53 protein-coding genes and 8 pseudogenes (1 of these 61 cut by a window edge) are annotated in these 54,864 nt (G+C 69.6%); 30 read left to right on the top strand and 31 right to left on the bottom strand.

Annotation, left to right across the window (positions count from 1 at the left end; genetic code table 11):
* Nucleotides 1-7 precede the first annotated feature (7 nt).
* From AV521_RS04990 to AV521_RS04970, 5 genes are all read right to left on the bottom strand, one after another.
* Nucleotides 8-463: a VOC family protein gene (locus AV521_RS04990; RefSeq protein WP_076083959.1), complete on the bottom strand. Its 456-nt coding sequence runs from the start codon at nucleotides 461-463 to the stop codon at nucleotides 8-10.
* A gap of 235 nt (nucleotides 464-698) precedes the next feature.
* Complete coding sequence (locus AV521_RS04985; RefSeq protein ID WP_076083957.1) at nucleotides 699-1,673, bottom strand: antibiotic biosynthesis monooxygenase; 975 nt, start codon at nucleotides 1,671-1,673, stop codon at nucleotides 699-701.
* A 6-nt stretch (nucleotides 1,674-1,679) separates the two neighbouring features.
* On the bottom strand, nucleotides 1,680-4,397 hold the full coding sequence (locus AV521_RS04980) for a molybdopterin-dependent oxidoreductase (RefSeq protein ID WP_076083955.1): 2,718 nt from the start codon (nucleotides 4,395-4,397) through the stop codon (nucleotides 1,680-1,682).
* A complete protein-coding gene (locus AV521_RS04975) occupies nucleotides 4,394-5,221 on the bottom strand; it encodes an FAD binding domain-containing protein (RefSeq protein WP_076083953.1) in 828 nt (275 codons plus the stop codon). Before AV521_RS04975 ends, AV521_RS04980 begins: the two co-directional genes overlap by 4 nt.
* 419 nt (nucleotides 5,222-5,640) lie before the next feature.
* The gene (locus tag AV521_RS04970) at nucleotides 5,641-5,922 is read right to left on the bottom strand and encodes a hypothetical protein (RefSeq protein ID WP_076083951.1); all 282 of its coding nucleotides are present in this window, start codon (nucleotides 5,920-5,922) and stop codon (nucleotides 5,641-5,643) included.
* Nucleotides 5,923-6,156: 234 nt separating this feature from the next.
* On the opposite strand from AV521_RS04970, the gene AV521_RS48570 reads away from it, so the two are divergent.
* From AV521_RS48570 to AV521_RS46400, 6 genes and pseudogenes are all read left to right on the top strand, one after another.
* Entirely contained in the window at nucleotides 6,157-6,741 is a 585-nt protein-coding gene (locus tag AV521_RS48570) for a hypothetical protein (protein ID WP_143658572.1), read from the top strand.
* A gap of 257 nt (nucleotides 6,742-6,998) precedes the next feature.
* Nucleotides 6,999-7,160 (top strand): annotated as a pseudogene (locus tag AV521_RS04960) (transposase); the annotation flags it as partial.
* A 539-nt stretch (nucleotides 7,161-7,699) separates the two neighbouring features.
* Nucleotides 7,700-8,122, top strand: a complete 423-nt coding sequence (locus tag AV521_RS04955; RefSeq protein WP_076083946.1) for a hypothetical protein — start codon at nucleotides 7,700-7,702, stop codon at nucleotides 8,120-8,122.
* A 1,065-nt stretch (nucleotides 8,123-9,187) separates the two neighbouring features.
* On the top strand, nucleotides 9,188-9,310 hold the full coding sequence (locus AV521_RS50500) for a hypothetical protein (RefSeq protein WP_256725436.1): 123 nt from the start codon (nucleotides 9,188-9,190) through the stop codon (nucleotides 9,308-9,310).
* An 819-nt stretch (nucleotides 9,311-10,129) separates the two neighbouring features.
* A complete protein-coding gene (locus tag AV521_RS52570) occupies nucleotides 10,130-10,672 on the top strand; it encodes a serine protease (protein ID WP_371916999.1) in 543 nt (180 codons plus the stop codon).
* 84 nt (nucleotides 10,673-10,756) lie between these two features.
* A pseudogene (locus AV521_RS46400) lies at nucleotides 10,757-10,861 on the top strand (IS5/IS1182 family transposase); the annotation flags it as partial.
* Between the two features lie 466 nt (nucleotides 10,862-11,327).
* Here AV521_RS46400 and AV521_RS04945 read toward each other — a convergent pair.
* On the bottom strand, nucleotides 11,328-12,497 hold the full coding sequence (locus tag AV521_RS04945; RefSeq protein ID WP_076083941.1) for a S9 family peptidase: 1,170 nt from the start codon (nucleotides 12,495-12,497) through the stop codon (nucleotides 11,328-11,330).
* A 96-nt stretch (nucleotides 12,498-12,593) separates the two neighbouring features.
* Here AV521_RS04945 and AV521_RS04940 point away from each other — a divergent pair, with 96 nt between their 5' ends.
* The 6 genes from AV521_RS04940 to AV521_RS04915 all read left to right on the top strand — a co-directional run bounded on the left by AV521_RS04940 (nucleotide 12,594) and on the right by AV521_RS04915 (nucleotide 16,317).
* Complete coding sequence (locus AV521_RS04940; protein ID WP_079249131.1) at nucleotides 12,594-13,208, top strand: TetR/AcrR family transcriptional regulator; 615 nt, start codon at nucleotides 12,594-12,596, stop codon at nucleotides 13,206-13,208.
* A gap of 218 nt (nucleotides 13,209-13,426) precedes the next feature.
* Nucleotides 13,427-14,074 carry a transposase gene (locus AV521_RS04935; protein WP_076083935.1) on the top strand — a complete coding sequence of 216 codons (648 nt, stop codon included), beginning with the start codon at nucleotides 13,427-13,429 and terminating at the stop codon, nucleotides 14,072-14,074.
* A complete protein-coding gene (locus AV521_RS04930) occupies nucleotides 14,071-14,250 on the top strand; it encodes a hypothetical protein (protein ID WP_076083932.1) in 180 nt (59 codons plus the stop codon). The genes AV521_RS04935 and AV521_RS04930 overlap by 4 nt, the downstream gene beginning before the upstream one ends.
* A gap of 193 nt (nucleotides 14,251-14,443) precedes the next feature.
* Nucleotides 14,444-15,382, top strand: coding sequence for a sigma-70 family RNA polymerase sigma factor (locus tag AV521_RS04925; protein ID WP_076083929.1), 939 nt, complete (start codon nucleotides 14,444-14,446; stop codon nucleotides 15,380-15,382).
* Nucleotides 15,383-15,439: 57 nt separating this feature from the next.
* On the top strand, nucleotides 15,440-16,003 hold the full coding sequence (locus AV521_RS04920; protein ID WP_076083926.1) for a dihydrofolate reductase family protein: 564 nt from the start codon (nucleotides 15,440-15,442) through the stop codon (nucleotides 16,001-16,003).
* Nucleotides 16,000-16,317 (top strand): EthD family reductase, encoded by a 318-nt coding sequence (locus AV521_RS04915; RefSeq protein ID WP_076083923.1) that lies wholly within the window; start codon nucleotides 16,000-16,002, stop codon nucleotides 16,315-16,317. The genes AV521_RS04920 and AV521_RS04915 overlap by 4 nt, the downstream gene beginning before the upstream one ends.
* Before the next feature lie 864 nt (nucleotides 16,318-17,181).
* Here AV521_RS04915 and AV521_RS04910 read toward each other — a convergent pair.
* Nucleotides 17,182-17,664, bottom strand: coding sequence for a DUF6114 domain-containing protein (locus tag AV521_RS04910; protein WP_076083920.1), 483 nt, complete (start codon nucleotides 17,662-17,664; stop codon nucleotides 17,182-17,184).
* 84 nt (nucleotides 17,665-17,748) lie between these two features.
* Nucleotides 17,749-18,321 carry a DUF6230 family protein gene (locus AV521_RS04905; protein ID WP_256725435.1) on the bottom strand — a complete coding sequence of 191 codons (573 nt, stop codon included), beginning with the start codon at nucleotides 18,319-18,321 and terminating at the stop codon, nucleotides 17,749-17,751.
* A gap of 772 nt (nucleotides 18,322-19,093) precedes the next feature.
* Between AV521_RS04905 and AV521_RS04900 the strand changes: the two genes are divergently transcribed.
* Nucleotides 19,094-20,290, top strand: coding sequence for an alkaline phosphatase family protein (locus AV521_RS04900; protein ID WP_076083914.1), 1,197 nt, complete (start codon nucleotides 19,094-19,096; stop codon nucleotides 20,288-20,290).
* Nucleotides 20,291-20,650: 360 nt separating this feature from the next.
* Nucleotides 20,651-21,157: a hypothetical protein gene (locus AV521_RS48565; protein WP_143658571.1), complete on the top strand. Its 507-nt coding sequence runs from the start codon at nucleotides 20,651-20,653 to the stop codon at nucleotides 21,155-21,157.
* 123 nt (nucleotides 21,158-21,280) lie between these two features.
* Here AV521_RS48565 and AV521_RS50495 read toward each other — a convergent pair whose 3' ends face one another.
* A complete protein-coding gene (locus AV521_RS50495; protein WP_076083908.1) occupies nucleotides 21,281-21,469 on the bottom strand; it encodes a hypothetical protein in 189 nt (62 codons plus the stop codon).
* Between AV521_RS50495 and AV521_RS04885 the strand changes: the two genes are divergently transcribed.
* Nucleotides 21,464-22,159, top strand: a complete 696-nt coding sequence (locus AV521_RS04885; protein ID WP_076083905.1) for a hypothetical protein — start codon at nucleotides 21,464-21,466, stop codon at nucleotides 22,157-22,159. The genes AV521_RS50495 and AV521_RS04885 overlap by 6 nt on opposite strands.
* A 19-nt stretch (nucleotides 22,160-22,178) precedes the next feature.
* On the top strand, nucleotides 22,179-23,087 hold the full coding sequence (locus tag AV521_RS04880; RefSeq protein WP_079249129.1) for a GNAT family N-acetyltransferase: 909 nt from the start codon (nucleotides 22,179-22,181) through the stop codon (nucleotides 23,085-23,087).
* Between the two features lie 27 nt (nucleotides 23,088-23,114).
* Here the strand turns inward: AV521_RS04880 and AV521_RS04875 are convergent, their stop codons facing one another.
* The gene (locus tag AV521_RS04875; protein ID WP_076083902.1) at nucleotides 23,115-24,113 is read right to left on the bottom strand and encodes a hypothetical protein; all 999 of its coding nucleotides are present in this window, start codon (nucleotides 24,111-24,113) and stop codon (nucleotides 23,115-23,117) included.
* A 270-nt stretch (nucleotides 24,114-24,383) separates the two neighbouring features.
* Here AV521_RS04875 and AV521_RS04870 point away from each other — a divergent pair, with 270 nt between their 5' ends.
* The 3 genes from AV521_RS04870 (at nucleotide 24,384) to AV521_RS52565 (ending at nucleotide 27,013) form a co-directional block, all read left to right on the top strand.
* Entirely contained in the window at nucleotides 24,384-25,229 is an 846-nt protein-coding gene (locus tag AV521_RS04870; RefSeq protein WP_076083899.1) for a hypothetical protein, read from the top strand.
* Nucleotides 25,230-25,302: 73 nt separating this feature from the next.
* Nucleotides 25,303-26,544, top strand: a complete 1,242-nt coding sequence (locus tag AV521_RS04865) for a PP2C family protein-serine/threonine phosphatase (RefSeq protein ID WP_076083896.1) — start codon at nucleotides 25,303-25,305, stop codon at nucleotides 26,542-26,544.
* Between the two features lie 181 nt (nucleotides 26,545-26,725).
* The gene (locus AV521_RS52565) at nucleotides 26,726-27,013 is read left to right on the top strand and encodes a DUF5133 domain-containing protein (RefSeq protein WP_079249128.1); all 288 of its coding nucleotides are present in this window, start codon (nucleotides 26,726-26,728) and stop codon (nucleotides 27,011-27,013) included.
* A 79-nt stretch (nucleotides 27,014-27,092) separates the two neighbouring features.
* Here the strand turns inward: AV521_RS52565 and AV521_RS04855 are convergent, their stop codons facing one another.
* The 3 genes and pseudogenes from AV521_RS04855 to AV521_RS04845 form a co-directional block, all read right to left on the bottom strand.
* Nucleotides 27,093-27,497 carry a DUF2267 domain-containing protein gene (locus AV521_RS04855; RefSeq protein ID WP_256725434.1) on the bottom strand — a complete coding sequence of 135 codons (405 nt, stop codon included), beginning with the start codon at nucleotides 27,495-27,497 and terminating at the stop codon, nucleotides 27,093-27,095.
* 109 nt (nucleotides 27,498-27,606) lie between these two features.
* Nucleotides 27,607-27,995, bottom strand: a pseudogene (locus AV521_RS50490) (DUF2267 domain-containing protein); the annotation flags it as partial.
* Nucleotides 27,996-28,096: 101 nt separating this feature from the next.
* The gene (locus AV521_RS04845) at nucleotides 28,097-28,528 is read right to left on the bottom strand and encodes an Hsp20/alpha crystallin family protein (RefSeq protein ID WP_076083890.1); all 432 of its coding nucleotides are present in this window, start codon (nucleotides 28,526-28,528) and stop codon (nucleotides 28,097-28,099) included.
* 125 nt (nucleotides 28,529-28,653) lie between these two features.
* Here AV521_RS04845 and AV521_RS04840 point away from each other — a divergent pair, with 125 nt between their 5' ends.
* Nucleotides 28,654-29,313, top strand: coding sequence for a type III effector protein (locus AV521_RS04840; protein ID WP_076083887.1), 660 nt, complete (start codon nucleotides 28,654-28,656; stop codon nucleotides 29,311-29,313).
* Nucleotides 29,314-29,819: 506 nt separating this feature from the next.
* On the opposite strand, the gene AV521_RS04835 is transcribed toward AV521_RS04840, so the two are convergent.
* Both AV521_RS04835 and AV521_RS04830 read right to left on the bottom strand, forming a co-directional pair.
* The gene (locus tag AV521_RS04835) at nucleotides 29,820-30,002 is read right to left on the bottom strand and encodes a DUF5133 domain-containing protein (RefSeq protein WP_256725454.1); all 183 of its coding nucleotides are present in this window, start codon (nucleotides 30,000-30,002) and stop codon (nucleotides 29,820-29,822) included.
* Between the two features lie 177 nt (nucleotides 30,003-30,179).
* Nucleotides 30,180-30,653 carry an Hsp20/alpha crystallin family protein gene (locus AV521_RS04830; RefSeq protein ID WP_076083884.1) on the bottom strand — a complete coding sequence of 158 codons (474 nt, stop codon included), beginning with the start codon at nucleotides 30,651-30,653 and terminating at the stop codon, nucleotides 30,180-30,182.
* Nucleotides 30,654-31,092: 439 nt separating this feature from the next.
* Here AV521_RS04830 and AV521_RS04825 point away from each other — a divergent pair, with 439 nt between their 5' ends.
* The 3 genes and pseudogenes from AV521_RS04825 to AV521_RS50480 form a co-directional block, all read left to right on the top strand.
* Nucleotides 31,093-31,896, top strand: coding sequence for a VOC family protein (locus tag AV521_RS04825; protein ID WP_076084697.1), 804 nt, complete (start codon nucleotides 31,093-31,095; stop codon nucleotides 31,894-31,896).
* Nucleotides 31,897-32,139: 243 nt separating this feature from the next.
* Nucleotides 32,140-32,436: pseudogene (locus tag AV521_RS50485) on the top strand (PAS domain-containing protein); the annotation flags it as partial.
* A gap of 45 nt (nucleotides 32,437-32,481) precedes the next feature.
* Nucleotides 32,482-33,564 (top strand): annotated as a pseudogene (locus AV521_RS50480) (SpoIIE family protein phosphatase); the annotation flags it as partial.
* Nucleotides 33,565-34,321: 757 nt separating this feature from the next.
* Here the strand turns inward: AV521_RS50480 and grpE are convergent.
* The gene (grpE, locus tag AV521_RS04815; protein ID WP_076083878.1) at nucleotides 34,322-34,789 is read right to left on the bottom strand and encodes a nucleotide exchange factor GrpE; all 468 of its coding nucleotides are present in this window, start codon (nucleotides 34,787-34,789) and stop codon (nucleotides 34,322-34,324) included.
* Nucleotides 34,790-34,791: 2 nt separating this feature from the next.
* Nucleotides 34,792-35,247, bottom strand: coding sequence for a transposase (locus AV521_RS52560; RefSeq protein ID WP_107480815.1), 456 nt, complete (start codon nucleotides 35,245-35,247; stop codon nucleotides 34,792-34,794).
* Between the two features lie 131 nt (nucleotides 35,248-35,378).
* On the opposite strand from AV521_RS52560, the gene AV521_RS04805 reads away from it, so the two are divergent.
* Entirely contained in the window at nucleotides 35,379-36,044 is a 666-nt protein-coding gene (locus AV521_RS04805) for a nitroreductase (protein WP_076083875.1), read from the top strand.
* Between the two features lie 50 nt (nucleotides 36,045-36,094).
* Here AV521_RS04805 and AV521_RS04795 read toward each other — a convergent pair.
* Nucleotides 36,095-36,692, bottom strand: a pseudogene (locus AV521_RS04795) (transposase); the annotation flags it as partial.
* Nucleotides 36,693-36,929: 237 nt separating this feature from the next.
* On the opposite strand from AV521_RS04795, the gene AV521_RS50470 reads away from it, so the two are divergent.
* Nucleotides 36,930-37,265, top strand: a complete 336-nt coding sequence (locus tag AV521_RS50470) for a helix-turn-helix domain-containing protein (protein WP_076083869.1) — start codon at nucleotides 36,930-36,932, stop codon at nucleotides 37,263-37,265.
* Between the two features lie 483 nt (nucleotides 37,266-37,748).
* Complete coding sequence (locus AV521_RS04780; protein ID WP_371916998.1) at nucleotides 37,749-38,390, top strand: transposase; 642 nt, start codon at nucleotides 37,749-37,751, stop codon at nucleotides 38,388-38,390.
* A 105-nt stretch (nucleotides 38,391-38,495) separates the two neighbouring features.
* Here the strand turns inward: AV521_RS04780 and AV521_RS04775 are convergent, their stop codons facing one another.
* The 5 genes and pseudogenes from AV521_RS04775 to AV521_RS04755 form a co-directional block, all read right to left on the bottom strand.
* Complete coding sequence (locus AV521_RS04775) at nucleotides 38,496-40,400, bottom strand: TniQ family protein (RefSeq protein ID WP_076083866.1); 1,905 nt, start codon at nucleotides 40,398-40,400, stop codon at nucleotides 38,496-38,498.
* Complete coding sequence (locus tag AV521_RS04770; RefSeq protein WP_076083863.1) at nucleotides 40,400-40,699, bottom strand: hypothetical protein; 300 nt, start codon at nucleotides 40,697-40,699, stop codon at nucleotides 40,400-40,402. The genes AV521_RS04775 and AV521_RS04770 overlap by 1 nt, the downstream gene beginning before the upstream one ends.
* A gap of 14 nt (nucleotides 40,700-40,713) precedes the next feature.
* Nucleotides 40,714-40,974, bottom strand: coding sequence for a hypothetical protein (locus AV521_RS04765; protein ID WP_076083860.1), 261 nt, complete (start codon nucleotides 40,972-40,974; stop codon nucleotides 40,714-40,716).
* A 106-nt stretch (nucleotides 40,975-41,080) separates the two neighbouring features.
* Nucleotides 41,081-41,545, bottom strand: a pseudogene (locus AV521_RS04760) (PEP/pyruvate-binding domain-containing protein); the annotation flags it as partial.
* 67 nt (nucleotides 41,546-41,612) lie between these two features.
* Nucleotides 41,613-42,515, bottom strand: a complete 903-nt coding sequence (locus AV521_RS04755; RefSeq protein WP_076083857.1) for a universal stress protein — start codon at nucleotides 42,513-42,515, stop codon at nucleotides 41,613-41,615.
* 323 nt (nucleotides 42,516-42,838) lie between these two features.
* Between AV521_RS04755 and AV521_RS04750 the strand changes: the two genes are divergently transcribed.
* Complete coding sequence (locus AV521_RS04750; protein WP_079249146.1) at nucleotides 42,839-43,390, top strand: universal stress protein; 552 nt, start codon at nucleotides 42,839-42,841, stop codon at nucleotides 43,388-43,390.
* Between the two features lie 42 nt (nucleotides 43,391-43,432).
* Here the strand turns inward: AV521_RS04750 and AV521_RS04745 are convergent.
* From AV521_RS04745 to AV521_RS46390, 3 genes and pseudogenes are all read right to left on the bottom strand, one after another.
* Nucleotides 43,433-43,921 (bottom strand): annotated as a pseudogene (locus AV521_RS04745) (flavodoxin domain-containing protein); the annotation flags it as partial.
* A gap of 16 nt (nucleotides 43,922-43,937) precedes the next feature.
* The gene (locus AV521_RS04740) at nucleotides 43,938-44,669 is read right to left on the bottom strand and encodes a CBS domain-containing protein (RefSeq protein WP_076083854.1); all 732 of its coding nucleotides are present in this window, start codon (nucleotides 44,667-44,669) and stop codon (nucleotides 43,938-43,940) included.
* 21 nt (nucleotides 44,670-44,690) lie between these two features.
* A complete protein-coding gene (locus AV521_RS46390; RefSeq protein WP_079249124.1) occupies nucleotides 44,691-47,384 on the bottom strand; it encodes a bifunctional GNAT family N-acetyltransferase/acetate--CoA ligase family protein in 2,694 nt (897 codons plus the stop codon).
* Between the two features lie 319 nt (nucleotides 47,385-47,703).
* Between AV521_RS46390 and AV521_RS04720 the strand changes: the two genes are divergently transcribed.
* On the top strand, nucleotides 47,704-47,979 hold the full coding sequence (locus AV521_RS04720; RefSeq protein ID WP_076083849.1) for a DUF5808 domain-containing protein: 276 nt from the start codon (nucleotides 47,704-47,706) through the stop codon (nucleotides 47,977-47,979).
* A 135-nt stretch (nucleotides 47,980-48,114) separates the two neighbouring features.
* Here the strand turns inward: AV521_RS04720 and gap are convergent, their stop codons facing one another.
* Nucleotides 48,115-49,128: a type I glyceraldehyde-3-phosphate dehydrogenase gene (gap, locus tag AV521_RS04715; protein ID WP_076083846.1), complete on the bottom strand. Its 1,014-nt coding sequence runs from the start codon at nucleotides 49,126-49,128 to the stop codon at nucleotides 48,115-48,117.
* A 196-nt stretch (nucleotides 49,129-49,324) separates the two neighbouring features.
* Here gap and AV521_RS04710 point away from each other — a divergent pair, with 196 nt between their 5' ends.
* Nucleotides 49,325-49,984 (top strand): polyphosphate kinase 2, encoded by a 660-nt coding sequence (locus tag AV521_RS04710; RefSeq protein WP_076083843.1) that lies wholly within the window; start codon nucleotides 49,325-49,327, stop codon nucleotides 49,982-49,984.
* A gap of 14 nt (nucleotides 49,985-49,998) precedes the next feature.
* Here AV521_RS04710 and AV521_RS04705 read toward each other — a convergent pair whose 3' ends face one another.
* From AV521_RS04705 to AV521_RS04690, 4 genes are all read right to left on the bottom strand, one after another.
* On the bottom strand, nucleotides 49,999-50,868 hold the full coding sequence (locus AV521_RS04705) for a universal stress protein (RefSeq protein ID WP_076083840.1): 870 nt from the start codon (nucleotides 50,866-50,868) through the stop codon (nucleotides 49,999-50,001).
* A gap of 5 nt (nucleotides 50,869-50,873) precedes the next feature.
* Nucleotides 50,874-51,896 (bottom strand): alcohol dehydrogenase AdhP, encoded by a 1,023-nt coding sequence (gene adhP, locus AV521_RS04700; protein WP_076083837.1) that lies wholly within the window; start codon nucleotides 51,894-51,896, stop codon nucleotides 50,874-50,876.
* 28 nt (nucleotides 51,897-51,924) lie between these two features.
* Nucleotides 51,925-52,830 carry a universal stress protein gene (locus AV521_RS04695; RefSeq protein ID WP_076084691.1) on the bottom strand — a complete coding sequence of 302 codons (906 nt, stop codon included), beginning with the start codon at nucleotides 52,828-52,830 and terminating at the stop codon, nucleotides 51,925-51,927.
* A 162-nt stretch (nucleotides 52,831-52,992) separates the two neighbouring features.
* Complete coding sequence (locus AV521_RS04690) at nucleotides 52,993-53,625, bottom strand: DoxX family membrane protein (protein ID WP_076083834.1); 633 nt, start codon at nucleotides 53,623-53,625, stop codon at nucleotides 52,993-52,995.
* Between the two features lie 275 nt (nucleotides 53,626-53,900).
* Here AV521_RS04690 and AV521_RS04685 point away from each other — a divergent pair, with 275 nt between their 5' ends.
* Nucleotides 53,901-54,864, top strand: the 5' portion of a protein-coding gene (locus AV521_RS04685) for a SulP family inorganic anion transporter (RefSeq protein WP_107480813.1). It continues 707 nt past the right edge of the window; the window shows 964 of its 1,671 coding nt (coding positions 1-964); its start codon is at nucleotides 53,901-53,903; its stop codon lies beyond the right edge, outside the window.

Below are 54,864 nucleotides of genomic sequence, written 5' to 3'. Positions count from 1 at the left end.
CGGGGCCCTAAACGACGCAGAATTCGTTTCCCTCGGGGTCCTGCAGAACGACGGAGTAGTGCTCCATGTCCGGCTCGTCCGTGATCCGCAGCACGGTGGCGCCGGCCTTGGTCAGCTGTTCCACCATGGCGGTGACCCGCTGAGCGCGTACCGCCAACAGGACCTCACGCCCTCCGCCCACCTTCAAGTCGAAGTGCACCCTGTTCTTGGTGACCTTCGGCTCGGGGACCTGCTGGAACCACACCCGCGGCCCCTGACCCGCAGGATCGATGATCGACTCCGGCGACTCCCCGGCACCGGCGGGCAACTCCTCCTCGGGCACCCCCATGCCCGCCCAATACTCCCGCCACGTGGAGTGCCCGCCCGGCGGAGGCTCGGGAACATACCCCAGAGCCTCGGCCCAGAACATCGCCAGCCTCTGCGGGTCAGCACAGTCGATCACCAGTTGCAGTGTCATCTCCATACCCGGAGGATGCCAGCCAGGTCTGACAACATCGGCCACGGCTCTCGCCCGGACCGCCCCACGCCAGAAGATCCAGGCAGCGAGCGAGTGGCGGTCCAGAGGCCAATCGAGCTCACAGGCTGTGGTCAACTTCCCGATGCACAGGCATCATTGACGCATCGCTCCGTCATCGCACGCGTAGCCGGTCCGGCCTCGTCGACGAAACCAGGACGACGACTGCCCGTGCGGTCGCCCGTCAGGGCAGTGTCCAGAACCGGACCGTGACGAGGTAGAAGACAACAGCCCAGAAGGCCATCGCCGCCGCGACAATGCCGAGGCCACGGAGGTTGGTTCTTGCCGCCGGTTCCTCCGGCGGAGGCCGCAGCCATCGTCCGAGCAGCGGGTTCACGTAGTAGGGCATGGTCAGGAAGCTCATGAGGAAACTCGACAGCAGGTTGCCCACGAGCAGGCCGATCCAGAGCCGCATGTGCAGTGGGGACAGGGCGAGCGTCAGCAGCACGACCGTCGGGTACAGGCCGACCCAGATGGCGAGGGAGGTCCTGGTCTCTGAGGGCGGCGGCGGTGCCTCTTTGCCGTTGCCTTCGAACGCGAACCAGCTGCCGAACGAGTTGTCGATGGTACGCAGTTTGAAGTCGCTGAACTTCTCGCCCTCGGCCAGGATCTCCTGTCGTTGGGGCGACGTCAGCCAGGCGTCGAGGTGTTCGGCGCTGTCGTAGCGGTACAGCGTGGTCCATTCCTCCTGGAGCCCCTCGATGGGGCGGAAGAGCTCCGTCCCGCGAAAACCGTCGAACTTGCTCTCCTCCTGGACCATGTGGTGCTGCCAGGCGAGGAAGTCGTCGACCTGGTTCGGGGGGACGCGGTGGGTGACCACCACGGTGACCAGCGGATCCAGTGACTGGGTGCCGCTGCTGACCACCTGCTGGGTCGCCGGACCGTCGAAGTACTTGGCGCCGACGTCGAGATACGTCTGCCTGGTCGCGCTGTTGATCCACGCCTGCAGATGCGCCACCGAGTCGAACCGGTACACGACGACCCAGTCGGGTTGCAGCGGTGTCGGCGGTGAGATCTCGGCGCCGAGGAAGCCGGGGTAGTAGGCGGCCGCGGCGTTGAGGTCCTCCTGCCACGACTCGAACTCCCGCTCCATCCCGGGCAGGACCTTCTGGCCGATGATCGCCGTCGCCGCGGCGGCTACGTTCTTTCCGGTGTTCATGGTGACTCAACCTGTCGACACCGACTGCTCCGCGGGGAGTCGCCCGTAAATGCGTTCCGGAGTCAGCGGCAGCGCACGGTAACGGACGCCCGTGGCGTCGTACACCGCGTTCGCGAGCGCCGGGGCCACCGGGTTGATACAGCACTCGGCCATCCCCTTGGCCCGCATGGGCCCCACCGAATCCGCCGAGCCCACCAGGAGCACCTCGGTACGAGGGATGTCGGCGTAGGTGGGGATCCGGTAGTTCCGGAGGTTCGGGTTGACCATGACGCCGTTGTCGTCGACGTGATGGTTCTCGGTCAGCGCGAAGCCGATTCCCTGGGCGACGCCGCCCTCCACCTGTCCCCGGACCTGCGCCGGGTTGATGATCACTCCGACGTCCGCCGCCTGCACGCTGTACAGGATCCGTATCTCACCCGTCACACGGTGCACGGCGACCCGGAACCCCTGAGTGTTGGAGGTGACGCTCCGCGGTGAACCGTATGCCTTGCGTGCGGCGGTGAAGCGGATTCCACGTGCCCGGGCCAGCGCGACAAGTTCGGCCAGCGACACCCGCCGGTCCCCGCAGACGACCCCGTCGTCGTCCATCGTGCACATCACGACATGGATGCCCGTGTGCGCCGCGGCGAACTGCAGGATGCGGTCGCGCACTGCATTGGCCGCCCGCAGGACCGCGTTGCCCGCCACGAAGAGGCCCGCACTCGCGAAGGCACCGGTGTCGAATCCCGTGCGGTCGGTGTCGGACTGCACCAGACGGATCCGCGACGGTGTCGTGCCCAGCTGGTTGGCTGCGATCTGGACATGGGCCGTGGAGGTTCCCTCCCCGAACTCGGGGGTCCCGACGGCCAGTTCGTAGATGAGATCGTCGCCCAGCGTGACCCAGGCCTCGGAGAGGTGTTCCGTCGGGGGCGCGGTCTCGTGCAGGGAACTCGCCACGCCGGCTCCGACGAGCCACTGGAGGCCGGGGGGCGGCCGGTCGGCCGTACGGGCCAGGGCGTCGCCCACCAGGTCGATGCACTTGGCGAGTCCGTCCTCGGTGAAGATCACGTCGTCGGGCCCGTCGTGCATGGCGACCAGGGGCTCACCCGGCCGCACGATGTTGCGTCGGCGCAGTTCCAGGGGGTCGATGTGCAGGGCGCGGGCCAGTTCGTCCATCGCCGACTCCACGGCGAACGCCGGCTGTGTCATGCCGTAGCCGCGCAGTGCCCCGCTCGGCACGGTGTTCGTGTAGACGGAGTAGGCGTCGTACTTCTTGTTGGGGCAACGGTAGATCATGACGGCGGCCCCGCCCGCGTGCACCGTTTCGCCGCCGTGATTGCCGTAGGCGCCCGTGTTCGACACGTTGCGTACCTGGAAGGCGGTGAGCGTTCCGTCCGCCTTCGCGCCGAGCTTGACCGTCAGGGTCATCGGATGCCGCGGCGAGGCCGTGGTGAACTCCTCCTCGCGGGTGTACTCGAGGCAGGTGGGCCGCCCGGTGTCCAGGGTGGCAAGCGCGACCAGGTCCTCCGCGATCACCTCCTGCTTGCCGCCGAATCCGCCGCCCACGCGCTTGCAGAACACCCTCACCTGGTCCGGGCGCAGCGCGAACAGGTACTCCAGTTTGACCTTCGCGATCGACGGTGACTGCGAACTGGTGCGGACGTTCAACCGGCCGTCCTCCAGCCAGGCGATCGAACCGTGGGTCTCCAGATGCACATGCTGCACCCGCGGTGAGATGTATGTGCCTTCATGGATCACATCGGCGGCGGCGAATCCCTCGTCGACGTCACCGATGTGCGAGTGGAGTTCGACAAGGATGTTGTGGACGGGGTCACGGACGAACGGATCGTCGGAACCGTGCAGCTGGGGTGCGCCGTCGGCCATCGCCGCCTCGGGGTCGAACACCGCCGGCAGCACCTCGTACTCGACCGCGAGACGCCGGCAGCCCTCCTCGGCCGCGCCGACCGTGTCGGCCAGGACCGCGGCGACGCGCTGTCCGGCGAAGCGGACCGTGTCGTCGAGGACGTAGGTGTCGTCCGGGTCGACCAGGTGGTCGGTGTGGATAGCCGTGGTGAAGCGTCTGCGGGGTACGTCTTCCCAGGTGTAGACCCGGTGCACGCCGGGCACCGCGAGTGCGGCGCTCTTGTCGATCGAGAGGATCCGGGCGTGCGCGTGGGGTGAGTGCAGCACCTTGAGGTGCAGCATGCCGTCGATCCGCGTGTCCATGGTGAACTCGGCGTGACCCGTCACCACATCGTGGCCCGCGGGCGCGCCGACGCTCGCCCCGACGGCCTTGCCCGGTGCCGCCGCCTCCACCGCGCTGACGCCCTTCACGGCGTCCTCGATCGCCCGGTAGCCGGTGCAGCGGCAGAGGTTGCCCTTCAACGCCCGTGGCAGATCCGCCTTCTGGTCCTCGGTGAAGGTCGCCGACGTCATGATCATCCCTGCGGTGCAGAAACCGCACTGGAACCCCGGGGCGTCCTCGAACTGCCGCTGCATGGGATGCGGGGCGCCGGGCCGTCCGAGGCCCTCGATCGTGGTCACCTCACGGCCGTCCGCGCGGAACGCGGGCGTGATGCAACTGTGTACCGGTGCGCCGTCCAGCCACACCGTGCAGGCGCCGCAGTCGCCCGCGTCGCACCCCTTCTTGACGCCGAAGTGGCCGAGTTCGCGCAGGAAGGTGCGCAGGCACTGGCCGGGGGCCGGCTCACGGTCGAATGCCTTGCCGTTCACGATGTAGCTCATGCCAGGTCCCCAGCCGTGAGTTCGCGGCAGATCTCTTCGGCGAAGTGCCGTGTCAGATGCCGACGGTGGTCAGGGGTCCCGTTGGGATCGGCGAACCAGACGTCGGCCGGGATGGCGTCGATGCTCTGCCGCAGGGTTCGGGCATCGGGCAGGGAGTCGAAGGCGATGCGGACCGGCCGCGTGGTGCCGGCGGTGACGGTGAGCAACAGGTCACTCGCTCCCGGCCGTTGCGTGCCGACGAGGAACACCGTCGAACGGCCGAGCCGGGTCAGCGTGAAGCGCCGGTGCGCGGTGCGTTTGCGCAGCGCGTGCTCCGGAATGGTGACGCGCCGAAGGATCTCCCCGGGGGCGAGGACGTTGCGATGGTCGCCCGTGACGAAATCGAGGGCGTCGACGAAGCGCACGGAGCCATCGGGCGCCCATAGTTCGTACTGAGCCTCCAGTGCGACCGTCATCGTGATCATCGGGCCGGCGGGCAAGGACATACAGATGTTTCCGCCGACGGTCGCCGCGCTCCAGACCTTGAACGAGGACAGGAATGCCTCACAGCTTTTCCGGAAGAGAATTCCGGCGGTCCAGCGCTCCGGACACGGGAAGGCGTACAGCTCGCGAATGGTGCATGTGGCGCTGATCTCCAGGCCCTCGTCCGTCGGGACAAGCGGATCCCAACGCAACGCCGTCAGGTCGATCAGCCGTCGCAGGTCCGGCTGCTCCGTGGAATAGAGCCATGTTCCGCCTGCGAGCCAGGCGTCGCCCTCGTGCCAGTCCGTGCCTGGCAGCTCGGACGGCCGCCGGATTACTTCGGTGATGGTGTTCAGGTCCATGAAAACCCACCTACGGGAGAACGGACCTACGGGAAGCAACTGCCCCCTGGCACTGTTGGATTTCCCGCTGACCGAGCAGGTATTGACCGCCATGCCGCGCCGTACAGGGCGGCTGAGCCGCGAGGGACCGGCGGGCACAGAAACTTTTGCTCCAGCCTATCGCAGCATGCGGATGAGGACCCGACCGAGGACAACTGAAAGTAGCCGATAAACCCCGCACAGTCACCCGCGACGGCTGGTTCCCGCAGAATCCAATTCGACCAAGATTCCCTGAGAGCTCGTAACGCGATCTTGTGATGCGTTGCTGGTGGCCGAGACGGGCGGGAACGCCTGGTTCGATTCGCCGGAACAAGGTCCTGTACTCAGTCCGACCGCAGTAAGCGATCGGTATTGAGATCGCCGTACTCGCTATTGTGCCGTCAGACACGCCAGAGGGCCCGCCGGAGGCACGCCAACAGGTCCTCGACCGGAGCCGGCTCGAAGATCCCGCCTTCCATATATCGGACCACGGTCGTCACGCACTCGTCGGATTCCGCCAGATCGATGTACGCCGGAATGAGTTCCCTCCTCGTCCCATCCGAGGGAACGTCAGGTTGCACGATGATCCCGCGCGTCGGGACCGCCACTTGTCTGGTGTAGAGCGTCAGGCCGCGCGGACGCAGTGGGAAACGGTCGTGGGAAACGCTCGGGTTGGTGTACATCGGGTCATCTGCGCAGTCCTCGGCCCACGTCTGACGGGTCCAGCAGCCGCGTCTTGGCACTCGTGGCCGATCGTGGGCCCGCCCGGAGGTGACCAGATCACCGGGTGAACTCACACGGACGCGGTGAAACCGCGGTGCATGGCGCAGCGTCTTGATGCCCAAGACCGGGAGAACACATCCGAGTTACGGCCATCTCGGGGCCTATACGGATGTATCAAGAGAGGTTGGTTTGAAATGACACGCCGGAACCGTTCCCTGTACCGCGGTGCCACTCTGGGGTTGGCCGCTGCCGCAGCGGCCCTGCTCACAAGCTGCACGCAGAACAGCGGCACAGCGAACAGCAGCACTCCGAACGCGACGCAAACGCCTTCTTCGTCGGCCGCGGCGTCCACGACAGCGGGTACTTCGGCCGGGCACACCGCTGCCGGCTCCTCGGCCAAGACCGGCGGCTGCCGGTCGCTGCCGGTGTCGCCCACGGTCAAGGCGAGCGTCACGGCGGCCTACCGCAGACGGGCTCAACCGCCCCTCACCCACATTGCCCCGGTCAAGGGCACGTTCTACTACGGTAGTTGTGACGGAGTCCTCTACGCGGGAACCCGCTTCCACCTCACTCCCGGCAGCACTGAGGCGGAGCAGGTCGCCCTGCAGGATGACGGAGCCGCGATGAAGTACTTCGTCGATCGCCCGGGCGCCGGTTGGCACTACGTTGCCAGCGACAGTTTCCCCGCCGGTCCTCGGGGATGTGCCGCCATCGCCCAGATCCCGGCCCACCTCGCCGCCCTGTGGAACGACTGCCGGTCCACGGCAGACAAACAGTGACTTCCTGGGGCGAAGCAGGCCGTGCCCCGGTCGCGGTCAGCGGGATGGATGAGGACGACCGCTCCCTCCCGCTTCCCCACGGCGCCGCGGTAGCGCTGAAGGCCTCGTACCCGGCGGTGTCCACATCGCCGGGTCCTGGAACGTGGGGGCTGCGGGCGAACAAGCTGCTGAATGCCTTGGCCGACTCCCCTTCGGGGTGGCCATTGATCAATCGGCCAGCCGGTGCTTGGCCGACGCCGGGAAAGTCATGTAGGTGTCGGGGCCGGCTCTGGGCTGCCGATGATGTCCGCGACGACATACGCGAATACGTCGTTGAGCGCCTTCACGATGATGCCGCGGTGCTGGTCGTCGACGAGACCGGCGACCTGAAGAAGGGCACCCGCGCTGTTGGGGCCCAGCGCCAGTACACCGGCACGGCCTACCCCGAGTGCCGAGCCGTGGCCAGGGGAGAGCTCGGTGACCGGAACGCCATGTCGCAGTCCATTGACGCAATCTTGATTGCGCGACCGCGCAACTATCGGGGTCGCTTTCCCCTCTCACTGGTTGCAGCCGGGTGGCGCTCATGAGAACCGTGGCGCGTTGCCGATGTCGAGGAACAGGCGAAGGCGACCCTTATGCACGACCAACACCGACGGACAGTGAAGGGCATCTGCATACGGTGGCGTGGCCGCATGGCGAGGTTGCCCGGATCGCCTCTCGGCAGTCCATCTACGGCATCGCCGTCCGCTGCCGGAACTCTGGGCTGGTACGCCGGGCATCGCCCCCGGCTGCAGCGTCGAGATTCTGGGCGAGGCGCCGGACTCCACCCCCTTCGACTCCGCCGTCAGGATCAACTGGCCCACTTCGGATATCGGAAACCGCGTCGGCGCTGCCCGTGCGGATCACACGAACGTCCACCCGCATCGATGTCTGAACGCTGCCGCTCAGCGCACCACTACAAGCAACAGGGAGATCTTCCATGACGTGCTTCTTCGACTCCGGCCACGGCCCCGGCACCACGACCGTGACCTGGTCCCCCCAGTGGGGCGTGCCGCGTCCCGTGCAGGTGTGCGGCAGCTGCGCGCAGCGGGTGCAGACCACCTCGCCGCCCTACTACAGCCCGTCCCAGCAGGGTTATCCGCAGGCCGGCTATCCGCAGGCGCCGGGTTACCCGCAGCAGGGCTACCCACAGGCGCCGGGGAGCCCTCAGCAGGGTTATCCGACTCAGAACGCGGGCCCTCAGCAGCAGGGCGGACGCCGCTTCGGTACCGGAGCCTTGCTCGGCGCAGGCGCGGCCGGTCTCGTCGGCGGCGCACTCCTGAACGAGGCGATGAGCGACGACGAACCGGAAGTGGTCGTGAACAACTACTACGAGGACGACGACTTCAGCGACTTCGAGTGACCGACCGACGCGGCGTGGCCTGACACGCGGTGGCCACGCCGCGTACGAGACATCGCGGTTGTGCAGGCAATGCCGTCGTCGGGAGAGGCGGTATCCCGGGTGCCGGCTGCGGCGGGCGCCCCGGAGGGCGGCACGTGGTCGGACATGACCGGGTCGACGACGCTGCTGTCCACCATCGCCCCGCGAACACGTCCCCGGCGACACCCGGGAAGACCTCTCCAGCCGCCGTTGAAAGAGCAACAACAAGGTCCCGTGCATAGCGCCCCTGCCATCCGGGCCAGGCCGAGCGGCGGTCAACGGTCAGTTCTCAAGGCAGCTGGAACGCCATGCTCGGCATGCTCCCCATCGGCCAGCCCGTCCCGGCATCCGCCCCGGAGGACCACATGACCGCCCCGATCGGCGAGGGCCGCAAAGCCGAAACCGACCGCCGACGGCAGCCAGTCATCAGCGCCCACAAGCAGCCAGTGCGATTCGTCCGGCCTGCCGACACCGACCAGCCTGTCTGGACGTCCACACGGGTGCAGGCAACACCCGGCACCGTGCGACCGGAGCGAGAAAGACCGCCCCTTCAGCCCCACAGCCTCGGTCCGGCGGAGGTTACATCGGGAGCCTGCGCCTCGTTGGCGACACATGTGCCTTCCCCAGCCCGAACTCCTGGTGGGTATGTTCTCCGCCGTCCTGACCGACATGGAACTCCGCGCGCACAAGCGGCACAGGCGAGACGACATCCCGCTTCGGTTCGCCTTCCGTGTCCTTGAGCATGCCCCAGGGCAGACCGCCCTCCTTCCTTCGGTTGTGCCTGCCTCCTGCTGGCGCCGTGAGACGGCAGGCGCCTACTCGACCAACCCCGCCGAAGACCTGGAAGCCCTGGCCGTCAACCTGTCCGGCCCGGAAGTCCGCACCGGCGCTTCCGGCCGCCCTGGCACCGCGGTACCTACGGCAGCCCACTCCCGCACAAGTGCCATCCCAGGCGTGTGGGTGCCGGCCTGCTGAGCGCCGAGGACTTCTATGGCAGGCGCTGCCAGATCATTGCGCGTAAGCCACCGGTACGGACCGGAATACGCGATGACCGCCGCCCCTCTGCCGGGCTGGGAATCCCTGTCGGACCAGTCCGACACCCGCATCGGCTTCGCGCTGCAACGCATCACCGCGGCTCTGGCGAGCGGGATGTTGCCGCTGAGCGACTGAACGGGCCCGGCACCTCGCCCCGCGCCGAGCTCGCCCTGCGCCCTGCGCCCGCTCAAGGTCGTGGCCCAAGGCGATCGTCCGCACCGCGGCGCCCGGACGACGGCGACCCTCGGCCCGGAAATCGCCGCGGTGTTCCTTGTTCACCAGGTGCAACGCCCGGTCCGGCCCGATCCACGCGCGCGATCTGGCAGTGCCTGCCGTAGAAATCGAACTAGCCTGTCGACATGCGGAGTACGAACTCCGTACGGTCCTCGCCGCGCACGGCCTCTCCCGCTCTGCTCACCGCCGAACACGCGTCCGTACTGGGCCGGCTGGGCGCGTCCAGGGGTGGGAAGCTGCTGTGGGCGGATGTCAGAAGCGTGACGTTCCGTAATCGCGGAGGCGGGGCACGAGGGGCCCAGTGCCGTGGTGATGTCGCCAGGTCCGGCGGCCGTAGGAGGGTTTCACGGGAAATTCTCAGTTAAGTCGGAGCGCATTTCTCACTTTCGTGAGCCAGAGTGAGCACTGATGGAGCGCCTCTCACGCATCTCGGTCACCTCGCGTCCCGCATTGCTCGGCGCCGTGGCGATGCTCACCCTGACCTCGGCGTCCGTGGCTGCACCCGCGGCGACATCATCCTGCTCGTCGACGAGCTGCACACGCTGGTCGGTGCGGGTGACGCCGAGTGCGCCATCGAGGCGAGCCGCCAACAGCGGGCCCGAGCCCTTCGGGGCCACCGCCGACGTCGTCGCCAATCGGCAGACGGCGCGGGTCGGCGCACTGTTCGGCGCGGACCGGGCCGACAGCCTGTCCGGCGGGCACTTCTGCACGGCCTCGGTCGTGCACAGCCCCCAGGGCGACCTCATCCTCACCGCCGCCCACTGCGTGAGCGACAGCGACAACGACCTGGTGTTCGTGCCGGGCTACCGGGACGGGAAGGCGCCGTACGGGGTGTGGAAGCTGGGGCACAGCTATCTGCCCGACGGGTGGTCCAAGGACCAGGACGAGGACAGTGACCTGGCCTTCGCCACCGTCGACGACGTGGACGACAGGCCGATCGAGGACGTGGTGGGAGCCAATCAGTTCACGGTCGGCACGGCCACCGGCGCCACCGCGGTGACCGTCATCGGCTACCCCGACTCCCGCGAAGCGCCCATCAGGTGCACCAACAAGCCGACCGTGCACAGCAGCACCCAGCAGCGCATCGACTGCCCCGCCTTCACCACCGGCACCAGCGGCAGCCCCTGGATCAACGGCGACGGCCAGGTCGTCGGCGTCCTCGGCGGCCATGACGAGGGCGGCTCGACCGACGATGTGTCGTACAGCGTGACCCTGGGCAGCCAGGCGGCCGAACTGTACAAGGACGCGATCAGCGATCCGTGATGAGCAGGCTGACACGCACTCGCCGGGACCCGCCAAGGACACGTTCCGGTGTCACCAAGGGCGGAGGCGAAAGGGTTCCCTCACACGATCGGCCTCATCCTCGCCGTGACCGTCAGCGCCCCCGGCCTCTCGGAGAACGCCCTGGGAATACACCTCCTCGACCAGGCGAAGGAGAAGTACCCACGGTTGGATCATGATGCACCGCCGCCTCGCCCGCGACCTTGAGGCTGCGGAGGAGGTCGGCTGCCTCGTCGTCGTGCAGTCGCCCCTTTCAGCTGCGCCACTCCAGTTCCCTGTGCACCAGCCAGATGAGGCCTGAACCACGTGAAGGTCGGCCCGGTATCACGGCGCTCTACCACCGTGTCGACAACACGTGCTCGTGAGCACTGGCCTCGCCGTTTCGGTTGGGGCGGAGCCAAGCGGCGACCGGAAACGTGAAAATGCCCCCTGAACTGGGACGATGAACAAGGTCTTCCGACTCACGGGCCTGCTTCCCGCCCACCGGCTCTACGCGACCGTGGAGTGACGTCAGCGGCATTCCGACGGCTTACCCGATCCCGCGATGTGGCAAGGCGCGCTGTCGGGGCCTAGAAGGGTTGACACCGGGAGAAAGCGCCCCGTGCCCTCGACACGACCTGCGGGCCATCCGGCGAGGTCAGCTGGCGAGTACGGTGTCGAGCCAGTCGAAGGTGCGCTGGTGGAACAGGGAGAGTGCACCTTCGTGGCAGTGCTCGCCCGCGCCTTCGTCCTCGCGGAAGGAGATCAGTTCCTTCTGGCAGGTCAGCTCGCCGTGCAGGCGTTGTGGCTGGCCCTTGAAGAACTGGTCGTTCTCGGCGTCGAGTACGAGTGTCGGGCAGGTGATGCGGTCGGCGATACCCGCCAGGGTGTATGCCTCGGTTGCCTTGACCAGCTCGTCGAAGTCGGAGACTCCGAAGGTCCACCGGCCGTTGCGTACCACCCATCGGACCATGGTGTTCTGCGCCATCAGCGCCTCCATGCCGCCGGGCGTCGAAGCGGCTCGGCCGGCGGTTGCGGCGGCGACTTCATGGAAGTCGTCGACGCCGTCGTGCAGCACGCAGGCGGCGAGGCGGTGCTCGAAGGCGGCCGCCCGCGCGGCGAGGTAGCCGCCCAGGCTCGTGCCGACCAGTACGAGTCGCTGGGCGTCGACCTCGGGCACGGTGAGCGCGAAGTCGACGACCGGGGTGACCACGGCCTCCCAGTCCGGCCGGAAGTGCAGGTGCTGGTCGCGGACGGTGCTGCCCTGGCCGGGGCCGTCGAACGCGATGACGTTGTAGCCGCGCCGCAGCGCGCCCGCGGCCAGCGCCAGGTAGTTCTCTTCGAGGGTGGAGTCGTAGCCGCCGTGGTAGATGAGGGTCGGGCGGGGGGTACCCGAATCGTCGGTCAGGAAGAGGTAGCCGGGCAGCGTGGTGTCCTCGTACGGGATGCGCAGGGCGCGGGCCGGAGGGTCGAGCAGGGCGGCCGCGTCGGCGAATGTCTGCTGGGAGGCCCTGGCGAGCCGCGCCGACTCGGCGTCGGCGGCGGGATTCTCGCGGCGGTAGAAGTCGGCGGTCCGGTAGTAGTTGGACGCGCGCAGCAGCGCCTCCCGGGCGCTGACTCGGTGACCGGCGGCCAGCGCGTCCCGGCCGGTGCGCTCGATACGCGCCGCCGTGGCGGCCCACTGGGCCGACCAGGCCTCCTCGTCTGCCTCTGGGATCTGCCGGCAGGTGACCAGGACCTCGCCGAGGTCGGCGCCGCCGTAGGCGGCGTAGCCCGCGGCACGCAGTGCCTCGAAGGAGAAGGACTCGTCGTCGTAGAGGAATTTCATCGTAGGCTCCCTTCCACTAATGGAACGGAACGGTAGCGTTCCATCACTCACGTTAGCACATGGAACGGTACCGTTCCGTTCGCTATACTCCGGAGCATGTCAGAGCGGCAGAAGAAGGAACGGTCGGCGACCGGCGGAGCAGTCCTGCGACAGCGGGTGACCGAGGCGATCACCGAGGCGGCCTTCGCCGAACTCGCCGAGGCCGGGTATGCGCGGATGTCGATGGAGTCAGTGGCCCGGCGCGCCGGCGTGGGCAAGGCCGCGCTCTACCGGCGCTGGCCCTCGAAGCAGGCGATGGTCACCGAGTTGATCCGCGGCAAGGTCACCGACGCGCTCCCGCCCGCGCCGGCCACGGGCGCCCTGCACACCGACCTGCGCGAACTGCTCGCCACCTTCCGCAGCCAACTGGACAATCCGCTACTTGCCCGGATCGCGGCCGGACTGCTCGCCGAGGCCCATCACGACGACGCTCTGGCAGAGGGGCTCTACACCGGAGTGACCGCACCCCGGCGGGCGGCGGCGCGCACGATACTGCAGGGCGCGATCGACCGCGGTGATCTCCCCCCGGGGCTGGATCTGGATCTCGGCACCGACCTGCTGATCGCACCGCTCGCATTCCGCATACTCGTCATACAGGGCCGCAGCGACGATGAGTATCTGGAAACGCTGACCAACGCAATCGAGGCGGCGCTGAGAGCGGCCGTCTGCTAATTCGGTTGGGGCGGAGTCAAGCGGCGACAGGAAACGCGAAAGTGCCCCCTGAACCCGGACGATGAACCTTGTCGAGGGGTTCTACCGGTCCAAGTAGGGGGCGCCTTCTGCGTGAAGGGCATCGGTTCGCGTCCCCAGGTTCATGTCTCCGCTGACGGAGGGGGGTGGTCTGGCATGCCTGAGCACGTCTGCTGGCCGATCTCGCCGATGCAACCGGGTTGACGAGTGCGTACTCCACCGTTCTGGGTCCGCTGCGGCCACGTGGGACCGGCCATGATCCCGGCCGGGTCGCCGTCGATCTGGCGGTGACGCTCGCCAACGGCGGCGAGTCCATCATGGAGTTGGCCGTGCTGCGGGACCAGGGCGAGGTGCTCGGGCCGGTGACCTCCACGCCTACCGCTTGGCGACTGCTCACCGACGCCGAAGAGAGGGTGCCGGCCCGGCTGCGATCGGTATGTTCCCGTGCCCGGGAGACCGCGTGGCTGCAGGCCGCCGAGACGAGCCGGGGCACACCCACCGCACGAGCTGGAGGACGCGAACTGCCCGGTCCGATCCCGGACATCGATGCCACGCTGATCACCTGCCACTCCGAAAAGGAGCAGGCCACGCCGACCTACAAGGGCGGATTCGGCTACCACCCCTGCTTCGCCTTCTGGCCAGTACCGGCGAAGCCCTGGCGGGGCGACTGCGGCCCGGGAACGCCGGAGCGAACACCGCCAGTGATCACACAGCGGTCCTGGACGATGCCCTCACCCAGGTCCCCGGCGCCCACCGATACGGCACCGGCCTCCGCATCCGTGCGGACAGCGCCGGAGGCGGCAAGACCTTCCTCGCCCACGTCCGCAGCCTGCGCGACAGAGGAATGAGAACGTACATCATTGTCGGCTACGCGATTGCCGAACCGGTCCGCCGCGCGATCCGGGCCATCCTGGACCGGCTTTGGCACCCGGCCCTCAACCAGGACGGCAGTCTGCGGACAGGGGCCGAGGTCGCCGAGCTGACCGGCATGGTCGACCTGCCAAGCCAGGCTCAGCAACGGTGACGGGTACCAGGACTGTCGGTGGCCAGTTTCATTTCCCAGCTCGCGGCCATGTGACGGGGAGTCAAATGGCCGCGCATGGTGGCGGGGAGTCATCGGCCTGGGAGGGACGCCGCGTGGTAACTGTCCGAAGCTCTGACGGATCCCGCTGAAGCCCCTCTCCGGGGGCGTAAGCCCGGTGCAGCATGATGAGCCTGTGGACTTCGAACTGTACCGGGGTGAGTTGGTGGCGTTCTGCTACCGGATGCTGGGTTCGGTGCACGAGGCCGAGGATCTGGTGCAGGAGACGTTGCTGCGTGCCTGGAAGGCCCGTGACCGGTACGATCCGGCGCGCGCGTCGGTGCGCACCTGGCTGTACCGGATCGCGACCAATGTGTGCCTGACCGCGCTGGAGGGGCGCGGCCGGCGTCCGCTGCCGTCCGGGCTGGGGGTGCCGAGCGACAATCCCGAGGCGCCACTGATGCCGGCGCTCGATGTGCCCTGGCTGGAGCCGTTCCCCGACGCGCGGTTCGATGTGGAGGTCAGGGCCGACCTGCGGCTCGCGTGGGTGGCGGCGGTGCAGGTCCTGCCGGCGCGGCAGCGGGCGGTGCTGGTGCTGCGCGAGGTGCTGGCGTTCACCGCCGCCGAGGTCGCCGAGCAGTTGGGGACAACGGTCGCGGCGGTCAACAGCGCGTTGCAGCGCGCCCGTGCCGCCCTCGCCGACGTGGGCGATGCCGGTGCGGTCACCGAGCCGGATGATCCCGAGGTGCGGGCGGTGGTCCAGCGGTACATGCAGGCGTTCGAGGCGGCGGATGTACCCGCGCTGGTGCGGCTGCTGGCCGACGACGCGGTGCTGGAGATGCCTCCGGTGCCGCTGTGGTACCGAGGCAGGCAGGACTACGGCCGGTTCCTGGAGCGGGTGTTCCGGATGCGTGGCACGGGCTGGGACATGCGGGAGCTCACCGCCAACGGGCAGCCCGCGCTCGCCGCGTACGCGCCGGAGCCCGGCGGCGGGTGCCGTCTGCACACCCTGCAGGTCTTCACGGTCACCGACGGCCGGATCGCGCGCAACGTCGTGTTCGCCGATCCGCGCGTCTTCGATGCCTTTGAACTGCCGGGCGAAATTCCCGCAGGCGAGTTCCACCGGGAGCGATGAGTCGGGGCGGTGCGGCCGGTACGTACCGATGAGCACCGAACCGAAGGGAGTCTCGTCGTGAGCATCATCGTCATCGAGTTCATCACCCTGGACGGGATCGTGTCCGACCCGGACGGATCCGCCGGCACGCCGCGAGGCGGCTGGGCATTCCGGCACGGCCCGGAGACGGTCGCCGGGGACAAGTTCCGGCTCGGCCGCACGCTGGACGAGGGGGTACTGCTGCTCGGGCGCACCACCTGGCAGCTGTTCTCGCGGCTCTGGCCGGGCCGCGACGACCCGTTCGCCGCGCGGATGAACGCCGTCCCGAAGCTGGTCGCCTCCCGCACCCTGGCCCACGCCGACACATCGGTGTGGGCGAACTCCCGGCTCCTTGACGGTGATCCGGTCGACGCCGCCAAGCGCGAGCGGCGGCACGTGGTCATCACCGGAAGCCTGAGTGTCGTGGACCGGCTGATGGCCGCGGACATGGTCGACGAGTACCGGCTGCTGACCTTCCCCACCGTCCTCGGCACCGGCCGACGGCTCTTCCCGACCGATGGCCCCCACGCCGAACTGGAGTGCCTGGCCGCCGAGCAGGCCGGTGCCGCCGTCCTCACCCGCTACCGGAGGGCCGCCCGATGACCGCCCGTTTCATCGCCCTGTACGAGACACCCACCGCCCCCGCGGCATTCGACCGGCACTACTACGATGCCCACATCCCGCTCGCACGCCGCCTCCCGGGGCTACGCCGCTACACGATCGGCCGCGACCTCGTCGCTGTCCGCGGCGGCTTCCCGTACTACCTGGTCGCCGAGCTGGAATGGGACTCGATGGATGAGCTCCACGCCGCGTTCGCTTCACCCGAGGGACGCGCCACCGCGGCCGACGCGGCGCATCTCCAGGAACTCGCCCCGGTCCGCAGCATGATCTTCACTGTGGGCGAGAGTGTGCTGTAGGCGATCTCTACCGTACGGGTAACGAACGAGCGAGGCCGAGGAGCCCGTCCCTGGGATTGTCCACGTCGGCGCCGGCGAAGACACCCGCTTGCCCGAGCGTTGCGAAGCGACCAGCTACCGACGCTCGGGCCGGTCGGCGCACATCGTCGGCTGACGGGGCCGACCGCGCCGCTTCGAACGGCACTCAGCCTCCCGATACGCCGACGCGTCGGTGACGGCCGACTCCCACACGGCGGGCCGCCGGAGCCCGCGCATCAGCCCTGCGCCGGGGCGTCAGCGAAAGCTGTCCCTCGCGCAGCGATCGCTACGAGGAGATCGGCCCGCGCCTCGTACGGAACGCCCAGTGGTGAGGTGCGCGTTCCACTCCGTCTTCACAGACACGGCATGCGAACGGGCACTCAGCTGCCAGGAGACGGACAGCCGCCCAACTCGAACGGACAGGCAGCGTGGACCCATTTGGCAGAGTGTGGCCGATCCTCGCTGGGGCCGTGCGGTTGCAGGGGCGCCTCCGTAGTCCGGGGGACAGGTCACTGACCGTCGTTGACCCGGGGTTTCAGAAGGTCGTCCACGTTGACATGGCCGTGCTGGTCACCATCACGGCCAGCAGCAGGCCCAGGGTGCCGCGACCGCCCCCCGAGCTCGACAGCAAGGGCCAGGCCACGGCCGAATCCGACGGCTACGACGTGATGTGCCGGCCACCCACGGCGTGGCCATGCGCAGGGCCAGGGGCCCGCAGGCCACGGCCAGTGTGCAGGCTAGAGGCCGGGGTACGCGGCCGAGCGCGAGAGCGGTCATTGTCGTGCGGCCCTGGCGTTGGCGCTCGGGCTCGTGGTCGCAGGAGTGCGCGGTCGTCCGGCACGGTCGTCAGGTGTCACTTCGGCCCTCGCCCGTCGGAACCGGTGATTCCGGACAGTCTCCCGGTGGTGTCGACGGCTCGTCGGCTGTGGGCGGCATCCAGGCGCAGGCCAGGGAGCCGCCGATCAGGCCGGAGGCTGCGCCGAGGAAGAGGCCGCCGAGGTTCGCGACGGGAAGGGAGATGAGGGCGAGGAGGAGGGTGGAAATCCCGGCGAACACACGAAGGTGGGGGCCATACCAGAGCGCGACGCCCAGCGCCAGGAGCAGAGTTCCGATCACCAGGGATCCGGCGCCGGACGCGGTCGACAGGGCGAGTGGAACCCCGCCCAGGTCCAGGTTCGCGTAGGGCCAGTAGAGGATGGGCAGACCGGCGGCGAAGGTGAACGCACCTGCCCAGAAGGGGCGTTCGCCACGCCAGGTTCTGAACGCCCGCCGGAACTCAACTGCTGCGGCAAGCAGTTCACGTCGTCTGCCGAGTGGTTTGATGATCACGCGTCCTGTCCTGATCAGTGGTGCCGTGGTCCCGCGAGGAGGATGGAGGCCCGGACCTGCGCCCCCTGCACGGGGGCCGCCGGGTCAGGGGCACGGATGGCTGCCCCGCTCAAGCCGCAAGCGCAGACCCGGAACGCTGAACGTCCCGGCGGAGACCGCGACGGCACTCACTCGCAGGTCGGTCAGGGTGGTCGACAGAGCTTGCTGGCCCACCCCGTCAGGGGCGAAGAACCGCGAGTCCCTGTCTTTGGGCTCGACCGGCCCCTTGGTCATGGCGCCCTGAGCGACTCCGACGTCGAGGCCGCTGAAATTCGCGCCATTGGCGGACTCGGCCGTCGCGTCGATGAACAGGTTCGACGCCTCGGCCGGCCGGTCGTCACCTCCGGTGAGCCGCAGAGTCTGTGTGCCCAGCACCGGGATGTCGACGAGAATGGACTGGCACAGCCCCCGGACAGTCGCGTCCCGGAACCCGCTGACCACAACGGGTACGAGTTCATGTTTCTTGGTCACGTCGACCATGCCATAGAGACTGAATCCACGGGCGGTCAACGAGTCGGCGGTGACCTGAAACTTCTGGCCGGAGATGAAGAACGAGGCGGCGAGCACTCCCTGCGCCATGGCGATGCCGACCGTCGCGCACGCTGCGACGCTGGACACCAGGACTACCGCGAAGCGCCTCCAACGGGTTCTCCCGGCGCGGTGCGACATCCCGTCTCCTTCAGTGGTGAGGTGAACCCGCCCGTGCCAGACGAGGGACCATATGCCCGTTTTGTCCGATTATGGATCCTAGGGTTCCGAGTGCGGCAACCGACTGCACTCCAAGTCCGCCATACGAGTGACGCAAGTTCTGCTGGGCTCTTCGGGCGACAGTGACGTGGAGCCAGCCGAGTGAGTCGGGACCCCTGGTGAAGCCTCATGAGGCGTACGAGACCTTGTGAGCGTCGGCCGGACGGATCGTCGGCGGATGCAGCGGACGTGGACTCTTGGCCAGCACTGAACAAGCACCGGAGTCCGTCACCGACGCCCCGGCAGCGCGTCCATGGTGGCCGCACGCACTCCCACGCCAAAAACTATGGTGTCCCACCACACACGCCTCTGACCGAGGTGGAGTGGAAACAGAGGACGTTGACGGGGCGACGGGCGAAGGCGTGTTCCGGCGCATGGACTCGCACCGGCCGCGGTAGAGCCCACCCTGCTTCTGCCGCACAAGACGCGTCGGGCGCGGCGCGCCACGGAAAGCAGCCTAATGATCACCGTGGTGAGCAGGGCGTTCCTCTGCCTCGTAAACAAGCAAGTCCGCGTTCACTGAAGGGTTGTTGACGGACCCAAGGGAGAAATTCAGCCAACGGTCCAGCGCGTGCGGAGGCGCCGGAGCCGCCGGTTCCGTCACCGTGCTGGGTGCAAACCACCTAGCTGGAGGAGGTTGCACATGCATCCGCATCGACGACTGGCCAGAAGGCTGCTGACCTTGGTGGCCTCGCTGCTGCTCGCCCTGGCGCCGGAGATATCCGGTGGCGCCACGTCCGCGCAGGCGGCCGGGTCCGTTCCGGCGTTCGACCACGTCTTCACGATCCTGATGGAAAACCACTCGTACAACGAGATCGTCGGCAACAGCCAGGCGCCGTACATCAACTCGCTGGTCAGCCAGTACGGCATCGCGTCGAACTACTTCGCGGTCGGCCACCCGAGCCTGCCGAACTACCTGGAACTGACCGGTGGATCGAACTTCGGCATCACCACCGACTGCAACCCGTCGCAATGCACGGTGAACCAGCCGAACATCGCGGCGGACCGCATCACGCCGGCCGGCAAGACCTGGAAGGCGTACGAGGAATCGATGCCGGCACCCTGCACGCTGTCCGACTCGGGCGAGTATGCGGTGCGGCACAACCCCTTCGTCTACTACACCGACATCCAGACCACGCCGCAGTGCAACAACGACGTGCCGTACACCCAGCTCGCCACCGACCTCGGTTCGACGGCCACCACGCCGAACTACGCGTTCATCACCCCGAACCTGATCGACGACATGCACGACGGCACGATCGCCCAAGGCGACACCTGGCTGTCGCAGAACGTGCCGACGATCCTCAACTCCCCCGCCTTCACCAGCCAGAACTCGGTGCTCAACATCGTGTGGGACGAGGACGACGGCACCCAGAACAACCAGGTGGCGTCGATCATGATCAGCAAGTCGACCACGGCCGGCTACCACTCGACCAACCTGTACAACCACTACTCCTGGCTGGCCACCATAGAGTCTGCATGGGGTCTCGCCCCGCTGACCAGCAACGACGGCGGCGCCACCGCGATGTCGGACTTCTTCGTGCCGCAGACCGGCCAGACCCTGCCCGGTGCCCCGACCAACGTGACCGCCACCGCCGGTCACCGGCAGGCGACCGTCACCTGGACACCGCCGGCCAGCAACGGGGGCTGCTCGATCACGCAGTACAACGTGACCGGATCCCCCGGCGGTAGCGCGACGGTCAGCGGCACCTCGACCAGCGCCACCATCACCGGCCTCACCCCCGGAACCAGCTACACCTTCACCGTATCGGCCACCAACTGCGTAGGCACCGGCCCCGCCTCATCCCCGTCCAACCCGGTCGTCCCGACCAAGCACTGACTCCGCCAGGCGCCTCTGAGTGCGACACCGCTCAGAGGCGCCTGGGCCGCCGCCGTGGCCCGAGTACCGCTCGCCGACAAGGAGCTGTTCCGTTGGACTTCGTCGAGCGGGGTTCAGTGGCCAGCCGAGCGGTACCGCCGCTCCAGCATGCGGCCGACGGGCTGGCTGAGGTCGACTGCGGTGAGGTTGCGCTGCGGTCGCCCACGAGCGGACCGCATCCGAATGCCGTGGGACGAAGGGCTCGGGCCGGTTGTCCTCTGGCACAGCTGCCGGCTCGGGAAAGATCCACTCGTTCACGGGCGGCCCTGCTGGTCGCGGCAGATCTGGTCACGGCCGCGCGGCGTACGGGCGGGGCAGGCGATGTGCGCTGCGGTGGTCACCGGTCCCGACTGGCTGACCGTGGACCGCTTCCTGTCCGAGGTGCCCTCGCCGGCACGGCACTCGGTGCTGCCGGTGCTGGGCCTCGCCGGCCGTCCCAGCGGTGTCGTACGGCTGAGTCGGCTGGCCGCCGTGCCGCCCGGAAAGCAGCGATCGCTGCGGGTCCGGGACGTCGCGACGCCGCTGTCCCGGTGCACGCTCGCCGCACCGCAGGAGCTGCTGAACACCGTCCTGGAGCGCCTTCTCACCAGCGGCGGACGCCCATCCTGGTCATGGACGACGGCCGGCTCTGCGGGATCGTCACCGCCCACGACATCGACCGCTCCCGCCGGAGTGCCCGACATCTCCCCGCCCGCAGTCCTCCAAGCCGCCGCTCCAGGCCCCCGGCAGCCGCGGCGGCCCTGGCTCCCGCCCCGGCCCGCGGCAGCGCCACCCATGACGGAGCCCCGCCGTACAGGAGCGATCCGCTGTGAACTGTGGGACCACTGATGTGGCAGGGAATGCGATCGGCGCGCACAATGTTTCATCACCTAGGGCAAGTGGGGGCATATCCGGGGAAGGTGAACGACCACGGGTATTCCTTTCGGAGCCCACCTGTCGGTGCCGGGCATGTCACCGGTGCGTGGTGTGGGTGTCGAGGCAAGCAGAGCCGCCGGACGGCTCGTGCGCCTCCCGCTCGACCTGGCAGCGGAAGGCGTCGAGCAGATCGTCGGCCACTTCCGTCGTACCGTGCCCGGGCCAGACCCGGGCCAGAACGAACCGCCACCGACAGCGGGGGACCTTCCGGTTCTGCTGGTGCATGGGCTGAGCGACGGTGAATCGATCATCGCGGCGCTGCGGCGAGGGCTGGACGGCATCGGTGCGGGGCCCTTCACCACGATGGGTCACCACGCGTTCGGCCCGGACATCCGCGCGGCGGCCCGGGTCCTGGGCGAGCAGGCGGAGCTGGCGAGTGCCCGAAGCTCGGGGCGGCCCGTGGTCGTGATCGGATACAGCCTCGGAGGGCTGATCGCCCGCTACTACACACAGGCGCTCGGCGGGGACGCGTACGTCCCGCTGGTGATCACGCTCGCGACGCCGCACGGCGGCACGGCGGCGGCCCTGCTGGCACCGCCCCATCCGCTGCTGCGCCAGCTACGGCCCGGAAGCGGGCTGCTGACCGAACTCGCCGGGCCGGCCCCCGGGTGCCGTACCCGGTTCGTGGCCTTCTACAGCGACTTCGACGAGGTCGTGATCCCGGCTTCCAGGGGCCGCATCGACCATCCCGACCTCACGGCCCGCAACGTGCTCGTGCCCGGCGTCGGCCACCTGACACTCCCGCTGCACCCGCCGGTCATCGACCAGGTCCGCTCATTGCTCACCGCGGCCCGGCAGTCCATGTCCGCCACCTGCCTCCCGCACAGTCACACCCCCAGAAAGAACGGGCAGCCCCCAGGGCACAGCCGCCGTTCCCGTGACAGCCGGGCCGAAACAGGGGACGCTGAGAAGTAGCCGACAGGAACGCCGGCACATGTGCGGACAGGACAGCATGGCCTCCTCGCCGAGCCCCGACAGCGGGACGACGGTACGCCCGGTCCTCCCCAAGGACGAAGCAGGGGTACACGAACTCATCGATGCCGACCGGCTTCCAGGGCAGCCGCGTTGCGCCCCGGAGACGCTGACCCCGGCGTGGTGTGTTCCCGTCCCCTTGGTCAGCCGGGCCATACCGGCTTGGCCGCAGATCAGTGTGCTCACCGATGCCGGGGACCGCCCCCGCGGGACCATCGCCTACCTGTCCTGGGCGGATTCGGGCCCTGGTCTCATCTACTGGGTCCACGCGTACGAGCACCCCCCGACCCTGCGCACCCTGATCGGCCACGCTCTCAGGGCCCTGGGCCACTGCCCGCGGATCGAGGCGTTCGTCGGCGCCCCGCCGGGTCCGCAGGGGCCGGGTGGCCTGCCCCGCACCCGGCGCGGCGCCACCCACAACGCCTTGGTGGAGACCGGCTTCACCGGCCACTGCCAGGGCCGCTACCTGCACCGCAGGCTCCCTGCCGAGCACCCGCCGGCCAAACCGGTCGCCGACGTCTTCCCCTGCGACTTCCCGCCGGGCCACCGGCTGATCCTTCGCGAGGCCACCGAACCGGTCGCCGAAGCCGTCGTCGGCATGGGACCCGAGCGCACCGCGACGCTCTACTGGATCGAGACCACGCCCGTCCGCCGGCGCCGTGGTCTGGGCCGCCGGTTGCTCGGGCAGGCCCTGGCCCTGCTGGCCGAGCAGGGCGCCACCGAGGTCGCGCTCGTCCTCGACGACGCCCGGCCGCCCATGTGCGAGAGCCAGGCCGCCACCCGGCTGTTCCGCTCCTTCGGCTTCACTCTCGTCGATGAGCTGTGGACCTACGAGCACCGGCGCCCCGAGCCCCTGCGGCCTGGCGCATGAGCTGCTGCCCCGTCGGACGGAAGCCCGTCAGGCGTGGACCCGTTCGGCCGCCGCGAGGACGGTGGAGCGGGCCTGATGACGGCGCTCGTAGTCCAGCACCCGCTGGGTGAGGCTCTCTCCCGCCTCGGCGAGCCGCTTGCGGATGTCGCCCGTGTTCATGCCGTCGTAGCCGGGCCAGGGTTCGGGCCCGAGCAGGTCGGCGATCCTGCTCAGGACTGCGGGACGGGCCGCGTGGAAACGCTCGTACGCGCCGACCGTCGCGAGATCCGTCTGCGACAGCTGCGGGAGCCGGTCGACGATCATCCTGGTGCCGAGCCTGCGGTAGTCGGGAATCGGCAGCTCGTCCTCCGAGATCAGGGCGCCCTCCGGTACGCCCTGGAGCCGGTCCACGCCGGGCATCCGCTCGGCCGTCTCCCGCAGCCACGTGCTCCAGTCCCGGACCGCCTGCGCGGCGCCGCCGACGCCCACGCCCTCGGCGGCGATCACCTCCGCCTCGGCGGCCAGCACCGCTGCCCGGGCCCGCTGCTCCAGGCAGTCCGCGAGTTCTTCCAGCATCTCCTCGCCGTCGCGGCGCACGGTGCTGAGAAGGTCCGCGGTGGCGACGTTCCCGGCTTCCTGAGCGATGCGTTCGGCGGCCCGGCAGATGGCCATGGCGAAGGCGGTGGCGGCGTACTCCTCCTCGACGTTCTTCAGCAGCCGCTGCTCCGTCGCCTTCCCCTGCTGGCTCCGCAGCAGGGCGCCCGGCGCGATCATGGCGGCGTCCAAGGGCAGCCGGACTGCTTGCCTGGTGACGTCCCAGGCGTTGCCGAGAACGTTCCGCACGAACCGGCGCGGCTTCAGCACGGTGAGTCGTTCGTCAATGGCGTACACATGCCCCCGGGCGTCGCCGACACGGCGTTCCAGGAGTTCCCGGTACTCCCCGGGGGGCGTGACGGCAAGGTCGGCTTTGAATCGGTCGGCCAGCGCGGCTTGGGCTTCACGGACCTCACGCAGCGCGGGAACGAGCATGTCGGTGGCTACGGCCATCATGTTTCCTTCGGCTAGGGCGATGCTCGTACGACATCGGGCCAGAGCGACTCAGCCCCCTCGCTCCCTACCGTGACGCGAAACGCCCGCCCCCGCATCTCGCCATCGCCCGCTCGTGCGGTCCGCGTCCGGTTACGGCTCCAGTGGGTGCCATTCGCCTCGGCGAGGCGGATACGCCGACCGGCGGCAGGATCACATCCGGGGAGCGGGAGTCGGGACATGATGGATATACCGATGTGTTCTGCTGCGTTTACGAGGAGGAGTACGGCAATGCCCGGGTCCGGTTCTGGCGGTACGGAGGGTGTGGCGGGCGGCAAGGCGCGGTTCGACGACATCTACGACCGGCCGGACCCCCGCGCCTACTTCACGCGGCTGGCCCCGCTGGAGTACGAGATCCCGCGCCACGCCCAGCCGGTCTTCCGGCGGGCCGCCGCCGAACGGGCCGCGCTGGACGAGGGCCGCCCCGGCCGGCCGGCGGTGCTGGACGTGTGCTGTTCCTACGGGATCAATGCCGCACTGCTCAACCACGAAGTGACGCTGACGGAACTGTACGAGCGGTACGCCTCCCCTGACTGCCAGGCCCTGTCGACGGCGGAACTGGTGGCACGGGACAAGGAGTTCTACGCCGAGCGGCGCCGCCCCGACGCGGTGCCGGTGTTCGGCCTGGACATCGCGGCACCGGCCGTGCACTACGCCCAGCAGGTCGGTCTGCTGGACGCCGCCTTCACCGACGACCTGGAGCAGGCGCCGCCCGGGCCCCGGCTGAACCGCGCCCTGACGGACGTCGGGCTGATCACCCTCACGGGCGGCGGCAGCTACATCACCGAGCGGACGTTCGCCGCGCTGCTGAACGGCGCCCGGCGCCCCGTGTGGGTGAGCGCGTTCGTGCTGCGGACCGTGTCGTACGAACCGGTCGTACGGACGCTGGCCGCGTACGGCCTGCGCACCACGGTGGATCCGTCCCGCACCTACCCGCAGCGACGTTTCACGGACGAGCGGGAACAGCGGTACGCGATCGAGGCGGTGCGGCAGCTGGGCGGTGACCCCTCCGGGCGGGAGGACGCCGGTCGTTTCCACAGCGTGCTCTACGACTCCCGGCCCGGCTCCCTGCCGTAACCGGCCCACTGATGTGCTGATCAGCGGGGCGCATAGTGGAAGCGAGGGGGATCGGAGAGGAACGGGAGCGCCTGTGACCACACCGCCGATCGACTACCGGGCGCTGTTCGCCGCCACCCCCAGCCCGTACCTCGTACTGGGCCCCGATCTCGTGATCCTCGACGTCAACGCGGCCTACTGCCGGGCGACCGGCCGCACCCGGGAGGACCTGATCGGGAAGTACCTCTTCGACGCGTTCCCCGAGAACCCGGCGGACCCCGACGCCGACGGGGTACGGAACCTCAGTGCCTCCCTGCACCGGGTCGTGCGCTCGAAGGAGCCGGACACGATGGCGGTGCAGAAGTACGACATCCCGGTGGCCGGCCGCCCCGGCGTCTTCGAGGAACGATGGTGGTCCCCCGTCAACACTCCCGTGCTGGGGGCGGGCGGCCAGGTGGCGTGGATCATCCACCGGGTGGAGGACGTGACCGAGTTCGGGCTCTCGCGTGCCGCGCGCGTCCAGCCGGGTCAGGCGCTCGGCGAGCGGGAGGCCGTGGAAGCCGAGCTGTATGCGCGGGCGCGGGAACTCCAGCAGGCGAACGAGCAGTTGCGGCAGGCGCACGCCCGGGAACGGAAGGTCGCGGTCACCCTCCAGGAGGCGATGATGCAGTCGCCGGATCTGGCCCGGCACCCGAACGTCGCGGTGCGCTACCTGCCCGCGGCCACGGGACTCAACGTGTGCGGCGACTGGTACGACGTGGTGGACCTGCCCGACGACGGCTTCGCCATGGCGGTGGGCGACGTGGTCGGCCATGGTCTGGAGGCGGCCGCCGCGATGGGCATGCTGCGCAGCGCGCTGTCCGCCGCCGTCCGCGCCCTGCCCGAGCCGGCCAGGGCCATGGAGGTGTTGGACCTGTACGCCTGCTCAGTGGAAGGGGCCGTGGCCACCACCGCGGTCAAAGCCGTCGTCGACCCCGACCGCCGGCGCATCGCCTACAGCAGTGCCGGCCACCTCCCGCCTGTGCTGGTCCACGCCGACGGCACCTTCGTCGTGATGGACCGGGCCACTGATCCGCCTCTGGGAGTCCGCCCGAAGTACGTCCCGCGCCCGCAGGCCGCACTCGACTACACGCCCGGCGACACCCTCGTGCTCTACACCGACGGTCTCATCGAACGCCGCGACGAGGACATCGACACCGGCCTGAACCGGCTCGCCGCCACCCTCACCGACAACCCGCGGCTCAGCCCCGACCACCTGGCAGACCTCCTGCTGTCCCGGATGGGCGTCAGCGGCGGCGGACACGACGACATCGCCTTGATCGTCGCCCGGCTGTGAGGCCCAGAACGCCGGTCTCCCCGCTGTCACCGGGTATGGCGGTCACAGAACTGCGTGATTCAGAAAGTCCAAGCCGTCGCGCCATTTACCGTCCGGACTTGTCACGGATGCGGGTGCGCCGCGTCATTCGACGACCCGCAGCCGCTCTCCGGGTACGCCACTCCCACCCACCGGGTACTGGATGGCGCAGCAGCGACCTGTCGACCCGATTTCTGCAACTGGCTGGCGCGGCGGGTCGTATCGGCGGCAGATCCGTCACTTCTGCGGGACTGGTCGAGGGGTGCGAAAGCCTCAGCAGCGCCTGGCACGGGGCGGCAGCGGCGCGGAGACTGCCCGCAGACTTGAGGATGCGACGTACACACTGTGCGTAGTCACAGGCACCCGCCAACTGGACGCAGCGTTGTTCATGGCCCGTCGGCAGTTGGCCGACTCTCTGGCCCGGCACCAGCCTCTTCACCCCTCGGGGTGAAGACCCGCTCGGTGTTCTCGGGGCCTCTCTGGCCCAAGTCCGGCTTCAACCGCGTTGGTCCAGTTCGCCTTCGGCGTGCTCAGGCGGCTGGGGTGAGTTCGGCACGGCCGAAGAGGAGTGCGTAGCCCGTGGGGAGCTGGCGCAGGATGCTGGTGAGCAGTTCGGGGCCGGCCGAGGCGGCGACGGCGGCGAGAACGGAGCCGGTGTCCCAGCGGGTGGTGGCCAGGGTGGCGCTGCTGCGGGCGGCAAGGTCCTTGACGAAGGCCCAGCCGGTCAGGGGCTGGGTGTCGGGGATCTGTTCGGTGAGGATGCGTGCGGCTTGAAGAGGCAGGCGGGCGGCCAGGTCGACGCGTTCCTCGCCTGTCAGCTGGCGTCCGAGTCCCGCAACGACCAGTCGGACGGCTTCTTCGGCGCGTTCCCTGGTGGGGTAGGCGCCTTCGTAGCGGACCTTCTCCAGCATCTGCTCGTACGTCGTCGCAGGCATGTGCTCAAACGGTGCACGCTGGTCGGACATCACTGCGCCGGTTGCCTTTCTGTCGCCGGTGCCGGCGCCCGGCAGGGCGGGGCGCCGGCACTGGGTGTGGGAGTGGCCAGGTGGGCTGGTGGTCGCCGAAGAACAGGTCGTAGCCCGCGGGGAGCTGGAGCAGGATCCGGTTGAGGACGTCGTCACCGGCAGCGTCGGCCACCGTGCTGAGGACGGCGCTGACGTCCCAGGCCGCGGTCTGCTCGGTGGTCCCCTCGATCGGGGCCGCGGTCGCCCGCACGAGTCGCTCGGGGCATCGGTGCGGCGGCCTGCATCGGGTTGAGCAGGATCGGTGCGAAGTCTTCCGGCAGGCGCGCCGCCAACTGGGTGCGTGCCCCACCGACCAGGTGCGCCCGGCAGGGCGAGAACAACGCGGGCCGCGCGTTGTGCTTCCTGCTCGTTTGGGTATTCGCCGCGTTCCTTCACGTGGTCGGGGAACGCTTCCCTTCGCAGGGTCACGTCGGCCGCCCCCTTCCTCGTCTCCTTGTTCGAGGGCGGAGGGCGGGTGGGGGAAGATCGAGTGCCCGTCCTCCGCCGCTGACCGGCCCCTGTCACCGGGGTCAGCCGGAGATCTCCTTGTGGGCGGATCCTCCGCCGATGGCGATCTTGCGGGGCTTGGCGCGCTCGGCGATCGGGATGCGCAGAGTGAGCACCCCGGCGTCGTAGTCGGCCTTGATGTTCTCGGTGTCCAGCGTGTCGGCCAGCACGATCTGGCGGGAGAAGACGCCCAGCGGCCGTTCCGACAGTTCCATCTGCACGTCGTCGGACTTGGCCACGGGCCGGCGTTCGGCCTTGACGGTCAGCATGTTCCGCTCGACGTCGATGTCGATCGCCTCCGGGCTCACCCCCGGCAGGTCGAAGGCCACCACGTACTCGTCGCCCTCGCGGTAGGCGTCCATGGCCATCGCGGACGGTTGCGACCAGGTGCCCCTGCTCATCAGCTGTTGAGCGAGCCGGTCGAGTTCACGGAAGGGGTCAGTGCGCATCAACATCTCAGAACACCTCCAGAGGGGTCGGGCAGTTGCTGCCAATGCGCCTCACGAAACCGTTGTAACATGTCATCCATTCGATGACAAATACTGCCGTCATCGAATGGATGACATGCTGGGAGGTGTCCATGACGGCAGCCGGCCCGCCGGCCTCTTCCAGTGACGACGCTCAGAGCCCGGCTTCCTTCCTCGCTGCCGCGGCAGCACTGGAGGCCATCGACCACGCCCTGCGCGCCGCCCAGGACGAGACGTGCGACGCCTCCAGCGAAGCAGGGCCGGGTCCGGAGCAGGCTCTTGCCTCCCTCCTGTTGCTGCGGCAGGTGCGTGAGCAGCTCGCCGGCTGGGAAACCGGCCTGATCGAAACAGCCCGCCATGCCGGCGCCAGCTGGGCCGACCTCGCCCACCCGCTCGGCGTAGCCAGCCGCCAGGCCGCCGAACGCCGCTACCTGCGCGGCCGCCCCGGCCCCACCGGAAGCACCGGCGAACAGCGCGTCCAGGCCACCCGCGAACGCCGCGCCGCCGACCGCACCCTGGCCACCTGGGCCCGCCGCAACGCCGCAGACTTGCGCCGTATCGCCGGCCAGATCACCGCACTTACCGATCTGCCCAGCGCTGCCCGCCTCCCCGTCGGCCAACTCGATGAGGCCCTTGCCCAGGACGATCCCGCCGCCCTCATCCGCCCCCTGAACGCGACCCGGCCCCATCTGGCAGCCGTCCACCCCGACCTCGCCGCCAGACTCGACACCCTCACGAACTCCGCCGAAACCGCGATCACCGCCTCCGGCTGACCGATGCGCACGCTGCGGTGACATCGAAGTCGTACTGCTGAGGTCGCCTGTTCAACTGTCGCGAGCTGGGAGTAGGACCTGCTGATGACACTGCGCCGTGTTCGTCCGCTCGTACGAATCTGCCCATGGGCCGAATGGTGCGCATGGCTGATCCCTCGTCCACGGCCGGTGAACATGTTCATCGCCCTGGAGGGCACAGGCTCTGACGGGCTACCAGGGTGGGAGATCGTCGGTCAGGACTCGGCCCTGCTCGGTGACCAGGCGACGCTGCGCAGAGACGTGCTCGCCGTGGCGGTCCTTGCGGAGCAGCCGACAAGCGGGTGCGCCCCGGTGGCCAGGGAACACCTCGTGCACGCCACACCCTTCGGCTTGAGCGCGCTCGACACCGAAATGCGTGCGCGGCCAGCAGTTCCGTCACGTCGTCCGGCAGGGCGCCGAGGACGCGGCGCTGCCGCTGGAGGCATTCCATCCGCTCGGGGTCGGTGACGCTTACGGAGTGCATCGGCTCAGCGGGAGGCAGTGATTTCCCGCCGGGCCCGGTCCGTCGCCACGGGGGCCGAGGACCGGGCCAGGAGGCGCTCCGCCTGTGCCGCAGCGTCGGCGGCGTTGCGTTGTCCCATGAGGACGCAGAGTGTGTACGCGGCGTCGTCAAGCCGACGATAGGCGAGCGGGCTCGCCGGATTTCGCAGCAGAGCGGCTCATGCGGACCGGTGGGCACGAGGTGCCGCGGCGACGGTCCTGACGTGGGGCATCAACATCTTCGTGCCCACACCTCCCCGTACCGGCATGTCACCGTCGCACGGCAGAGTTGCTCGCGCAGGATGGACTCTGCCGTGCGACGGCTTCGCGGCGCGCACCGAGCGGGGTCAGGACTCGGTGATCTCGATGTGCCGCGGCTTGGTGGCCTGCGCCTTGGGCACGGTGACGGTCAGCACACCCTCGTGCAGGGTCGCGCTGACCTCCTCCGCCCTGACATCGGCGGGCAGCAGGGCCTGGTACTCGAAACGGCCGGTGCGGCGGGTGCTGCGGCGCAGGACGCCTTCGCGCTCCCGCTCCTTGTACTCCCCGGTGATGCGCAGTCCCCGCTCGCTCATCTCGATGTCGATGTCGTCCCGCCTGATCCCGGGCAGGTCGGCCTCGATCACATAGGCGTCGTCCGTCTCCCGCATGTCGGCCGCAGGCGACCACGCCAGCTCGCCCGGAGCGGCGGTGCCTTCCAGCAGCTGGGTCATCCGCTGGAACAGCTCATCGAACTCGGCAGCGACGGGTTCACCCCATCCGAAGCCCGGGAACCGCCTCTCCAGCAGGCTGCCGGGCCGGTGTCGTACGGGCAGCGTCATCGCGGTTCACCTCCGCGAGGTGGGCTATGTGGGTCACCTTCCATGGTGCGCGTCTCCGGACCAGCGGGCGAATCAACCACCGTTGACCGCCCGTTCAGACCGTCCTCATCACCCGCAACGCCGAGACGCCCCATGAACGCCGGCTCGCTGCGCGCCAGGACATGCCGCAAGTGTTCCCGCGATTCCGTGTACTGCACGCCTGTGCCATCGTGCTGCGTCGCCATGGCACAACAACGAGATATGCCAGGCACCCGATGTGCGCCGACCAGGTGGAGTCGCAACACACCGTAAGCGTCCGGTCCGGCATGGTCACCGGGGCGGGCAGGAACGAACGCCTCTTCGCGCATCGCTGAGGCCGGCGGTGTGCGGGACCAGAACGCTGGTGGACACTGAAGTCGGAGCAGTTGGCCCTCGGCGTACGAGATCAGGCGCGATGCCCATGAACCACGGCACGACACACTCATCCAGTGCGACGGACGTCGTCCTCACGCGTTCGGTGTTCGGCGCGCCGTGCTGGGTGAGCCTGACCAGCCGTGACCTCGACGCCACCCAGGGCTTCTACGGTGCCGTACTGGGCTGGCGGTGCCGCAGGGCCAGACTGGGCGACCATTTCCGGACCGCGCTGGCGGACGGCGTACCCGTCGCGGGGATCGCGGGGGTGGCCGCCATGTGGCAGATGGCCGTGGCCTGGACGCCGTACTTCGCGGTGACGGACGCGGACGAGGCCGTGGCCCGCGCCCAGGAGCGATGCGGCACCCTGGCCGTCGGGCCGATCTCGTTCCCTCCCGGACGCGCGGCGCTGCTCGCCGATCGCCACGGCGCGACCTTCGGCATCTGGCAGGGGAAACTCGTCACCGAGTGGGAGACGTGGCGCCAGGTCGCACCGACGTTCATCACCCTCCACACGCGCGACGCCTTCGACGCCGCCTTCTTCTACGGAGAGATCCTCGACTGGGCCTCGGGCCTTCCCGGCGCCTGCGAGGTCGAGTACGCCGGCGGCGAGGTACTGCTGCGCAGCCAGGGCGACATCGTGGCCCGCATCGAGTCGGGCTCGGTGGAGACGCCACCGGACCCTTCGGTCAGGCCACACTGGCAGGTCCACTTCGCCGTGGCCGACGTGGGGCCCTGCGCCCGGGCCGCGGAGAAGCACGGCGGCAGCGTCCTGGAGGAGGGCGAGCAGGAAGCCGTGCTGCGCGATCCCGACGGCGCCCAGTTCACGGTGACCTCGCGCCGGCTGCGGTGACGTCCGGCGAGTCGCGTCGCCGTTTCGGTCCGGGCCCCCATCCGGACGACTGCGCGACGGCACCGGACAACGAACGGGGACAGGAGGCCGGAGATGGCCGTGGCCGAGGAGTACGAGACCATCAGCGGAATGCTCACCTGCCTGTCGGTGTTGCATTGATTGACTATTGGCCCTCGGCCGTGGTGACACGGCGGTGTGCGGCGCGTTCGCCGACCCGCCTGGACACGTACGGGACTGAGAACGATGCGTACGCATGTCACTCCGCAAGTGGCGGACGCAGCCGTTGCGGCCATCGACGCGCAGGGCGTCGTGACCGCGTGGAGCCGTGGTGCCCGGCTGCTGCTCGGATACACGCCGGGCGAGATCGTCGGGCGCCCGGCGGCCGGTCTTCTGGGCTCCGGCCTTCCCGACGCGGCCCGGCGGAGGGCCGCGCAGAGACAGGCGTGGACGGGGCGGGTCGCGCTGCGCGACCGAGAGGGCCGCCAGGTGGAAGCCGACCTGCGGGCCTGTCCGCTGATGGACGCCGAGCAGCACGTGCAGTGGTTCCTCCAGGCCGACTTTCCGCAGGAGGCCGACGGCGCCGACCTGGTGCTGCAACGCAGTCTGCTCTCGCACCACCGGCCGACGCGGCTGGCCGTGGAGACCGGAACCCGCTATCTGCCGGCCGATCCCCAGGCGGGTGTGGGCGGCGACTGGTTCGACGTCATCCCTCTCTCGGGCGCCCGCGTGGCCCTGGTCGTCGGCGACGTCGTCGGCCACGGCATCCACGCCTCCGCCGCGATGGGCCGACTGCGCACGGCGGTGCGTACCCTCGCCGACGTCGATCTCACCCCTGACGAGCTGCTGACACAGCTCGACGACCTCATCCTCGAAGAGATCGAAGAAGGCATCGAATCGGTCGGCGAAGTCGGCGCCACCTGTCTCTACGCCGTCTACGACCCCATCTCCGGCCACTGCACCACGGCCAGCGCCGGCCACCTCGCGCCGGCCCTCGTCACCCCCGACGGCGCGGTGCGCTTCCTCCATGTGGCGCCCGGGCCACCGCTCGGCGTGGGCGGTCTGCCGTTCGAAGCCACCGACAGCCGGCTGCCCGAAGACAGCCTGATCGTTCTCTACACCGACGGCCTGGTCCGAACTCGCCATCGCGACATCGACTCCGGACAGCGGACCCTGCTCGACACCCTGAGCCGAGCCACTCCCTCGCCCGAGGCGGCGTGCGACCGCATCGTCGAAACGCTCCTGCCCGGCTCCCCGGACGACGACGCCGCCCTGCTCGTCGCACGCACCCACATCATGGGTGCCTCCCATGTGGCCTCCTGGAATCTCCCCGCCGACCCAGCCGTCGTCGCCACCGCACGCCGACGGGCCGCACGCCAGCTCTCGATCTGGGGACTCCGGGACGCCGCCGGCAGCACCGAACTGATCGTCAGCGAACTGGTCACCAACGCCATCCGCCACGCCCACCCCCCGATCCAGCTGCGGCTCATCCACGACACCGCCCTGATCTGCGAGGTCTCCGACGCCAGCAGTACGACCCCGCACCTGCGCCGGGCCCGTGCCCTGGACGAGGGCGGTCGCGGCCTGTTCCTGGTGGGTCAGCTCGCCGAGCGCTGGGGCACCCGGCACACGCCCACCGGCAAGACCGTCTGGGCCGAGCAGCCCCCGCCTCTGCGCCACCCGGTCCAGCCATCCCGCGCGCCCGCACCACAAGCGCTCTCCGCGGACAGCCGCACCAAGGCTGCAAGGCCGACCACCCGCCCCGCGGGGCAAGGGGCCCGGGACGAGGTTCCGAGGCCGACGTCCTCTGTGGCGGGACAGCCACGGTCCCAGACTCCACAGGGTGGGGAGGGAGAGGAAGCGCTCATCTATGGCGGGGATGCTCGTCACAGAAGATCAAGCGGTCGTACGCCTGCCGTGGTGGGAAAAGGCAGCCACCTGTCGTGGCGACGTGCGTGTGCCGCTGGCGGCCGTGTGCCGGGGGACCGTCGAGCCTGACTGGTGGCGAGCCCTGCGCGGTGTGCACGAGCGCGGCATCTGCATGGCCGGCACCTGGTCCATCGGTACACGCTGTCATCAGGCAGGGAAGGACTTCGCAGTCGCGGCACGGGACAGGCCCGCGGTTTGCGTCGAACTCCGGCTTCCCGCCCCTTTCGCCTTCTCGCGGTCTCCGCACGGGGCGACAAGGAAGCCGGGGCGACAGCCGGGTACATCGCCCGGGCCGCGCCGAACATCGACACATCAACGCCGTGGCGGCAGCCCCGGGATGGGTGAGGTCCCGCTGGGCAAAAAAACAGTCCCTGGTAGCCCCATCGCTCCACCGGCTAGACGTCCTTACCGACTTGTCGAGCTACGAGGTCGGCTCGCTCGCCGGTTCCTTCTGCGGGCTCGCGGGGTTCCTGTTCACACCCCCGCCCGCGTGGGTCCCTCACGGGCGGGGGGGCGGCCCGGTGACCTCCACGTAGGCCGGACGCAGCAGCTGGTCACCGAGCCGGTAGCCAGGGCGCAGGATCTCCGTGCAGACCAGCCGGTCGGCATCCGGGACGATGTGATGCGACAGGGCGTCATGGCTGGCGGGTTTGAAGGTGTCGCCCTCCTGGCCGACCGCTTCCAGCCCAAGAGAGCCCAGCTGGATCCGGAGGGTGTCGGAGATGTCTTTCAAGGCCGCCGTCATGGGCTCGTGCGCGCACGTACGGTCGACGGCGTCCAGGACGGGCAGGAGGGCGCGCAGGACGTTGGCCTCGGCGATCTCGCGTACGGCCATGCGGTCGCGGCGCACCCGCTTGCGGTAGTTGTCGTACTCGGCTTTCACCCGTTGCAGGTCAGCCGTGCGTTCCTCCAGCAGACGCTGCGTCTGGGCGGGGTCCAGTTCTTTCTGCAACCGGCACTTGTCCATCGTCAGCCCGCCTCCCCCTTGTCGTCGACGGTCTCAGCGTCCACCGCCTCGTCCTCCGAGCCGGTCCCACCTGACGAGGAGGCCGAGGTGGTTCCTGCCGACGTGCCGCGCTCCGCGCCAGACCTCTCGTACAGCGCCGCACCGACCTTCTGCGCCGCCTCGGCTGCACGCTCCATGGCCTGCCGGATCGCGGCTGTGTTGTCGCCTTCGGCGGACTCGCCCTTGAGCTTCTCCTCCAGGTCGGCCAGCGCCGTCTCGGTCTCGCCCTTGGCGTCAGCCGGGATCTTCTCGGGGTTCTCCTGGATGAGCTGCCGCTCAGGCCGATCACGCCACCGCATGCCCGTGCGTATCCGGTAGAGCACCCCGTTCACGACCTGGCGGTGGTCCCGCCACCTGCCGCAACGCCCGTTGCTCACCGGTAGAAGCGGCTCCAGCCGCTCCCGCTGAGCATCCGTCAAGTCACCTCTGTCTCCCCGTCAGTCCCACCAAGACTGGATTGATCGCCGGGACGTAGTCCAGCCCCCAGCGATGCTCGTTGCTGACCTCTGAATACGGTGGAGGAGCCGGTTGAATGAGAGGACGCGAAAACGTGGACGTGTATGAGGCCGTGGACAGTCGCCGGGCCGTGCGGGCGTTCAGCGATGAGCCGGTGCCCAAGGAGGTACTCGAACGAGTGCTGACCGCAGCGACACGGGCTCCGTCCAGTGGGAACCTCCAGCCGTGGCATGTATACGTCGTGACCGGCGAACCCTTGGCCGAACTGAAGAGGCGCGCGACCGCCAGGGCACTGGCAGGCGACCCGGGTGATGAGCGGGAGTATCCGATGTACCCGGACGAACTGACCTCGCCGTATCTGGACCGCTTTTCCGCCGCGGCCGCCCAGCGGTACGAAGCGCTGGGGATCGAGCGCGACGACCCCGACCGGCCCAAGAAGATCGCCGCACTGAACTCGGAGGCGTTCGGGGCGCCGGTCGTCCTGTTCTGCTACCTCGACCGGACGATGGGGCCCGGCCAGTGGGCGGATGCCGGAATGTACTTGCAGACCGTCATGCTGCTGCTGCGAGCGGAAGGACTGCACAGCTGCCCCCAGGTGATGTGGACCATGTACCGCAAGACCGTCAGCCGAACAGTCGGAGCCGACGACGGGCTCGTGCTGTTCTGCGGCATCTCAGTGGGATTTGAGAAGGAGGGCGCGCCAAGGCTGCGTACCGGGCGGGCGGACATGTCGGAAACGGTGAGCTTCATCAGCCTGTGACCGCTGACGGCCGAGATCGGCAGGACAGGCCCTATGACTGGGATGAACTACGGACTGTCGGCAGCCTGCTCGGCCGGCAAAGGAGCCCCATCGGCCGGCAGCGCCGGTCGGCGGCCAGGTGGATGTTGCTCGTCAGCCCGCCGCGGGACCGCCCGAGCAGGGCGGCCTTCAGCCGGGCCCGCCGTCGCAAGCGGATGCGTCGGCGCTCGGCGCGGACCGGATCGCTTTCGCCGTCCTACCCGCTTTGTTCCCCGGACGCTCACCTTTTTGCGTGGCGGCCTCCTCGAGCGCCGCAAGGGTCTGTTCGCTGACCCGTATCCCGGACGCGCCGTGATGAGCGCGTGCCGTGGTGGAGTCCACGCTGACCAGAGACATGTCGATCTCGTCCCTGCGGGCGGCCTCGGCGATCGCCTCCTCCACCGGGGCCTGGAAGACGCCCGCGTCCCGCCATCGCATGAAGCGGTTGTAGACCGCCTGCCAGGCGCCGAACCACTCGGGCATCTCCCGCCACTGGCCGCTGGTACCGAGCCGCCAGATCACCCCCTCGAACTGTTCACGCACCCGCTCGGGGTGCAGGCCGAACCTGCCGACCCGCTGGAACGGTCCGATGAACTCCCGCCCTTCGTCGGCGAGTTGCGCACACGTCACACCACAGTCCCACCGGACCGGCCCCCACCCCGGGCTTGACCACAACTGCGATGGCGAAGCCGGTACGCGCCCGTCGGCTGACGGACGACGAGGGACGCGCTCTGCTGCGGATGTGCGGCGGATCCGACACGGCACGATGACGGTCCGCCGTGCAATGATGATCATTGCGTCGGCATCCGGCAGCACCGACGAGGCGATCGCCGCCCTGTCTCCACCGATCCCGACACCGTCCGCGATGTGATCCACGCGTTCAACGAGCGCGGCCTTGACTGCCTGGACCCGAAGTGGGCCGGGGGCCGCCCGCGCCGGATCACCGCGGACGACGAGGCGTACATCGTCGACGTCGCCCAGGAGCGGCCCAAGAAGTTGGGCAGGCCGTTCACCCACTGGAGCCTGCGCAAGCTCGCCGACTACCTCAGCCACCCGCCGGCCGGGGTACGCCGGGTGGTCATCGGCCGCGAACGGCTGCGGGTGCTGCTGCACCGCCACCCCATGACCTTCCAGCGCACCCGCACATGGAAGGAGACCAAGGATCCGGACGCCGAAGCCAACCTGAACCGCATCGAGGAGTGACCCGCCGCTTCGCCGACCGGCGCTTTCGCCTTCGACCAGTTCGGGCCGCTGTCGATCACGCCCTGCCACGGCACCTGCTGGGCTCGGCGCAAGCACCCCGACCGGCTGCCGGCCATCTACCACCGCACCCGGGCATCCGCTACTTCCAGGCTGCTACAGCCTCGGCGACGACCGCCTGTGGGGTGTGAGCCGCACCCGCAAGGGCTCACACCCTCGCCGCCCGCCTCGACGGCGCCCCCATCTACGTCATCCTCGACAACTGGTCCGGCAACAAGACCCAGACCATCAGCACCTGGGACGCCCGGCACAAGATGGAACCGTGCTTCACCCCGACCCAGACAGCCTGGGCCAACCCCGTCGAGCCGCACTTCGGGCCGCTGCGCGGTTTCGTCCTCGGCAACAGCGACCCGCCCAACCACCCCGCCCTCGCCCACGACCCGCACGCCTACCTGCGCCGGCACCCGTGCAGCAGCGGACTTCGGGGTGTCCACGGAGACGGTGCGCAAGTGGCGCTCGCGGTTCGTGGCCCGGCGGGTGGCGGGCCTGGTGGACGCGCCGCGGCCGGGCCGGCGCAAGCCGGAGCTGGTGCTCTCCGAGGCCGAGCGCGCGGAGCTGACGCGCTGGGCGCGGCGGGCGAAGACCGCGCAGTTCCTTGCACTGCGGGCGAGGATCGTGCTGCGGTGCGCGGACGTCGCCGACGGCAGCGTCATATCGGAACTGCACCGCCGCCACCGGGCCATCGAGTTCAAGAAGTTCCTGGTCACGATCGACAAGGCCGTGCCCGCCGGCCTCGACGTCCACCTGGTCTGTGACAATTACGCCACCCACAACACCGCCGAGATCAAGACATGGCTCGGCAAACACCCACGCTTCCACGTCCACTTCACCCCCACCGGCTCATCCTGGATGAACCAGGTCGAGCGGTGGTCCGGCCTCATGACGGACAAGCTCATCCGCCGCGGGGTGCACACCTCCGTGAAGGCCCTGGAGCAGGACATCAGGGCCTGGATCCACGGATGGAACGAGAACCCCAGGCCCTTCACCTGGACCAAGACCGCCGACGAGATCCTCAACTCCCTCGCCGACCACCTCACCAAAATCAACCCGCCGACCAGTGAAACCTGAAAGGGACTTAGCCTCGTCATTTCTGGCGCATCGCACCAGGTTCATGGTCATGACGAATGCGCCGATGATCGATCTTCTTCGCGCATGGCAGCGAGGTGCTGATGTTCAACTCCCGGGGCCAGTAGGCGGCGTAGGTACATCGCACCGCGCGGCAAGGCGGGCGGCGTATGCGTCGAGCCGGCGGCGGAGTTCGAGGCGTCCGCCCTTCTGGTGGGCTGGGGTGAGGAACTGGGCGACGTTGTCGAGCAGCCTCGTTCTGTCCTGGCGGGTGAGGCTGGGGGTGGAGAGGAGCGGGCAGTTGAGGTGTTCGGCCTGGGTGACCTCGGTCCAGACGAGAACCGTAGCGAGTGCCGGGTCCTGCCGGGCTGCCAGGCGGCCGAGCTTGGCGATGCCGGAGCACACGTCCGTCCAGTCCCGAAGCGGCATCTGCCAGGTGGCCATGGCGCGGCGCCGTCGTGCGTAGTTGACGCGCCGAGGGTTGTTGTCGAGTTCGGCGGCAATCCGTTCGACGCTGGCTTCGAACTCCTCCCACAGGTCGCTGGTCGGCATCTGCCGGTTGAGGACGAAGAGAGTCCGCTCGGCGCTGCCTCGCGGTATGCCCAGCATCTCGGCGGATTCGGCCCAGGTGCCGCCGGCGGTCATCTCGACGAGCTTCAGGGAGGCCGCGCGCCGCAGGTGGCGCATGGTCCAGGCGGTTGTGCACGTCATGCGGTCGGTGATCCCCGGGAAGTGGGCCGCGAACCATGCCTGTGGCAGCAGCGGCGGGACTTCCTCAGTGCTGAAGCGGCAGTTGCGCGAGGGGATGCGCAGGTGGCCCGGCCCTCGGCTGCTGCCCCCGGCGTGGAAGACCTGGCGCCGCCGGACCAGGGCGCGGGCCATGAACGCGGATACGTCGGCATTCCGAAGCGCCTGGTAGGCACGCGTCGGGGCGCGCTCGCAGGCGGCCTGCACCAAGGGTTGGACACGTTCGCGCAGTGCTGCAGGCTCTCGATCGCCAAGAAGGGCATCGGCTGCCAGCAGGAGGGCGCCGCGCTGGGCGGGGTCGTCAGGAGCCGACCGATCCGGGATCCGCAAGTACCGTCCTGGCGCAGTGGCCTGCGGGCCGTCCAGGATCGCGGCGATCGGTGCTGCGTGAGAATCCACCAGGGCGGCTATGGCGTCCGAAGGAGCGAGATCGGCACCAACGGGCCAGCTGAGCTTGATCAACTGGCCGGCGAGGATGAGATCGGGGAACAGGCCGCCGGGCTGGCTGTCGGCCGACTCGGCGGCCACCGGAGCGAGTTGGTGGTCCAGGCGTTCTTGCAAGGCGACCAAGCGATCCGGGTCCTCCAGGCAGAGCGCGCTCCCGGGCTTGGGGACCTCGTCCAGCCGTGCCCCGCATGCGCCCTTGCGGCCGGAGCGGGGACCGGACGGTCGGCTGTCCCGTTGTGGGTTGCGGCACTGCAAGGGGTGGAGGTCGTCGAAAAGTGGCTGCCTGATCAAGTTCCCCCGGTTCCCGAGGGACCCGCCGAGTCCGTTCCCGCAAGCCGGGCACGTGTACTCCAGCAGACGGCGACGGACGGTGCAGGCGAAGACCACGGGCAGGTGCCAGCGCAGCTTCCAGGGGCCGCCGAGGGTGGCCTGGATCGGGCTTCCGTCACCGGTCAGGCACTTCGGGCAGTACCGGCTGCCGTGGTTGAAGGCCCAGATGTCCTGTTGGGTGGCCGTGTTGGCGGCAGATCGGGCGCCGATCTTCGTCAGCGCCGGGCAGGCGCCCGCATAGCCGCGGAGGGTGAGGGCGTCGACCTCCGCCCGGGACAGCCTGGCGGCAGAGGCGAACACGGTGGCGACGTCGTCGGGCACCGTGATCAGGTAGTGGGCCGGCAGGCGGCGTTCGTACGAGCTCAGGCCGCACAACGCGGCGATCCGGCCTGGCGAGCGGCCCAGCCGGTGGGCGACCCGAAGGAGGTAGCCGGGCAGCGATTCCTCCGGCAGCGGCGCGAGGCTGCGGGCAAGCGGCGGCAGGGCCATCACGCCCCTCCGGCGATGCCGGCGGCCGGGCCGTCGTCGTCGAAGACGGTGTTGCGGCCCGGCCGCTTCTTCCTCGCGGCGGGCACCTCCGGGATCTCCGGCTGTTCGCCGGAGGCGGCGTCCAGGTCGGGCAGGCCGGTGGGGCTGACCGTGCATCGCTGCAGAAGATCGACCGTCAGATGTTCGGCCCTGATCTCGATGGCATGGCGGCAGCCGGTCTGGATCAGCTTCTCCAGAAGGCCGACCACACCGTTGGTGCGACGGAACAGGTGCTCGGGCATGCCGCCCGCAGTGAGCATGCCCTCGGTGTCCTTCAGCAGCCGCAGGGAGCTTCCAGACCCCTGAGGTGGGCGGTCCAGACGGCGATCTGCTTGGGCGTGTCGTAGCTGAACGGATCGAGGCCGATCAGTTCGAAGCGGCGTTCGCGCTGGGTGGCGGCGTGGGCGTTGGGGCTGCGGCTGCGGTCCTTGACCGGCGGGAAGACCCACTGCTTGGTGACCGGGTCACGCCGGCCGTCCCGCAGTAGACCAGAGGTGGGGATCCCGACACCGACCAGGATCAGGGTGACCGGCATGCTCATCATCTCGCGGATCAGGTCCAGCACGTCCTGGTCCGCCTCGCGGTGGAGCTTGAGCCTCGTAATGTCGTCGATCACCAGCGCATTGGTGGCGTGATCGGCGATCGCGGTCGTCGCGCGTCCCGTGCTGCGCCTTGTGCGCGGCGATGGCCTGTTCGAACAGGTCACCGTCCACGCCCATCACCGTACGTCCGAACATCTGCACGAGCCGCCGGTAGGAGTCCCAGGCAAACCGCTCCTGTCCGGATGCCTTGGCAAGGCCGGCGACGAACTCGTCGTTGAGGCCGATGTCAAGGATGGTCTCCATCATGCCGGGCATCGAGAAGCGGGCACCGGAGCGTACGGAGACCAGGAGTGGGTCGTCGGGCGCCCCGAGGGTGCGGCCCATGGCCCGTTCCAGGCCGGCCAGGGCGCGGGCCTCCTCGATGCCGAGTTCGGACGGCTCCTCGCCCGTGGCGAGATAGACCTTGCAGGCTTCGGTGGTGACAGTGAAGCCCGGCGGCACGGGCAGTCCGAGACGGGTCATCTCGGCCAGGCCGGCTCCCTTGCCGCCGAGCAGGCCGGCCATCTTCCGGCTGCCCTCGGCGAATGCGTACGCATACGTTGTCGGGGTGCTCGTCGCGCTCTCCGGTCTCTCACTCGTGGGGCACGACGGCCAGCGGGCAGCCGACGTGGTGGACGGCGGCATGGGTGACGGGGCCGATGCGCGGAAGCGTCGGCCGCTCGGACAGGCGGCGGCCGACGACGAGGAGGCTCGCCGCGGAGCCGGCCCGGACCAGCGCGGTGGAGGCCTTGCCCTCCACAACGGCCTCCAGGACCTCGATCTCGGGGTACTTGTCCCGCCACACCTTCAGCACAGCGGACAGGAACCCCTGCCACTCCTCCGCCCGCGCGGGATCGTTGACCAGAGCGATGTCTCCGGGGCCGAGGCTGATCGCGGAAGGCGGCTGCCAGGCGTACACGACACGCAGCCGGGCCTGCCGCAACTTGGCTTCCTCGAACGCGAACTCGATCACCTCGTCGCACGCGTCGGCGAGGTCGATACCGAGCACCACATCGAGGTAGCCGGTCCGGCTGGACGGGCTACCGTCGTCCGCCGGGAAGTGCTCGTCCTCGGCCTCCTCGCCCGTCCGTACGAGGACCACGGGACGGGTGGCCTTCGCGACAACCCCCTGGGCGACGGAGCCGACCAGAACTCCGGTGAAGCCGCTCAGACCGCGCGAGCCCAGGACCAGCAGTTCGGCCTCTTCGGCGGCCTTCAGCAAGGCTGCGGTCGCCGGGCCCTCGACCTGCTCGTCGGTGAGGTGCACGCCGGGGACGGCGCCGCGGATGCGCTCCTCCGCCTGCCTCAGGACGCGGCGCGCCAGATGCCGCTGCGCGGCGTTCGCGGGCTCCCCTTCCGTCTGGCGGGGATGCCAGTTCCAGGCGTGGACCAGTCGCAGCGGTCGGTCACGACGCACGGCCTGGCGGGCGGCCCACTCCGCTGCGGCGAGGCTCTCAGCCGATCCATCTATTCCGGCCACGACGGGCGACAACATGGCGCGCACCTCCTGCGCTTGGTCTGCTTGGTACGGCCAGCGTCTTCCTGAGGTGACTCAGCCGGGTATGGGCCGCAAGGGCTCTGCCAGGTCCATTCGGCCCCCTGCGCCGGTCCTGGGGCGGTCGGCACGGTAGGAGGCCTGAGAGCCGGTCAGCCGTGTGCCAGGAGGCGATCGTCGTGAGCCGAGCCATCATTGCCTGCATCAACCGGACACGCGGTAGTCAGGCGGCCGTGGAGTGGGCAGCGCACGAGGCGTCGCTGCGCGACCTGGCGCTCCAGGTGCGGTACGGGACACCGCCGGACGACCTGAGTACCGCGGCGATGGTCGTGCTCGACCTGCCCACTACGGAGGACGACACCACGGGCCTGGCAGCGCCCCCGGCCGCACTCGCGCTTGCGGCCGCCTCCGCCTGCCCAGTGGTAGCCGTACCGGACCCTCTCATCCCCGTCGCGGCTCCGGCATACCGCACCTCACAGCTCACCCTCGGGATTGACGCCCGTCACCCGGCGGAGCGGGCCGTCGGCTTCGCCTTCGCCGCCGCTCAGGTCCGAGGTGTACGGCTGCACGCCGTACATGCCTGGAAGCTTCCCTCCTGCGCGACGCCGTTGCCCTTCGGCATTCCCGAGGAAGACCGCGCCACTTGGGAGGACCACGAAATGCAACTGCTGGCCGACGCGCTGCGGCCATGGCAGAAGAAGTACCCACGGGTTGCGGTGCTTGAGGACGTCGTACTACTCAGCCCCTTCGATGCCTTGGTCCACCATGCCGAGCGCGCCACACTCCTGGTCGTGGGACGCGGCTCCGGCGGGGACCCGGGCCTCGTGCAGGCCTTGTTGCGCGAAGCCCGGTGTCCGGTCGCCATCGTGCCGTGAAACGTGGGCGGACCAGAGCGAGGGAGTGATGACCTGAGTAGGCGTCAGTTCCTCTGCGATCCGCTGCGCCCATGCCTCGATCGCGGGGAAGTCGCGGAAGTCGCCGCCCTTGCCGGTGCGGAGGAGCATCCGTGCCGCTCTGCTCCGCGCGCCCTCTTCCAGGCAGCCGCCGAAGGTGACGTGCTCCCTGACGCCGAGCCGGTCCATGGCGCGCCGCACTCCGGACACGGGCGGGATGTTCTGCTCCGAGTCCAAGGCGTCCAGCGGCCCGCTGCTGAAGAACCACAGTGGGCGTTCGGCAAGTGCGCGGCGGTGGCGGCGGACGAAGCGGCGCGCGTCCTTGTGCCAGCGGCCGGCGTACAGTGCGCCCGCGACGACCACAGCGTCGTACGTCTCGATGTTCGCCACCGATGGTGCTGGCCGTGCCTCGGCCGTCAGCCCCTCCTTGCGCAGGACCTGGGCGACGGCCTCGGCGATCTGCGCGGTCGATCCGTTCGTCGTTCCGTACGCGACCAGGACCTTGCCGGTCATGGCGGTCCGCCTCCCCTCACAACCTGCGCAGCCAGTCGTCGGCCACGCCGTGCAGGGCCTGCTCGCTCGGCTGGACATGGCTGTCGTCCAGGCGGTAGGTGAGGTTGTCGACCACCGCGACCACGCCGTCGACCTGCTTGGTCATGGAGACGGCGATCTCTGTCTCACTCTTGCGCTCCATCTGGCCCGCGAGCGTGACCACACCCTCCACCACGGAGACGTCGACACTCCGCGGAGGCAGCCACAGCGCGCGGACGAGGACTTCCTCGACCACCTCGTCGCGGATCTCCGGGTCCGGCCGAAGGAAGACCTGAAGCAGGTCCCGGCGGGTGACGATGCCGACGAGCCGGTCCTCCTCGTCCACGACAGGCAGACGCTCCACGCGCCGCTGGGCCATGGTCCGCGCGGCCTCGACGATGGTGTCCTCGGCGCGCACGGTGACGGGCGGTTCGGTCATCAGCTGGCCAGCGGTGCGGGCCGCGGCCTTGGCGGCCCTCCGCCTGCCGTCGCGTGTCAACGCCGCTATGTGCGAGCGGTGCTTCAACTCGTACGGGTCGGGCGTTTCGGCCTGGCGGGTCATCAGGTCGGTCTCGGAGAGGACGCCGATGACCTTCTCGTCCTCATCGACCACCGGCAGTCCGCTGATCCTGTGGTGGGCGAGTAGCCGTGCCACTTCCTTGAAGGGGGTGCCGTACGAGGCGCGGACGACGTCCGTGGTCATCACGGAGCCGACCTTGTTGTGCTTCATTTCTGGTTCCTCCTCGGTGACTCAGCGGAGTCGGCGCAGATAGGGGTCCTGGGGCGTGCGCGGCACGAGCCGCACCCGCGCGTCGAGCACGGAGACGTCGGCCGCGGTCGCGAGCACGGGGTTGAAGTCGACTTCGGCGAGCTGGGGCAGGTCGGCCGCCATGCGGGACAGGCGCAGGAGCAACTGCTCTAGGCCTTCGAGATCGGCGGGCCCGTTGCCGCGGGCGCCGAACAGCAGCGGGGCGCAGCGCGGCGCGGTGATCAGGTCGTGGACATCGTGGTCGGTGAGCGGGGCAAGTCGTGCGGCGTGATCGCCGAGGACCTCGGTCGCGGTGCCGCCGAGCCCGAACAGTACGAGTGGGCCGAAGACCTCGTCCTGGACGACGCCTGCGAACAGTTCGGTGCCGCGCGCGGCGAGCGGCTGCACGACCACACCAGTGAGCAGTCCCGCGAACCGGGTCTCGAAGTCCCGGAAGGCGGCACGGACTTGGGCATCGCCCTGGAGGTCGAGATGCACGGCCTGCTGCTCGCTCTTGTGGACCAGTCCCGGCCAGTGGGCCTTCATCACCACCCGGTCGTCCGGACCGCGCAGCCGCTGGGCCGCGAGGACGGCCTCGTCCTCGGTCTCCGCCCACGCCCACGGAATCTGTGGGATGCCGTAGCAGGTCAGCAGGTCGGCGCAGGTGCGTGCGTCGAGCCAGCCACCGTCCGGATGCGTGGCCAGGAAGGTTTCGGTGACCTCCTGGGCATGGGCGGTGTCGATGCCGTCGAGTTCCGGGACCGTGCCCACGGGCCGGGCGAGCCAGGCCGCGCGGCGTGCGGCGTGGGCTACTGCCCGTGCCGCCGCCTGGGGTTCGGCATAGGAGGGGATCGTGCCGCCGTCGGCGGCGGGCAGCAGCTTGACCGGCAGGTCCTGTTCGAGACGTACCGCGGCAATCGGCTTGGCCCGGTGCGCGGGGGCGTCGGTGAGTGCCCGGATGAGGTCGTCACCGGTCGCGGCGGCGACCGCCGTGGGGACGAGGGCCACCAGGACGGCGTCGATGCCCGGGTGGTGCGTGAGCCGGTCCAGGCAGTCCGCGAGCTGGTCCTCGGTGACGGCGGCGGTGGCGTCGACAGGGTTGCCGACCGCGGCGCCCTGCGGGAGCACGGCGTGCAGGTCGTCGATCACGTCCGGGGGGAGCGGCGGCAGGGCGAGTCCCGCCTCTGTGCAGGCGTCGGCGGCGAGGACCCCGGCACCGCCCGCATTCGTGACGATCGCGACACGGGTGCCCCCCAGGAGCGGCTGGGAGTGCATCAGGGCGGCGGTTTCCAGGAGTTCGCCGACCGAGCGGGTGGCGGTGATGCCGGCCTGGGTGAACAGTGCCTGCCGGGTCATGGTGCGGGTGGCGGCCGCCGCGGTGTGGGAGGCGGCGGCCCGGCGGCCCGCCTCGGTACGGCCTGCGTCAACGGTCAGCACCGGCATACGGCGGGTGACGCGGCGCGCGGTGCGGGAGAACGCGCGCGGGCTGCCGAAGGACTCCAGGTGCAGCAACGCCAGTTCGGTGCGGTCGTCGCTCTCCCACCACTGGAGCATGTCGTTGCCGCTGACGTCGTACTTGTCGCCGAGCGACGCAAACGATGAGACGCCGATGCCGAGCCGGGACAGCCCGTCGAGCAGCGCGATGCCGACCCCGCCGGACTGCACGGCGACGCCCGCGGTGCCGGGGAGCGGGTGGTCGGCGGCAAAGGTGGCGTCAAGACGCAGATCGGGGTCGGTGTTGGAGATGCCGAGGCAGTTGGGTCCCACCAGGCGCATGCCGTAGGTGCGGCACGCGGCCAGCAGCGTGTGTGCCTGGTCGGCATCGAGGCCGGCGGTGACGACGAGCAGCGCCCGGACGCCGGCCTTGCCGCACTCCTCGGCGGTGGCCGGGACCGCCACCGCGGGGACGGCCACGACCACCAGGTCGGGAGTCTTCGGCAGCGCGCTCACGGACGGGTACGACGGCACGCCGAGGATGTGGTTGACACTCGGGTTCACGGCGAACAGGCGGCGGGTGTAGCCGCCCGCCTTCAGGTGGTGCAGGATCGCCCGGCCGACCGAGCCGGGTGTGCGTCCGGCACCGACGACGGCGACCACGTTCGGGCGCAGCAGCGACTCAAGGCTGGCCACGTCGGCGGACCGGCCCCGGGCCTCCACGGCGGACAGATAGGCGTCGTCCGCGTCCAGCCGGATCGTGCAGCGCACCTCGGGGCCCTCGAACCGGCGTGCGGTACGCAGGCCGAGGTCGGCGAAGAGCCGGAGGATCTCACGGTTCTCGCTGAGCGCGTCGGCGGTGAAGGTGGTGATGCCTTCGGCCCGGGCCGCGGAGACCAGGTGCTCGACGAGCAGGGTGCCCACTCCCCGGTGGTGCAGCCCGTCGCAGACGGCGATGGAGATCTCGGCTTCGTCCTTCTCCCCCGCCGTGTCGTACTCGGCGAGCCCGATCACCTGACCGTGCGTCTCGGCCAGCAGGGCCCGGTAGCCGGAGTGCGCCGGGACGCAGGCCCGGTCGGCGGCCAGGGCTGCGGACCGCGGGCTCAGCGAGAAGAACCGGAGACGGAGATTCTCCGGGGACATCTCCTCGTAGAGCCCCTGCACCTGGTCGTGGTCGGCCGGGGTCACAGGACGGATGCACACGGTGGTGCCGTCCGCGAGCAGGGCGTGAACCGGGGGGCGGTTGAGCACGGCGTCCGACATCAGGGATCTCCTCCAAGCCTCTCGATGGTTCGAGCATCCGGCGGACGGCAGGGCAGTCCCAGGGGCTGTCCGGGGCTGGGCGTTGGGCCGGTCGGCCCTGAGTTCTCACGTTTCTCGGCCGCGTGTCCGCGAGAGGTGACAGCGGTGGGACAACAAGATCGAGGTCCCGCCACGGCGCCGAGGTGTACGTCTTGCCCAGTGGCGGCGTCCTGCACGTCTGCTGTCGGCGCAGGCGACCAGGAGCACCTGCCAAGCGGGGGCCCGGTTGCGCTGCGCCATGGCCTTGGCCTCGTGCCTGGACGCCGCGTAGCGTCAGACCATGAACAGGCAACTGCAAAGGAACCTGGTGCTCGTTGCCGCCGGCGCGGCCGTCACTGCGGCACTGGCGAAGGAACTGCACAAACCCTCGAAGGCGCGCACCTGGACAGGGCGCATCTTCGGACTCCCGTACGACTTCCGGCGGCCCACACCGGAGAAGATCGCCCGCGAGTTCTGGGATCCCGACAGCGACGCCTTCTTCACGCCCCACACCTTCGGCGTCGGATACGGAGTGAACCTGGCCCGTGTGACCCGGGAGCTACGCCGTTCTCGTTGACCGGGTTTCAGCGACCGCCCACAGCTGCTGGTTGTTGCTCAGCGGCGCCAAGTCCTCAGCCCGGTGCGCGTGCAGGGGGCCGGCGTCCCTGTCCCCACGCTTGAGGCACAGGGACATTGCTCGCTCCCGTGTCCATCAGTCGTCGGCGACCAGCGCGGTGAGGTCCAGTAGCCGGTTGGTGTAGCCCCATTCGTTGTCGTACCAGCCGAAGACCTTGGCGAGGGTGCCGTTGGCCTGGGTGAGCGCGGCGTCGAAGACGCAGGAGGCCGGGTCGCCGATGACGTCGCGGGAGACGATGGGCGCCGTCGAGACCCGCAGGATGCCGTTCAGTGGGCCCCCGGCCGCCGCGGCGAATGCGGCGTTGATCTCGTCCGCCGTGGCCTCGCGGTTCAGCACCACCGTGAGGTCGGTGAGCGAACCGTCCTCCACGGGCACCCGGACGGCGATACCGTCCAGCGCACCGGCCAGCTCCGGCAGTACGAGGCCGACGGCGCGGGCGGCACCGGTGCTCGTAGGGATGATGCTCAGTGCCGCCGAGCGGGCGCGGCGCAGGTCCTTGTGCGGGCCGTCGAGCAGCGACTGGTCGTTGGTGTAGCCGTGGACGGTGGTCAGCAGGCCACGATCGATGCCGAAGTTCTCGTCGAGTACCTTGACCATCGGCGCGAGGCAGTTGGTCGTGCAGGAGGCAGCCGAGATGATCCGATCACGATGCCGGTCGTACGTGTTGTCGTTGACGCCCATCACGATGGTGGCGTCCACGCCCTTGCCGGGCGCCGAGAGCAGCACCGTGTGGGCGCCCGCCTTCAGGTGCAGGGCCGCGGCGTCCCGGTCGCGGAAGCGGCCGGTGGACTCGATGACGATGTCGGCACCGTAGTCGGACCAGTGCAAGGTGGCTGGGTCGCGCTCGGCGGTGACAGCGATGCGCCTGCCGTCGACGGTGATCGAGCTGTCGTCGTGCACGACCTCTCGCCCGATGTGCCCGAACGTCGAGTCGTACTCCAGCAGGTGGGCAAGGGTGGCGGGCGAGGTGATGTCATTGATCGCGACCACCTCGACGTCCTGGGTGCCCGCTTCGGCGCGGTCGAGGGCCGCGCGCAGATAGGTGCGGCCGATACGGCCGAACCCGTTGATGCCGACACGTACGGTCATGGTGGTGAACTCCTTTGCGGTCAGGGATCTCGGACGGCTCGGGGCTGGTGGGCGAACCTGGGACAACGGCGAGGTGGTGGCCTGCGAGATCGCCGAGTGTCCGGAATGCGCGGCTCCTCATCGGAAAGTACGGTTGCGTCCAGGTGTTCGAGCTCGGGTATGGGTGACTCCGCGAGTCGCCGAGCGGGGAGGCAGCATGGCCGGTACAGGCGCGGAGAAGCTGGCACGCAGGACGTACGAGAAGGAACTGCTGTGCCTGCAGACGGTGTTGGTGAAGCTGCAGGAGTGGATGCGCTCCGAAGGTGCTCGACTGGTGGTGGTCTTCGAGGGGCGGGACGCGGCAGGCAAGGGCGGCACCATCCAGCGGGTCACGCAGTACCTCAACCCCCGCATCGCCCGGATCGTGGCGCTGCCCAAGCCCACCGAGCGCGAGCGCACCCAGTGGTACTTCCAGCGGCACGTCGAGCATCTGCCGGCCGCCGGGGAGATCCTGCTGTTCTCGGTGAGCGACACCGAGCAGCAGGAGCGGTTCCGGCGCCGCCTCGACGATCCGCTGCGCCGCTGGAAGCTGTCGCCGATGGACCTGGAGTCGATCACCCGCTGGGAGGCGTACTCCCGGGCCAAGGACGAGATGCTGGTGCACACGGACGTCCGCGAGGCGCCGTGGTACGTCGTGGAGAGCGACGACAAGCACCGGGCCCGGCTGAACATGATCGCCCACCTGCTGAGCACCGTGCCCTACCACGACGTGCCGCCTCCGGTGCTGGAACTTCCGCACCGACCTCCGTCGACCGGCTACGAGCGCCCGCCGCGCGACCTGCAGACCTACGTCCCCGATCACGCGGCGAGCCTCTGAGCCGGTCATGTGGTTCACGCCCGCTGCGGTACGACGGCGACGGGGCAGGCGGAGTGGAGCAGCACCGCGTGGGCGACGCGACCGAGTTGGAGCCCGAAGCTGCTCTCGCGGCGCCGCGCGCCGACGACGAGCAGGTCGGCGCCGTACGAAGCGTCCAGCAGTACCCGGCGGGCGTGGCCCTCGACGGTGCGGCACTGCACCTCGACGCCGGCCGGGACGTCCGGCAAGGCCGCATCCAGTTCCGCCCTGGCCCGTTCCTCGTGCAGCCGGGCGGGTTCGCCGGACAGCAGGGGGTGGTCGGTGCTCTCGTGTGCGGGGCAGCGCCAGGCGCGTACGGCCTCCAGAGGTACGCCTCGGCGTTGCGCCTCCTCGACTGCAAAGCGCACCGCCGCCGAGTCCGCGTCCTTCTCGCCGACGCCGAGGAGGATGCGGCCGGCTCCGGAGCGGACCTGGTTGTCGTGACCGCCGCGCAGCACGATCACCGGGCAGTGCGCGTGGCCGGCCACCGTCATACTGACGGAGCCGAGAAGCGCCTCGGCCATACCGCTGCGGCCGCGCGAGCCCAGGACCATCGCGGAGGCGCTGCGGCTCTCCCGCACCAACGCGTACTCGGGTTCCTCGGGCACCACATCGGTGGTGACCTTCACGTCGGCCTGTCGACGGTGGGCACGTCGCGCGGCTGCGTCGACAATGTCCTCGGCCATGACCTGCTCGGTCGGCTTGTCGAGGTCCTGCGCGAGGGAGACGCCTTCGTACCGCTCCCACAGCGAGGCGTACACCAGCCGCAGCGGCAGTCCCCGCAGGGCGGCCTCGTCGGCCGCCCAGTCGACGGCGCGCAGGCTCGGCTCGGAACCGTCGACGCCGACGACCAGGGGGAGTTCCATCGTGCTCACCTTCCCGCGTCCAGGTCGAAGACGATCCGGGCCTTGATCTCGCCGCGCAGCACCGCGTCGATGGACTCGTTCACGGAGGCGAGCGGGCGGGTCTCGTAGATGACCTTGGTGCGGCCGACGGCGTGGAGCTGGAAGACCTCGGCGAGGTCCTGCCGCGTGCCCACGATCGAGCCGATCACCGAGGTGCCGTTGAGGACGGTGTCGAAGATCGGGACCTGGATCGTGCCGTGCGCGGGCAGCGCCACCGTGACGAGCTTTCCGCCGCGCCGCAGACCGGAGTTGACGGCCTCGAACGCGGCCGGGTTCACCGCGAGTGCGACCGCCGCATGGGCACCGCCGTGCTTCTTCAGCTCCTTGCCGACGTCCTGCTTGCGGGCGTCGATGACGAGGTCGGCGCCGAGCTCGGTGGCAAGTTGCAGCTTGTCGTCGGTGACGTCGACGGCCGCGACGGTGGCTCCGGCGATCTTGGCGTACTGCAGGGCGAGGTGGCCGAGGCCGCCGACGCCGGAGATCGCGACGAGCTGGGTGGGCCGGACGTCGGCGACCTTGAGGGCCTTGTAGGTGGTCACGCCGGCGCAGGTCAGGGGTGCGGCGTCGAACGGGGTGACGCCGTCGGGCACCGGCTGGGCGAAGTCGGCCCAGGCGAGCATCTTCTCGGCGTAGCCGCCATCGCAGCCGTACCCGGTGTTGATCTGCTGCTCGCACAGCGTCTCCCAGCCGGACAGGCAGTGCTCGCACCGCCCGCACGCCCTGCCGAGCCAGGGCACCGCGACGCGCTGCCCGACGGACAGGTGGGTGACGCCCTCGCCGAGCTTCTCGACGACACCGACTCCCTCGTGCCCGGGGACGAAGGGTGGGGTGGGCTTGACGGGCCAGTCGCCGTGCGCGGCGTGGATGTCGGTGTGGCACAGCCCGGAGGCCTCGACACGGATGCGGACCTGGCCGGGGCCGGACTCGGGGTCGGGGCGATCCTCGATGACCAGGGGTTCGCCGAAGGCTCGTACGACCGCTGCCTTCATGATCTGTTCTCTCCTCTGGAGGGGCGCGTCAGTCGTGGGCGACGACGGCGACGGGGGCGGTGGAGTGGTGCAGGACGGCGTGGGTGACGGTGCCGATGTGGGCGCCGACGGAGGCGCGGCGGATGCGCCGGCCCACGACAACCAGGGAGGCCTCGCGGGAGGCGTCGATCAGCAGGAGCGAGGGGCTGCCGTAGTGCGACTGCTCGACGACCTCGACGTCGGGGTACTTCTGCCGCCAGGGGCACAGCACCTCACTCAGGACGACGGCTTCACCCTTCGCCATCTCCCGCTCGACCGCGGGCTCCAGGGCCATGCCGTAGGCGTAGTAGGGCGGCGGGTTCCAGCCGTGCACGACCCGCAGCGGCACCGAGCGGCGCGCGGCGGCCTCGAAGGCGAACCCCAGGAGCGCCTCGTCGGGGCCGGCGAGGTCGAGCCCGAGGACGACGGGACGGAACGCTGTGGCCGCAGAGGGGATGTCTGCCTCGTCCATCTCGTGTTCGTCCGTGGCCTGTTCATCGGCGCGGACCAGGACGACGGGCCGTTCGGTGTGCGCCACGACCGCGCGACCGACCGAGCCGACCAGGAAGCCGCCGATCCCGCCCAGGCCGCGTGAGCCGAGGACGAGCATGTCGGCGTCCCTGGCCACGTTGACCAGGGCTTCGGCGGGCCGTCCGGTGAGCTGCTCGGTGGTCACCTCGACGCCGGGGTGGCGCAGGCGCAGACCCTCGGCGGACTCGCGGGGGATCCTCTCGGTCCAATGCTGGTGCGTCTCGGCACCGAGGAGCGGGGCCTGGGCCATGGGCTCCGGGACCGGCTCCCAGACCTGGACGAGCTTCACCGGCAGTCCGCGCAACATGGCCTCGCGGGCCGCCCATTCCGCGGCGGCGCGGCTCTCGGGAGAGCCGTCGAGACCCACGGTGATGGTGCGGGGCATGTTCTCCACCTCCTGAATCAGAGCCCCGAGGGATCCGATTCCAGCGTCGTGTTCAGGGGTTGTGCGGGGCAGGGGCCGCTGGTCCTCCAGCGGGGACCATGGGCCCCGTGTACGGGTCGGTGAGACGGGCCGCGGCGAGGTCCGTCCCACCGTGGGCGGGGGTCAGCGCAGCCAGGTGTGGTCGCGAACGATCGGCAGCCGCGCCCACAGCCGGCCCAGCCCCCAGGTGGCGCCCGCGCCCGCTGCCGCCACGGCGATCAGCGCGGCGGCGTAGATCACGTGGTAGTCGATGAACGGGTTCGTCGACATGCTCGGCGAGCCGTTCGTCAGGTGCCTGGCAGGCGGCCACTCTGCGATCCACATCAGCGCCATCATCGCCGTGCCCGCCACCGCGGCCGGCCGCAGCGCCACACCGGCCATGACGGCCAGGCCGATGCCGAGCAGGCCCAGCATGAACAGCCAGTCCGCCCAGGTATCGCCGGCCCAGGAGTGGAACGTCGACTTCATCGGCCCGGCGGCGACGGAGCTGAGGAAGCCCTTCGTCGGTGACCCGCCGTCGATCCAGCCCTTGCCGGACGCGGTCGCGTAACCCAGGCCGAAGGTCTTGTCCAGGAACGCCCACAGGAAGACGAACCCGGTCAGCACGCGCAGGGAAGCGAGGGCGTAAGCCTGCGCGGTGTACGTGCCGAGACGTGCAGACGCTGCGGACTCGGAGCCGGAGCCGGTCCGGTGCCAGCGGAAAGCGGCCGACAAGTGGAAACCCGGCCTCCGGTGAGGGTGCTCGTGCACGGCCATGATGGTGATCCCTTCGGGGATGTATGAACCGTCGTCTCCTTGACGTCTCTCACTCTCGTCCGATGCCCCACGTCAAGCCGGATGCCGAAGGGCTCCATCCGTTGGGCTGAACGTCCCTACGTCCAAGGCCCGTTGGGCTGAACGCGGCGAACCCGGGCAGATGGAACGCCGGGTGGGTGTCGCGGATGATCGCACGGCCATGGATCCTGGGCCCAGACAGAAAGAGGCGGCACATGGCTCAGGACTCAGGCGAACGTTTCCCGTGATGGCGTCGGCTGGTACCCGGCCTCGGCGCCCTGCTCGGTTACCGGCGTTCGTGGCTGAGGGGCGACCTGCCGGCCGGTGTGACGGTGGCGGCGTATCTCGTGCCGCAGGTGATGGCGTATGCGGGTGTGGCCGGGCTGCCTCCGGTCGCCGGGCTGTGGGCGATCGTGCCCGCCCTCGCGCCGTACGCGCTACTCGGCTCTTCCCGGCTGTTGTCGGTGGGACCCGAATCGACCACCGCCCTGATGACGGCCACCGTCGTGGGTCCGCTCGCAGGCGGGGACGCGGGGCGCTACGCATCACTGGCGGCGGCCCTCGCGGTCACGGTCGGCCTGCTGTGCCTGGCCGCGCGGGTGGTGCGACCGGGTTTCCTCGCGGACCTGCTCTCCCGCCCTGTGCTGATCGGCTATCTGGCCGGTGTCGCCTTGATCATGATGGTGGACCAGTTGCCCGGACTCACCGGCGTGCGGACGACGGGTGCGGAGTTCTTCCCCCAGCTGTGGTCCTCCTTCAGGCACTTGCCCGAAGCCGATGCGAACACGGTGGTCTTCTCGGCGGTCGCCCTGGTGTTCCTGTTCACGGCGAAGCGATACGTGCCCGCGCTGCCGGGACCATTGTTCGCGGTGCTGCTCGGCACGGCGGCCGTCACCGTCTTCGACCTCGACCACCGGCACGGCATCAAGGTGATCGGCGAGGTGCCGTCGGGGCTGCCCTCGGTCGCGCTGCCGGACCTGAGCGAGCTGCCGCACCTGGTACTGCCCGCGCTGGGCGTCCTGATCGTCGCCTACACCGACTTCATCCTCACCGCGCGCGCCTTCACCCGGCGCGCCGACGACGAGCCCGGCCTGGATGCCAACCAGGAGTTCCTGGCGCTCGGCGCAGCCAACCTTGGTGCTGGCGCAGTGCACGGCTTTCCGGTCAGCAGCAGCGCCAGCCGCACCGCGCTCGCCGCCTCGACGGGCGCCCGCAGCCAGG

Origin of the sequence: Streptomyces sp. IMTB 2501 (assembly GCF_001953885.1) — a bacterium.
Taxonomy (GTDB): Bacteria; Actinomycetota; Actinomycetes; order Streptomycetales; family Streptomycetaceae; genus Streptomyces.
The sequence above is the reverse complement of the archived record's forward strand: the minus strand, read 5'-3'. Positions and strand labels throughout refer to the sequence as shown.

What these genes read in the sequence shown, in the direction of transcription:
- AV521_RS04990 (WP_076083959.1), bottom strand. Translation starts at nt 463, where the DNA reads ATGGAGATGACACTGCAACTGGTGATCGACTGTGCTGACCCGCAGAGG.
- AV521_RS04985 (WP_076083957.1), bottom strand. Translation starts at nt 1,673, where the DNA reads ATGAACACCGGAAAGAACGTAGCCGCCGCGGCGACGGCGATCATCGGC.
- AV521_RS04980 (WP_076083955.1), bottom strand. Translation starts at nt 4,397, where the DNA reads ATGAGCTACATCGTGAACGGCAAGGCATTCGACCGTGAGCCGGCCCCC.
- AV521_RS04975 (WP_076083953.1), bottom strand. Translation starts at nt 5,221, where the DNA reads ATGGACCTGAACACCATCACCGAAGTAATCCGGCGGCCGTCCGAGCTG.
- AV521_RS04970 (WP_076083951.1), bottom strand. Translation starts at nt 5,922, where the DNA reads ATGTACACCAACCCGAGCGTTTCCCACGACCGTTTCCCACTGCGTCCG.
- AV521_RS48570 (WP_143658572.1), top strand. Translation starts at nt 6,157, where the DNA reads ATGACACGCCGGAACCGTTCCCTGTACCGCGGTGCCACTCTGGGGTTG.
- AV521_RS04955 (WP_076083946.1), top strand. Translation starts at nt 7,700, where the DNA reads ATGACGTGCTTCTTCGACTCCGGCCACGGCCCCGGCACCACGACCGTG.
- AV521_RS50500 (WP_256725436.1), top strand. Translation starts at nt 9,188, where the DNA reads ATGACCGCCGCCCCTCTGCCGGGCTGGGAATCCCTGTCGGACCAGTCC.
- AV521_RS04945 (WP_076083941.1), bottom strand. Translation starts at nt 12,497, where the DNA reads ATGAAATTCCTCTACGACGACGAGTCCTTCTCCTTCGAGGCACTGCGT.
- AV521_RS04940 (WP_079249131.1), top strand. Translation starts at nt 12,594, where the DNA reads ATGTCAGAGCGGCAGAAGAAGGAACGGTCGGCGACCGGCGGAGCAGTC.
- AV521_RS04930 (WP_076083932.1), top strand. Translation starts at nt 14,071, where the DNA reads ATGAGAACGTACATCATTGTCGGCTACGCGATTGCCGAACCGGTCCGC.
- AV521_RS04915 (WP_076083923.1), top strand. Translation starts at nt 16,000, where the DNA reads ATGACCGCCCGTTTCATCGCCCTGTACGAGACACCCACCGCCCCCGCG.
- AV521_RS04900 (WP_076083914.1), top strand. Translation starts at nt 19,094, where the DNA reads ATGCATCCGCATCGACGACTGGCCAGAAGGCTGCTGACCTTGGTGGCC.
- AV521_RS48565 (WP_143658571.1), top strand. Translation starts at nt 20,651, where the DNA reads ATGTGCGCTGCGGTGGTCACCGGTCCCGACTGGCTGACCGTGGACCGC.
- AV521_RS50495 (WP_076083908.1), bottom strand. Translation starts at nt 21,469, where the DNA reads ATGCACCAGCAGAACCGGAAGGTCCCCCGCTGTCGGTGGCGGTTCGTT.
- AV521_RS04880 (WP_079249129.1), top strand. Translation starts at nt 22,179, where the DNA reads ATGTGCGGACAGGACAGCATGGCCTCCTCGCCGAGCCCCGACAGCGGG.
- AV521_RS04875 (WP_076083902.1), bottom strand. Translation starts at nt 24,113, where the DNA reads ATGGCCGTAGCCACCGACATGCTCGTTCCCGCGCTGCGTGAGGTCCGT.
- AV521_RS04870 (WP_076083899.1), top strand. Translation starts at nt 24,384, where the DNA reads ATGCCCGGGTCCGGTTCTGGCGGTACGGAGGGTGTGGCGGGCGGCAAG.
- AV521_RS52565 (WP_079249128.1), top strand. Translation starts at nt 26,726, where the DNA reads ATGGCGCAGCAGCGACCTGTCGACCCGATTTCTGCAACTGGCTGGCGC.
- AV521_RS04855 (WP_256725434.1), bottom strand. Translation starts at nt 27,497, where the DNA reads ATGCCTGCGACGACGTACGAGCAGATGCTGGAGAAGGTCCGCTACGAA.
- AV521_RS04845 (WP_076083890.1), bottom strand. Translation starts at nt 28,528, where the DNA reads ATGTTGATGCGCACTGACCCCTTCCGTGAACTCGACCGGCTCGCTCAA.
- AV521_RS04840 (WP_076083887.1), top strand. Translation starts at nt 28,654, where the DNA reads ATGACGGCAGCCGGCCCGCCGGCCTCTTCCAGTGACGACGCTCAGAGC.
- AV521_RS04830 (WP_076083884.1), bottom strand. Translation starts at nt 30,653, where the DNA reads ATGACGCTGCCCGTACGACACCGGCCCGGCAGCCTGCTGGAGAGGCGG.
- AV521_RS04825 (WP_076084697.1), top strand. Translation starts at nt 31,093, where the DNA reads ATGAACCACGGCACGACACACTCATCCAGTGCGACGGACGTCGTCCTC.
- grpE (WP_076083878.1), bottom strand. Translation starts at nt 34,789, where the DNA reads ATGGACAAGTGCCGGTTGCAGAAAGAACTGGACCCCGCCCAGACGCAG.
- AV521_RS04775 (WP_076083866.1), bottom strand. Translation starts at nt 40,400, where the DNA reads ATGGCCCTGCCGCCGCTTGCCCGCAGCCTCGCGCCGCTGCCGGAGGAA.
- AV521_RS04770 (WP_076083863.1), bottom strand. Translation starts at nt 40,699, where the DNA reads ATGCTCACTGCGGGCGGCATGCCCGAGCACCTGTTCCGTCGCACCAAC.
- AV521_RS04765 (WP_076083860.1), bottom strand. Translation starts at nt 40,974, where the DNA reads ATGCCGGTCACCCTGATCCTGGTCGGTGTCGGGATCCCCACCTCTGGT.
- AV521_RS04755 (WP_076083857.1), bottom strand. Translation starts at nt 42,515, where the DNA reads ATGTTGTCGCCCGTCGTGGCCGGAATAGATGGATCGGCTGAGAGCCTC.
- AV521_RS04750 (WP_079249146.1), top strand. Translation starts at nt 42,839, where the DNA reads ATGGTCGTGCTCGACCTGCCCACTACGGAGGACGACACCACGGGCCTG.
- AV521_RS04740 (WP_076083854.1), bottom strand. Translation starts at nt 44,669, where the DNA reads ATGAAGCACAACAAGGTCGGCTCCGTGATGACCACGGACGTCGTCCGC.
- AV521_RS46390 (WP_079249124.1), bottom strand. Translation starts at nt 47,384, where the DNA reads ATGTCGGACGCCGTGCTCAACCGCCCCCCGGTTCACGCCCTGCTCGCG.
- AV521_RS04720 (WP_076083849.1), top strand. Translation starts at nt 47,704, where the DNA reads ATGAACAGGCAACTGCAAAGGAACCTGGTGCTCGTTGCCGCCGGCGCG.
- gap (WP_076083846.1), bottom strand. Translation starts at nt 49,128, where the DNA reads ATGACCGTACGTGTCGGCATCAACGGGTTCGGCCGTATCGGCCGCACC.
- AV521_RS04710 (WP_076083843.1), top strand. Translation starts at nt 49,325, where the DNA reads ATGGCCGGTACAGGCGCGGAGAAGCTGGCACGCAGGACGTACGAGAAG.
- AV521_RS04705 (WP_076083840.1), bottom strand. Translation starts at nt 50,868, where the DNA reads ATGGAACTCCCCCTGGTCGTCGGCGTCGACGGTTCCGAGCCGAGCCTG.
- adhP (WP_076083837.1), bottom strand. Translation starts at nt 51,896, where the DNA reads ATGAAGGCAGCGGTCGTACGAGCCTTCGGCGAACCCCTGGTCATCGAG.
- AV521_RS04695 (WP_076084691.1), bottom strand. Translation starts at nt 52,830, where the DNA reads ATGCCCCGCACCATCACCGTGGGTCTCGACGGCTCTCCCGAGAGCCGC.
- AV521_RS04690 (WP_076083834.1), bottom strand. Translation starts at nt 53,625, where the DNA reads ATGGCCGTGCACGAGCACCCTCACCGGAGGCCGGGTTTCCACTTGTCG.